Source organism: Limosilactobacillus secaliphilus (genome assembly GCF_001437055.1).
GTDB classification, from domain to species: domain Bacteria; phylum Bacillota; class Bacilli; order Lactobacillales; family Lactobacillaceae; genus Limosilactobacillus; species Limosilactobacillus secaliphilus.
Genome location: NZ_JQBW01000004.1, coordinates 230,686 through 286,054 on the forward strand (window position 1 = coordinate 230,686; position 55,369 = coordinate 286,054).

The window sequence follows — 55,369 nt, forward strand, 5'->3', positions numbered from 1 at the left end:
CCAATAGTCCACCGTGTGACTACCGTTCCCAGCCGGGTCATTGGTCCAGCGGCTGATAAACTGGATGTTGTGGTTAGTGAACTGGGAGTTCAAGGTGAAGCTGGCCTTGAAGCCAGAGTGATCGGCGTTGGCAACTTGTGGGTAAGCCTTAGCAACGTCATCACGGGTTTCATCACTCGTTGCCACTAATTGACGGGCAATTTCATGACCTTCCGTCTGGTCGAAGGCGATAACGTAGTGGTACTTCATCCCGGCAGCAGCGTTGGCAGCATGCCAACCACTGACCGTAACTTCACCGCCCTTGCCAGTCAGGCTGTCCATCCAAGCGTGATTGCCGTCGTCAAAGGTAATCGGAGTGGACCAGTAATCGGTATGCTGGCCTTCACCATGGACTGGGTCGCTGCTGTAACGCGATACGATGTTCAAGGTATGACTCAAAACATTCGTTGGAATTGTGATACTCAGGTCATAGCCGGAGTTCAGACTGTTAGCGGTGTTCGGATATGCCCGCTGAACGTCTGGACGGGTTTGTGGTTCAGCCTTTTGCCGAGTAACTTCGTTGTGTGCCGTTTGGTCATACACAACAATCCACCGGTAGCGTTCATTATTACTTTGGCCAGTTGCCTGCCAGCCAGCAACATGCAGCTGCGTCTGGCCTTGGTCATTTTGGCTAACTGAGTAGCTATCCAAGTGACCATCGTTGGCGTAAACGTTGTTGGCCGTGGTGGTGTCAACTGGTACTTCATTGTTAACTGCAGCTGAACTGCTCTGCGCTTGAGCATCCACAGCAGCATTGAACTTCGTTGTAGCTGACTTAGTATTGACCGTTTGTGTCTGAACAGCAGCGCTTGCATTATCCACGTTGCTGTCGGCGTGTGCATTGGTAGTGTTAAATGCCGTCCCCATTGCCACAGCGGCAAAGGTCATTGCAGAAACACACCATAATTTTCCACTTTTATATAACTTGAAACGTTTCTTAGCTTCCATCTTTAGTTCCTTTCCAATCAAATGATCTTTTACCATTTTAATGTAAAATTAAAGAAATTCCAGTCATTTATCGACTTGAAAACGGAATTTAACATTGTAATATTCGCTATTTTGAAAATAATATCCGAACAATTACTGGAGGCGCACGGCACCGTCCTCATCAGCATTTTCAGGGCAAAAAAAGAGGGCTCCATAAATAGAGCCCTCTTCTGGTTGTAATATTTAGACTACTTAAGGGTAACAGTAGCACCAGCGGCTTCAAGCTTTTCCTTGATGTCGTTAGCTTCGTCTTCCTTAACGTCTTCCTTGATAACGGAAGGTGCGTTGTCAACTAAGTCCTTAGCGTCCTTCAGGCCAACACCAGTGATGTCCTTAACAGCCTTGATAGCCTTAACCTTAGCCTGACCTGGTTCAGTCAGTTCAACAGTGTAGCTGTCCTTAGCTGCACCGGCGTCACCACCAGCAGCACCTGCAGCAGCAACTGGAGCAGCTGCAGAAACGTCAAATTCGTCTTCGATAGCCTTAACCAGATCGTTAAGGTCAGAGATTGAAGCTTCCTTCAGAGAAGCGATAATAGCATCTTTATCAAAAGCCATGTTAATATCCTCCAATATTAATTAGTAAATTTTGTTTGTGTTCTACGATTAAGCGGCATTTAAACTGATTATGCAGCTTCTTCGTCGTTCTTCTTGTCGGCAACTGCCTTGACAGCCCGTGCGATCTTGCGCATTGGATCTTGCAGTGCAGAAGCAAGCATGGACAGCAGGTCTTCCCGACTTGGCATTTCAGCAAATTCGTTAATTTCATCAACGGACTTGATATCCTTTTCGATGAAACCACCCTTGATTTCAAGGGCATCGTGGTCGTCAGCAAAGTGCTTCAAGATCTTAGCTGGAGCAATTGGGTCTTCGTTTGAGAAGGCAACAGCCGTTGGACCAACGAAAGTAGAAGCTAAGTCTTCGTAATCGGTACCCTTAACGGCACGGTCCAAGATCTTGTTCTTGATAACTACCATCTTAACATCGGCGTCACGCAATTGCTTACGCAGATCAGTGACTTCTTCAACCGTTAAACCACGGTAGTCAACCACGATGGCAGATTCAGCATCAGTTAACAGACCGTTAGCTTCTTTAACTAATTCTGCCTTCTTGGCGATAGCTGTTTCACTCATGAAATTACACCTCCTGTAAATGTATTTGGTACGGATTCATAAAAAAATCCCTATGACTTCAAAGACATAGAGAAGGAACATTTCAATTTCTTCCTCGGCAGGCATTCATTAAGGCTTTCGCCGCCTGAGTCTTAGGCAGAGTCATATTTATAACCACTCAAATAGTATAGATGATTAAGCCCACTTTTGCAAGGCGTTTTTGATTAATAAAAAATTTCAAAAAACAATTGCATTCTCATAATTCTAATGATATTCTAATAAGCAACAAGTACAGGAAAGAGGTTTTTGATCATGCAACACGTTACTGTTCAATATCATCAAACATCCTCCTCAACCACAACATCCCTCGTGGTTGAGTGATTTTACTGTACGTTAAACTCGGTTGTTAAAAGCCGGCTTCACGAAATCACTCATCGTCAGTTAATTGAGTGTTTGTGAAGTCGGCTATTTTTATGCAACTAAGGAATTGGGGGAATCTCACATGGGTGAAGCACATAATTTAAAGCGTTCGTTAGGTTTTGGTTCGGCAATCTCGATTGTGTTCGGTACGATTGTCGGCTCGGGGATCTTCTTTAAACAGGGTTCAGTCTTAGACAGTGCTGGGACGACCGGTACCGCCATTCTGGCCTGGGTCATCGGTGGTATTATCACCTTGACTGGTGGCTTGACCATCGCTGAAATTGGTTCGCAAATGCCATACACCGGTGGTCTCTATGTCTACATTGAAAACATCTACGGCCGGATCCCTGGCTTTATGGCCGGCTGGATGCAAGCCGTTGTCTACGGGCCAGCCATTATTGGGGCTCTGGTTGGGTTCATGAGCCTGATGATGGCCAACTTCTTCGGTTTGAGTGCTAGCTGGCGCCTACCATTGGCTGCGATCAGTATCATCCTGATTGCCGCTTTGAACCTTTTGGAAAACCGTGTTGGTGCCGCCTTCTCTGTCATCACGACGATTGCCAAGTTGATTCCAATTGCGGTCATCATCGTCTGCGGAATTTTCTGGGGACACCAGGATGCCTTCAACCAGTCGCTGCATGAAATCGGCGTGCACGATGGCGGCTTCGGGGTTGCCGTTTTGGCTACGCTCTTCGCCTACGATGGCTGGATTTTGATTGCCAACCTGGGTGGTGAAATCAAGAACGCCCAAAAGATTTTGCCCCATGCAATTGTCCTTGGTATTACGGCTGTCCTGGTTGTCTACACGCTGATTACGATTGCTACCTTCCGTTTCCTACCAGCTGCTAAGATTCACCAGCTGGGCGACAACACGACGTCATACCTGGTTACCTACATCTTTGGCCCTCTGGGTGGCAAACTGCTGAGTGCCGGGATCATCATCTCGATGTTTGGGACCCTAAACGGAAAGATCTTAACCTTCCCGCGGATCGTTTACGCCATGGCCAAACGTGGTGACCTGCCATTCAGCCGCTTCCTTTCATACGTTACGCCAAAGGGCAAGTCGCCAGTCGTTGCTACCAGCTTCATTGCGATCATGGCCCTGCTGATGACCTACTTCTTTGACCCAGACCACCTGTCGGACCTGTGTGTGTTCACCGTTTACTGCTTCTACCTGATGGCCTTCTGCGGGATTTTCATCCTGCGGCGGCGCAACCAAAAGCCACGGCCGTTCAGCACCCCACTCTACCCATGGATTCCGCTCATCTCGATTTTAGGCGGCCTGTTCGTCTTAATCAGTGAGGTTATCAACGACCCTGCCGGCGTAATCCTGTTCTTGGGGATTGTGATTGTTGGTCTGCCAATCTTCTACATCGTCAAGAAACTGGAACGCGCTGAAAACAATTAAAATCATTTACCCCTCCGTTGAAGGAATTATTCAACAGAGGGGTTATTTTTTGGACTGCACAACAAAAGCGCCCAGCGTTCAGAAATCTGAACGTTGAACGCTCTTTTTATTCAATTATTGATTAGGCAAATACCCGCCGAATTCCGGCAACAACTGGGTGCTGCCAGTTAACAATTGGGTTGATGCCAACATATGGCGGCCAGCTATCAAGGATCTGGTCATTGCCTAAGTAAATACCAACGTGAATAATCGTCTGCGTGCCTGGTTCGTAGTAGAAGACCAAGTCACCACGCTGACGGTCGCCCCAAGCAATGTTCATGAAGTGCGGATCATTGAAGAGGTTCCGTGAATTCCATTCGTTGCCTGGGAAACCATGGTAAATGGAGCTGCATGACGTCGGGTTGATTCCACCAGCGTAGAGGGCCTGCATTACCAATCCAGAACAATCAACCCCGTAAGCCGGTGATGAGGAACAGCCTTCGAGCCATGGCTTGCCAATGTACTTGGCCGCCTGGTTGATCATGGCTTCGATGTGGGCTGCCCGTCCTTGACCAGCACCGGCGCCCAGCGGAGCAATGTAGCTGTCAATCGACGTCCATTGATCGGCCGGGAGACCCAGTGCTACCCAGGTTGCCTGGTCAACCCAGCCAGTTGCCGGTAAGCCATGAGCCCGTTGTACAGCCATTACCCGGTAGCCATCATCGACGGTGTAGTGGTAGCCGCCAGTACCGAGCCGACCCTTGACTAATTGCACCTTAATGCCTTCGTAACCAGGGCCGATGTTGTGGCCAACCGGACCACTTGGCTGAATTTGGGTGTAGTTGATCTGGTACATCCAGCTTGGGTTTTGGTAAGCATTCAAGTAGCGGTTGAAAATCCAGTTGTCGGAATTGTTTCCTTCACCATTAGGAGCATCGCTGTAACGGCTGATTACTTGGAAAGCGTCATGGTTGTTGCCAACGTTAAAGGTGACGTCAAAACGCGCCTTGTTGGCACCGAGCACGTTGCCGTATGGGCCAAGCAAATCCGGACTGGCATTGCCAGCGACTTCTTGCCGACCAATCTCTGTGTTGCGGGATAAGTCGTAGAGGATGATGAAGTGGTGCTTGTAAGGCAAGGACATGTCATCAACGTGCCAGCCGGCTACATGAACCGTGCCGCCGTTTTGGCTGAAGTCGTCCAGCCAAGCGACATTGTTGTTCAAATTAACCGTCTTGTCGTTGTACCAGTAGTCAACGTAATGGCCGTAATCATTGATGTCCTTGGAGTCACTATACCGGCTGACCAGAACAAATTGGTCACCAGCCATTGCGGGCGTAATCTTGAAGGTTGCACTGAACCGAGAATCCGCAGCGTTGGCAATGTTGCCGTAACCGTGGTTAGCAACATCCGCACTCGCCGTGTTTTGCACAATCTGCCGAGCAACTTCATGGTTAGTCGTCCGATCAAAGAGGATCAAGAAGTGGGTTGGCAAAATCTGTTCGGCGTCATCTGCGTGCCAGCCGCTGAAGTAGATGGTGTCGTTGGCCCCGTTGACGATGGCATTGTCGAGGTAGCCGGCACGATTGTTGTAAGGGGTGACCGACTTGTCATTAAACCAGTAATTCGCGTACTGGCCAGCGTTGTTTTGTCCAGCCTTGGTACTGTAACGGCTGATCACGATCAACTGGTGACCGGCCATTGCGGGCGTAATCTTGAAGCTGGTGCTGAAACGACAGTGGCTTGCATTGTTGATGTTGCCAAAGCCGTGCGTAGCCACATCCATGCTTGGGTTATTGGTGACTTGCTGACGCGCAACTTCACGGTTAGCGGTCTTGTCAAACAAGATCAGGTAGTGGTTAGGATAGATGGCCGTGTCGTCATCCGCGTGCCAGCCTGAAACCAAGAGCGAATCACCAGCAACCTGGAAGGTATCCAGGTAGCCCGCACGATTGTTATTGAGTTTCAAGCTCTTGTTGTACCAGTAGTCGGAATAATTGCTGTTACCATCCTTAGAAGCTGTGTAACGGCTCAGGACCACTAATTGGTCGCCCATCATTTCCGGGGTGACATCGAAAGCCACACTAAAGCGGGCCTTTGCGGCGTTGGCAACCGTTGCATAACCAGCCTTTGGCAAATCAGCGCTCGCCGTGTTTTCCACCAATTGACGGGCAACTTCATGACCCTTGGTTTGGTCAAACAGGATGATGTAATGGTTTGGCATTCCGGCTGCTCGATCGTCGACATGCCAGCCAGAGGCGATGATCTTATTGCCGCTGACATAGAAGTTGTCCAGGTAACCAGCCTTGGTCGTAATTACCGGGAACCAGTAATCAGCTCCGTTGGCGGAAGGTTCACCGTTGGCCTTTGTCGTGTAACGTGAAACCAGACGCAGTGATTGGGCGCTATTCAACTCGGAAGCTGGAACATCCACACTGAAACCACCCTGGCCTGAGATTGGCGCCTTTGGGTAGACTTTCTGCACATCAGGACGGTTAACCTCGGTCACCTGAGAACGGTATAACTCATGATTGTTACTCCCATCCAAAACAATGACATAGTGGTTCATGCCCGTTTGGTAATGGTTAGTCGCATGCCAACCGTTAAACTTAACGGCGTTGTTGTCAGCATCCACGCTGGCGCCGTCCAAGTGGCCATCGTTGACCTGTGTGCCATAGTCAACCGTTCTAGCTGGCTGTTGAGCGGCTTGGTGCGTATTTGCTGCTGCCTGCGAAGTGCTATCGCCGTTTTGCACATTGGCGGTCAATGCCGTTTGATAGTCAGTAGTAGTATCCGCATGAGCAAACGTATTAGTTACTGCAAGGCCGGCCGTCAAGGCAACCACGGTAATCGCCATGGTGCACCAGGTCTTGCCTGCCTTGAATAGTTTGTAATGCTTTTTTGCATCCATGAATTCTACTCCTCCTTAATCGGATGAAAAACAAATTTCAAACATTCTTATTAAACCACATACATGATAAATAGCAATGCTTTGCGGCATATCCCTCCACGTATTTCTGCTGTTTGACAAGCAATCATTGGCGAATTTAAAAGTCAGTCAACATAAAAAAGCGGATTAGCGACTGAATGGTCCTAATCCGCTTATTAATATATTCATTTAGTAACTAATTGCCCGTTGACGGTCAGCATTCCAGTGTGAGTAGAATTCGCCGTAGGACATGGCTTCCTTGCGCCCAGTCCATGGGTTGTTGTAAGTGAAGCCGTTAGCATCGTAACCAGTCAAGGCAATGGCGTGGTTGACGAAGCCGTTCATGTTGGCCATCCAAGTAACGACCAGGTGACCATTCAAGAGGTGTTGCTGGATGTTCTGCAGGGATGTCCCGGTCAGAATGTCGCTGTGGCCGACGTAATGGTTGACCACTGGTGCAATCCCGGTTGGGAAAATCCACCAGCCGCTGTAGCTGAATGGGTTGCCGACAAAGCCGTAGTCACCATTGCTGCTTCTTGGCATCTCGTTGGCTAATTGAATCTTGTTGACATTGTAGCCAGCGTAACGCAGCATCATTGTAACAGCAGTGATTTCACAGCCGGTTGGCAGTTCCGGCAGTTGGCAAATGACTTCAGCGTTGTTGTAGACCCCGACAATGTTGCCCATTGGCCCATAGTAAAGAGTCTTAGCACCAACGGTTTGGGCGCCAGAGTTAATTGAGACGTCACCAGAATAGAAGTCGGAGTAGTGACCGTTACCATTCTTATCGTCAGTAAAGCGGTGAATGATGCGGACCACCTTGTGCTGCATGCTGGCTGGCAGACCGAATGCCAGTTGATAACCGCTAGCACCGCTATTCAGGATGTACGGGTAGACATTGTGGACATCCGGACGGGAACGATTGATATCTAAGACCTGCTGGCGGTACAATTCGTGACCGTTTTGATCAAGGAAAATCAACCACTGGTAAGGCTGGTTTTTAGACGTGTTGCTGGCGTGCCAGCCGCCCACGTAAATGCTGTTGCTATTGACATCGATACGATCGAATGAACCGGCGTTGGTGGCAAAGGTCCCACTGTATTGGTCGTCGTAATTGCCATTCCCGTTTTCGTCATCGGAGAAACGCAATAGGATCTGCATGGTCCCATCAAGCTGGGCCGGGTCGAACTGGATTAAGGTGTCAAAACCACTGAGCTTGCTATTGTAAATGCTTGGATAAGCCTTGGCCACATCATCACGTTCGGTCAACTCAACGCGTTGTCGTGCCAGTTCACGGCCGTTGTTCATCACAAAAATGTAAGCATATGGGTGGTCTAAGGCGTAATCACTAGCCAACCAACCATGCACCTTCAACCCTTTATCGGTCATTTCGGAGCCGTCGATGTAGAAGGCGTGCTGATTCAACACTTTTGGTCCAAACCAGTAATCGGTGTATTGACCGTTACCGCCATTACCCTGATCACTCGTTGAGTAGCGACTGACAACCGAGTATGAGTGGCCGCCTGCCAGGTGCAGGTTGGAGAGGTCAAAGACGCCCTTAAAGCCGGACTTCCCAGCAACCGTGATTGACGGGAAAGCCTTAGCAACGTCAGGTCGGTCAATACTCGTCGCCTTGACCACCCCAGCCTGCTGCTTGGCCGTATTGTCGTAAATAATCAGAAAGTGGTTGTTTTCGAACTTGGCAATATCGTTGGCGTGCCAACCGCTGACGACCAGCTGATCACCATTGAAATTAAAACCATCCAGGTAACCTTGGTTAGCGAAGTTGCCATTGGTGATTGGGGCAAAGTAGTAATCAACATAATCACTATTGCCGTCTTTAGCGCCACTGTAACGACTCAACACCTGCAATTGGTGGCTGAAATCGAAGCGGCCGGCATTGAACTTAACGTCGAAACCGGATTGCGCGGCCTTATCAACGGAAGGATAAACCTTTGCCACGTCCGGCCGTGAGACATCGGTGACCAATTGACGAGCGACTTCCCTGCCCGTTGTCCGGTCCAGCACAATGATGAAACGGTAAGGCTTGTCGGCGGCCGCGTTCGTTGCGTGCCAGCCAGTCAATTCCAGCTGACCGTCTTTAACACCTGCGCCATCCAAGTGAGCATAGTTATTCTTGTCTACAGTGATTGGAGCAAACCAGTAATCCACACTGTTACCGTTGCCCAGCGGGTCTGACGTGTAACGGCTGATGAGACGGATCGTATCGGTGTGGGCAAGCGCCTGATTGAGATTAAAGGTGACGTTAAAGCCAGACTGAGCGGCACCGTAGACATTATGTGCCCGCTGAACATCCGGACGGTCAACGGCATCCTTAGTAATGTTTTGCCGGCTGATCTCACGGTTGTTGGTTTGATCATAGGCAATTATGTAGTGATAAGGACGCCCCTTTGCATCATTGGTGGCGTGCCAGCCACTGGCCACCAGCTGTCCCTGATCGTTGAGCTTGGCTGAATCTAAGTTGGCATAGTTACCGTGATCGTTTTGGTCATAGGCCGTTGCCTGTTGACGATCAGCAGTCGTTGCCAGATTAACTCTAGCATTCGCTGCAGCATTTTGCTGGTTATTCAATGCCGTATTAGCATTTCTGTAGACCGTTTCAATTTGTGCATCGGTCGGCTTAGCGCTCGTAGTGTCGAGCTGATTAGCAGAAGCCTGTCCCTGCATCAGCAAGAGGGCACTACCACAGACCGTCACAATTGGCAAAATCTTACTTTTAAAGTTGTTAAGTTTAATAATGATATTTCCCCTCCAAATATCAATTTATACCGATTGATTGATAACAATAATAAAGATATACGTACTCGGAGCAGAATGCAAACCATATTTTCACAGTGCAACCTATTCTAATTGGGAACCATTAAGCCATCTATGACCCGGATTCACCGGATCTACGTTACTCCCTAATTTTGGCAAAAAAATACCTCCAGGTGGCTGACCCGCTCTGGAGGTTTAAGAATATAAAAAAGAGCCGCACAAGTGCAGCCCTTTTTATTTATTAAAGAGTATCAACATCTAACGTTACGGATGGGCCGAACGTTGAAGCAATGGATACATGCTTGATGTAAGTACCCTTAACGGATGCTGGACGAGCCTTAATGATCGTGTCAGCAACAGCCTTCAAGTTTTCAACCAGCTTGTCGGTGTCGAAGGAAACCTTGCCGAGCAGAACGGCAACGTTACCATCACGGTCAGTCCGGTAAGTTACTTGACCAGCCTTGGCGTCAGAAACAGCCTTGGCAACGTTCATCGTAACCGTGCCAGTCTTTGGGTTTGGCATCAAGCCCTTAGGACCCAATACCCGACCTAAACGACCAACTTGTGGCATCATGTCTGGCGTAGCAATTGCCACGTCAAAGTCCAGCCAGCCGTCTTGGATCTTTTCAACTAAGTCCTGGTCACCAACAAAGTCAGCACCGGCATCCTTAGCTGCTTGGGCGTTGTCACCCTTAGCAAATACAATCACAGTCTGGTCTTTACCAGAACCGTTTGGCAGAACCATTGCACCACGTAATTGTTGGTCGGCCTGCTTAGTATCTACGTTTAAGTTGAATGCAACTTCGACACTGGAGTCAAAGTTTGCAAAATCGATATCTTTTACTAATTGAACTGCGTCGTTGGCAGCGTACTTCTTCTTGCTGTCAACTTTCTTAAGCGCATCTTGGTACTTCTTACCACGATTTTTAGCCATCTTGTGTTTTCCTCCTTGCAAATGTGGTCTAACGGAGTCTATACCTCCCACGGGAAGCCACTATTTTCATCGTGACTTCGGACTGCTAATAACTAGTCTTCAACAGTGAAGCCCATGCTACGAGCAGTACCTTCGATCATGCGCATAGCTGCTTCAACGTCAGCTGCGTTTAGATCTTGCATCTTAGTTTCGGCGATCTGCTTAACTTGGTCTTTGGTAACCTTAGCAACCTTCTTAGTGTTAGGTTCGCCGGAACCATGTTCAACACCAGCGGCTTTCTTCAGTAAGACGGCAGCAGGCGGCGTCTTGGTAACGAAGTCGAATGAACGGTCTTCGTAAACAGTGATGACAACTGGGATCAGCATACCCTTCTGATCTGCAGTCCGTGCGTTGAACTCCTTAGTGAAGCCCATAATGTTAATACCTGCTTGCCCAAGTGCAGGACCTACAGGTGGAGCTGGTGTAGCTGCACCGGCAGGAATTTGCAACTTGACAACGTTTGCTACTTTCTTAGCCACGAGACAAAACCTCCTTAGTCCGTGTTGTGGTAATGATGGGGCATTGAGATTTACCCCTCCCACAGTATGTGGATAGCATACCTTATTATGCTATCACACTGCGTCTACATAAACAAGAATTAATCGTTAACCGTGTCAATCTGATCAAAGACCAATTCAGCAGTCGTTTGCCGGCCGAACATTTCCAGTTCAACCTTGAGCTTCATCTTTTCATGATCGACGTCGATGACCTTACCAGTCAGATCAGCGAAAGCACCGGCAATGATCTTGACATGGTCGCCAACAGAAACGTTGATGTCGGTCCGGGCAACATCCATGCCCATCCGCTTCATGATGCGGTCAACTTCTTCTGGCAGCAATGGAGTTGGCTTGGAACCACCACCATGTGAACCCAAGAAGCCAGTGACACCAGGCGTGTTCCGGGCAATGTACCAAGCTTGGTCGGTCATGACCATTTCAACTAAGACATAGCCAGGGAAAGTCTTTTCTTCAACTTCCTTAGCCTGACCGTCCTTGACCTGACGAACCGTCTCTTCCGGCACAATTACCCGAAAGATGTAGTCCTGCATTCCCATTGACTGGGCCCGGGATTCCAGGTTGCTCTTAACCCGGTTTTCATAGCCAGAATAAGTGTGCAGAACGTACCAACGTTTTTCTTTTGATTCCACGATGCTTCTCCTTTTTAACCTAAATTTGCGTAAACAAAAAAACCTCGCACGAGACGAAGTTTTCACCAGACATATTGTATCAGAAATTAAGGTCGACGCCAACATTATTTAACGAATGCCAGCATCCCATGTTGGATAATCCAGTCAATCAGTGCAAAGAAAATGACGAAGAAGATAGTCAACGAGATAACGATTGACGTATCACGACGGTTTTCCTTAGCGGTTGGCCAAACTACCCGATGCATTTCAGTCTTAACGCTCTTTAAAAAACTAAAAAGATGCATAACTATCCTCCATTAACGGGTTTCACGATGTAACGTGTACATTTTGCAGTGTTTGCAAAACTTGCGGATTTCGAGGCGTTTATCGCCACGCGGAGCAGGAACGGTATAATTACGGGCACCGCACTTGCTGCATTCCAGGCCGACTTTTTTCGTAGCCATTATACCACTCCCCTCTGTATTACCTATTTACATTAGCATCTTTCAGAAACTAAAACAACTCCCCACCACTGACAGGCAGTGATAGGGAGCCGTGCAAACAAATGTTAAGTTAATTCCAAAGCAAACTTTTTCTTAGCCCTCTCAAGCGCACTCCGGATACTGCGAAGATTACACCCCAGTTTATTAGCTACTTCGTCGATCGCAAAACCTTGATTGATTTCAACGAAGGTCTCCCACTCAAGATTCGAGCAATCATTTCTAAAGCGATAATAGCACTGACGAAACTCAGCCACTTCATCGGGGCCTAAATGATGATCAATTGCTACCGTTTCAACATGCACATCAGTCAACGGCTCAATGCAATTGGCTGGCACCCGTTTCTTAGCCGCTTGCTGGCGATATAGGTCACGGATCCGGTTCATCAGAGCTTGTCTAAAGTAACAGCAGAAATGACCCTGCTGCCCCGAATAATTGCAGGCCACCCGATATAAAACTAATGCCGCTTCCTGTTGCCAGTCATCTAAGGAAGTGCTGGTTAAATGAAACTGGTACCAAACTTTACAAATCAATGGACGGTAACGATTAAAAAGAATCATAAAGTACATCGAATCATTTGCTCGAACTTGCGTGATTAAAGCTGTTTCCGAAGCCACTTCTGAATTCGTATAGTAATTCATTTTTAGCTTATAAATAAAAACTTCAAAAAATCAGCTATAACTTCGAAGTTATTTATAACTGCAAAGAGGCCTCCTCGCTTGAAAACTGATGCATCAGTCATCGCACTGCCCCAGCGATATGGCAGAAGGAAAAACAGGATTAAGTGTACCCATTTTATGCAACCTTCCCCGGCAAATTCAATCGCTGTTGTCGGCTTCAGTCACATAGCCTCTTTGCAATTGTTAAGATAGCAGCTTTTAATTGCACTTGCAAGCGCTTAAATGACTATTAAATTGCCGATAAATAAAAGAATAGATCCGCAGGCAGACCTATTCTTACGAAAAATATTTTACTTACTTCAAAGGATGACGCGAGTTAAAGCCTTGATAGATTAATAAACTGGCAGCCACACTCGCGTTCAAACTTTGCACGTGACCAACCATTGGAATCGTCAGCATCTCATCACAGGTCTTCTTCAATAGAGAAGAGATACCCTTGCCTTCGTTGCCGATGACGACACACACCGGCCCTTTGGCATCCCAGTGACGGTAGTCGGTGCCCTTCATGTCGGTACCGAACAGCCACATGCCGCGTTCCTTCAGCTCCTTGGCGACTTGGACCAGGTTGGTCACTCTGGCTACCGGAACGTGTTCAATCGCACCAGCAGCAGTCTTGGCCACCACACTGGTCAAACCGACAGACCGGCGCTTGGGAATAATGATGCCGTGAACACCGGCAGCATCCGCCGTCCGCATGATCGAACCTAAGTTGTGCGGGTCGGCCAGTTCATCCAGGATCAGGAAGAATGGTGCCTCACCCTTAGCTGCCGCCCGGTCGAACAAGTCGTCAATCGTGGCGTAATGATAGGCCGCCACGGCTAAAGCGACCCCTTGGTGGTTACCGTGGTCACTCAACTGATCGAGCTTGGTCTTGGGCACGTTGGAAATGACCAGCCGCCGTTGTTTGGCCAGCTTGATAATCTCGGAAATGGCATCCGTCTTCAAACCCTTTTGGATGAACACCTTGTTGATTTCCTGATCGGATTTCAGTGCTGCCACCGCGGGATGACGCCCAATGATAAAATCATTTTCCTCAGTCTTCATGTTCAATCCGCCCCCGATCTACTTGTTCAATGCACCAATTGCTCAGCTCGTCCAGCCGTTTGTCCTGCCCTGACAGCTTCAGATAGCCAAAGAGGGCCTCAAAGCCGGTTGACATCCGGTAAGTCAAGACGGACGTGTGCTTGGCATGGGTATAGCTGTTGGCATTGCGGCCGCGCTTGAAATACGACCACTCTTCATCGTTTAAAATGCCGTCTTCTTCCATCAGATCGATCAGGGCCGCCTGTGCTTTGGCCGAAACGTAATGGGTGGCCTTCTTCTGCAACCGGTTTGGCTTGCTCATGCCCAGTGACAGCAGGTAGGTGCGGATATAAACCTCATAGACTGCATCGCCCAGGTAAGCCAAAGCGATCCCATTCAATTGCTCATAGTCTGCTTGTGCCATCTTATTCCTTCCTGTAACGCGTACCCTGTGGCGTATCTTCAATGATGATGCCTTGCTTCTTCAGGTCATCACGGATCTTGTCACTCAGGGCAAAGTTCTTTTCTGCCCGGGCAGCGTCACGCTTGGCAATCAATTCTTTGATCTGGTCATCGTCAATCTGCGTATGTGCGCTCAACTTAACCCCGAAAATGCTCAACAGGGTTTGCAACAGTTGTTGAATCCCCTTGATGGCATCTGCGTGGACCGTTTCGTTGTCCAGGTAGTTGTTAGCGTACTTAACCAGTTCATAAACCACGGCGATCCCGTTCTGCACGTTGATGTCGTCATCCATGACTTCCGTAAACTTCTGCTTGAAGTCGGCCAACTGCTTTTCAACAGCTGGGTCAGTGCCCTCTGCGGCATCCTGCAGCCGGTAAGCCAGGTTGTCATAAGTATTCTGGATGTGGCTCAGGTTGTTTTGTGCGTCGGTCAGGTTGTCCTGGCTGTACTGGATTGGCCGCCGGTATTGGGTCGTCGCCATGAAGAAGCGCAGCACCTGTGGATCCACCTTCTTCAAGATTTCGTGGACCGTGATGAAGTTGTGCAAAGACTTGCTCATCTTTTCATTGTCCTTGCCGATCGTCACGAAGCCATTGTGCATCCAGTAGTTGACGAACTTCTTGCCCGTCGCTGCTTCTGACTGGGCGATTTCATTTTCATGGTGCGGAAATTCCAAGTCCTGGCCACCGGCATGGATGTCAATCGTGTCAGCCAGATACTTGGTTGACATGACTGAGCATTCAATGTGCCAGCCGGGACGGCCTTCACCCCATGGGGACTGCCAATGGATTTCGCCCGGCTTGGCTGCCTTCCATAAAGCAAAGTCGATCGGGTCTTCCTTCTTGTCAACCTCATCCGCGGACACGTGCTGACTGGCACCCGTTTCCAGGTCGTCGATGAATTGACCGGACAGTTCACCGTAGTCCTTGAACTTGCGGGCCCGGTAGTAGACATCGCCATCGACTTCGTAAGCATAGCCGCGATCAATCAGCCGTTGAACAAAATCAATGATCGCTGGAATTTCATGCGTCGGCCGCGGGTGCATGGTAGCCGGTTCAATGTTCAATGCCGTCGTATCTTCCATGAATGCCTTGATGAACTTATCTGCCAGTTGCGGAACTGTGATCTTCTCCGCAGCGGCTTCCTTAATCATCTTGTCATCGACATCCGTGAAGTTCGAAACGTAATTAACCTTGTAACCCTTGAATTCTAGATAACGCCGGACAGTATCGAAAGCGACCGCGCTCCGGGCATTACCGATGTGGATATAGTTATAAACAGTGGGCCCGCAGACGTACATGTTGACGACCCCTTCATGGATTGGATGAAAGGCTTCTTTTTTGCGAGTCAGAGTATTATAAATTGTTAACATAATTAGCTCCTTCTGATCACAGATTTTAGTAATATCTTAACACAAACCGGCTATTTCCAGGAGTTTCTCGGCACTTGTCAAGTCTTAACGCTTTGGTCACACTTTCTTCATACTTTCTTGTTAGGATATAAAGCGTAGTAGTAATCCGCTACTACTTCTAACCAAAACCGAATTATTTTTCTATTACTCCTCCCAATAGTAACCGAAAAATATTCCTACAAAATCTTCCCCAAAGATTTAGCAGGCTGTGTCTCCCAATACACAGCCTGTTTTTATTTACCTAATCAAAAAGCCCTCCAAGTAGCAGATGAATTTTCGCTTTCATCTGTATACTTAGAGGGTTTTATCGCCTAATTAGACAGATATTCAATTGTCTTTGTCATTTCATCAGAGGTTCAACTTAAACGGGCTGACTGGGACCCCATTTTCGTTAAACATCCTTGCTTCGCTATACGGAGCAAACTGATAGGCAACCTTAACTGGCATGGAAGAAACATCGTCTTTCAAGCTCAGCAACAGACGGTTGTCAAAGGCCTTCACACTATAGTCAACCGTTTCCGTACCCGCAGTCACAACCAATGACTGCTTCAATGCGGACTTCAAGGCCAGCGAACTGCTCTCACTGAAACTAATTTCAATTTCTTGACCATTGCGGTGATAAGCAGTTACCAGCGGTGCGCCCTCGTGCTTGTTGAAGCCATAGATCTTGTCAAAGGCCAGCATCGCAAAGCGGTGACCGGCAGTCCGCTTGTTCTTTGGGTGAATATCATACTTCATCCCTGCGTCCATCACATTAGTCATATAAACCTTTGGCATAGTTTCCGTGACTAACTGTTGCTTCTCACGTACATATGGGAAGTAGGTGCCATAGAAGACGCCGAACCAGTGATAGAATGGGGCAATCTGCATTTGCAGAACCGGGAATGTGGTATTCCAGCGTGCCCGCCAATCGTTAATCATGGTGGTTAACAATGTGTCATAAACTTCAGCATGAGCATCATCGGATTCACCTTGGTACCAAAGCATTGCCTTAAAGGTGTAGCCGATAATCTTCGTGACCATTGTGTCGAATAAGCCATGCGGCCGGTTTTCGGATTCAGGACCCATCACATAGTCGACGAACAGTTCGTGGTGTTCCTTATAAGCCTTGCACAGGTCATCGTGGCTGACATTGCCCATCAATACATTATCCCAGAATGGTCCGTTCTCTGGGTTTTTACTCTGTTCTGCCACCATGCGCAAGAACTTTTCATACTCGCCTTTCGGACGGTCGCGGAGCAGCTTTTCGTAACTGTCGATATAGGTCTTCTTCAGGATCGGGTTCTTCATCAAGGCTTCCTTAGACGTCCAGCTGGAAGCCGTCGTGCCGTCATAAGCCATCCATACAAGACCAATCGGCATCTTAATTCTTTGTGCTAATTCGATTGCAAAGTAGAAACCAGCGGCAGAAAACTGTTCAGCCGTTTGATCATTCAAAGCTTGCCACTTGCCACGGTCACCATAAAGCGGGTCCTTTGGTGAATTGAGTTTTACTTTTGGTACTTCGTAATAAGAAATCTGCTTTGGAATTAAGGACAAAACCTTCTTTGGATTAGTGTGGTAATCATGATCATACCGCAGCAATAGGTTCATGTTGGATTGCCCGGCCAGCAGATAAACTTCACCAACGCTGACATGTTGAACCTTTACCTGTTCACTACTAGTGGAAGCAGTCAGCGTCAAGTCAGTTGCCGGAGTGTGCGGGTCTAAATCAACGGCAAACTTACCTTCATTATCAGCCGTCGTTTCTGACGGAGTGCCGGTTGATAACTGAACCGTGACTTGTTCATTAGGATCAGCCGTCCCCCAAACTTTAACTTTTTGATCATGCTGTAAAACCATACCATCTTGAAAAATATCAGCTAATTGAATTGACATTATCAACACTCCTTTTCGTTAAATTCGGACAAAATAAGCGGGAAGTCGCTACTCCCCGCCAATTTCTAACTAAGCATTCTTCTTTGAACGGTCGTTGATTTCAGCCGTGATCTTAGCTAAGCGTTCATCGGTTAATGGGTAAAGCAGGACACAAATGATTGTGATAACAACCAGTACAGCTGGGATCGTGCACATAACGGTCTTAATACCGCCCATTGCAGTGGCTGTTTGAACTGCCAACTTAGCGGAGAAACCGGTGGCTGACAATACATATCCTGGTACCACACCACCAAGGGCCATCCCGAAGGTCAGCATGAAACTGATAACCGCCGTTAAGACACCATTCAGACGCCGACCGGTTACCCATTCGGAATAAGTGATGACTTCAGGAACCAATGCCCAGATGAAACCAGTGGCAACCAACATACCACAGGACTTGATCAATTGACCAACCATCATCAGGGCAGTGTTGTGAGCATTACCGAAGTACAGAATGCCTAAACCAATAATTTCGATAATGAAGAAGATTACCAGCATTCCACGCTTACCAAACCACTTCTTGAATAATGGGAACATTGGGATCAGAACGAATGATGGTAATGAGCCTAACAAGTTGAACCATTTCAGCATGTTTGGCTGGTTCATGTTATAAGTTACAAAGTATGAACTGGTGGAGTTAACAATGGATTGCATACCAAAACTCAAAATGAAGATCAAAGCCAAAATAACTAAGGCCTTGTTAGTCTTGAATTCGGTGAACAAGTCACTGATCTTGACGGAATCCTTTTCCTTGGAACTCAAAACGTAACGTTCATGAATAACCTTAACTGAGTAGAAGAAGCACAGGCAGCCAATGATTGAATACAAAGCCATGGTTGCAAGCCAACCAATTTGTGACTGTGGACCAGAGTAAGAACCGGAAATCTTAGTTACTAACAGCGGTACACCGAAAGATACACACATACCAGCAACGTTTGCGGCAAAGTCAGAATAGGAAGTCAGACTAGTAATCTGGTCACTGTTTCTCGTCATTGCAGCCGGCAGCGATGAGGTTGGCAGACTAACAACGATATAAGCCAAGGACATTGCAACGTAGGTCACGTAAGCATAAATGATCTTGCCCATTGCGGATAAGCTTGGTGAATAGAAACAAAGGATTGATAAAACGGTAAATGGAATGGCACCAAAGAAGAGCCATTGCAGATACTTACCACGTTTACCAGCCTTCATCTTATCAACCATCACACCCCACACTGGGTTAGCGACAGCATCGATAATCCGGACAACTAAGAACATCGTAGCTGCCACGGCGGCATTCAAGCCAAAGACATTGGTGTAGAAAAATAGCAAATAGGTCGAAATCGTTTGATAGATAATATTGCAAGCAAAATAACCAGTACTAATACCAAGTTTTTCAGGTAACTTAATATTTTCCCGAGGTGCGTTTTCCAAAATAGTCATTCCTCTCCAAATAATTGCTGAATAAACACTGATAAGTTAGTTGTTATATCAGATAAATAGGTGTCTTATTTCCTATTCGTTTTTAATTGTATCCGCTTTCCTAGTACTAAAAAAGATCATAAATCGACCATTATGTGTCAATTCATGACCTTTATGTGGGTTTGGTTGGTATATTAAACTATCTTAGCTATTCAAAATAGCCTGTTCGATCCTTTGAGTAAACATGGCGTTGATATTTGACCCGCTTACGATACTCTGTCGGTGTCATCCCCGACCATTTCTTGAATTGCTTGCTAAAAATTGAACGGTTGGCTGCTCCAACTAGATAGGCAACTTGTTCAATTGAGTTGCCAGAGTACTCTAACAGCCGCTGTGCTTTTTGATACTTTTCCCGATTGATAAAGCGTAAGGGGGTGACCCCATAAACCTTCTTGAATACACGATGTCCATAGCCATTGCTCAAATGTAAGCTTGAACAAATATCCGCGAACGTAAACGCAGGGTCATTGTTTCGACTATTGACCCGATCCTGAATGGCCAATGCGATGTCTCGTGCCGTTTTGGCTTCCTTATCTGAAAATGGGAGCTGTTGAGTACCCCTTCCCGGCGTGATTTGATCAGTAATTGCGTCTAATTGCTGCAAATATTGGAGCAGAATGATCTCGATCTCTGCGCGTACCCTGAACTGGCTTTGCTGCTTTTTATCGCGGCACAAATCAACAATCCGGGTCAGTGCTGCCCGGGATTTTTCTGCCAGAATCGAGTGGGCTGGGATCAGACGGTTGGTCAAGCTGCTGATGATTCGTGACCTTAACAAGACATTTTCAAAATCAAAATGCAAGCACATGTAGGTCAATGGGCGCTCCTTACTTGCATTCTTATTGGTATGCAATGTCCCTGGTGCAATCAATACCGCATCACCGGCGTTTAAAGTCAGCGGAAGTTGGTGACGAATGTTAGTTATCTGACTGCCATCAAGAATGACCATCAACTCTAAAACTTGGTGGCTCTGTTCAAAAAAGGACCACCCGCCGCTAACCGTATGCTGGTGACCGCCGAACATATATAGACCAGATTTAATCGTTGGAATCGATATAAATTCCTGCATCTTACCATCCCTCGCTTTACAAGGCCTTATTATACGTCCGTTCCCATAAAAATATGACGATTTTGATGCCACCTCTTCTGCAGAAAAAAGGCAAGACACCGCGCAATGCGGTGTCTTGCCTTTTGTAGATTTAATTAACGAAGGACTTAATTAGAGTGACATGCCAATTTGTTAAAAGACTTAGAAATTAACCAAGCTGTTCTTTGATAGCGGCCAATGAAACTTCACTGGTGTCGTTAAACTTAACATCCGCGTCCTTTAAGTCGGCGCCAATGCCGATGGAAACTTCGCCAGCGCCGTTGATGGACTGGATCCCTGCCTGAGCGTCTTCCAGACCAGCAACTTGATTTGCCGGCAGCTTCATCAATTTAGCGGCAGCACTGTAGATTTCCGGATCAGGCTTGCCATGCTTCAAGCTAGCCGGGTTAACGATGCCCTCAAAGTAGTCGGTAATCTGCAGATACTTCAAAACTTTCGGGGCGTTCTTGGAAGCTGATGCTAAGACCATGTGGTAACCCTTGGCTTTTAATTCATCCAGGAAGTCTTTCATCCCTGGCAGAATGTCGGCTGGCGTCAGCGTGGCAACCAGCTTCAGGTAGTTGTCGTTCTTTTCGCTGGCCAATGCCAGTTTTTGTTCATCGGTGTAGTCATTTTCGTGACCACCGGCCTTCAAGATCTTCTCCAGCGAATCCATCCGGCTCACACCCTTTAAGCCATCAGCCAGTTCAGGCGTCCACTTGGTACCGACCTTGTCAGCTAATTGATGCCATGCTTGGCCATGAAAACGTGCCGTGTCGGCGATGACACCATCCAGATCAAAAGCAAATCCCTTTAAATCATCAAATTTCATTGCTAATACCTCCCACAAGTATTACTTCAATTCAACTTTCTTGCCATTCAGGTCGATGGTGAGTGGATCACCAGAGACTAAGTCAATCTGGGTCCCATTCTGGTCAACCTTGACCTTCAGAATCCGGCCACGGAACATCTGACGGAATTGGTAAGAGTGCCACTTCTTCGGCAGGAATGGTGCGTAGTGCAATTCACCATTGCGTACCCGCATGCCAGCGAAGCCTTGAACAATGTCCAGCCAGCTACCAGTCATGGAAGTGATGTGCAGGCCGTCCGAGGTGTCGTTGTTGTAGTTGTCCAGGTCAAGCCGAGCGGACCGTTCATACAGTTCAACAGCCTTGTCTTCGTAGCCAATGTCTGAAGCAATGATGGAGTATACGGAGGCAGACAGGCTGGATTCGTGAACCGTGAATTGTTCGTAGAAGTCGAAGTTCTTCTTCTTTTCTTCCGGTGTGAAGTCGTCAATGAAGTCCCACAGACCTTGGATAACGTCACCCTGCTTGACGTATGGTGACCGCAAAATCTTATCCCATGACCAGTGTTGGTTCAGCGGCAGTTGGTCACTTGGAATTTCGGAAACCGGCGTCAGATCCTTGTCCAGGAAGCCGTCATTTTCAGGGAAGATGTCCTTTTGTGGGTCGTAAGGCAGGTACATGTTATCGGCAATGCCCTTCCAGCGGCGCTTTTCATCCTCTGAAACATTCAACTTCTTGGCAACGTCTGCGTCGACTTCACCCAGTACTTCCAGGGTGTAGTTCAAAGTCCACTTACATAAGAGGTTGGTGTACCAGTCGTTGTTAACGTTGTTGTCGTATTCGTCCGGGCCGGTAACCCCATGCAGCATGTACTTGTTCTGCCGTTGTGAGTAGTGAACACGATCTGCCCAGAAACGAGAAATTTCGGTCAATACCTTAGCGCCTTCGTGCAGAACGTAGGACTTGTCGCCGGTGTACTTGGTGTACATGTAAATGGCAAAGGCAATGTCGCCATTCCGGTGGATTTCTTCAAAGGTGATTTCCCATTCGTTGTGGCATTCGATCCCATTGAAGGTCACCATCGGGAACAGGGCCCCCTTCAGACCTTGTTCCTTTGCGTTGACGTAGGCGCCATCCAGTTGCTTGTAACGGTACATCAAGAGGTTGCGGGCAACTTCAGGGTTGGCAACCCCTAAGTAAACGGGGATGCAGTAAGCTTCGGTGTCCCAGTAAGTAGCACCACCGTACTTCTCGCCAGTGAAGCCCTTTGGTGAAATGTTCAAGCGGTAATCTTCGCCATAGTAAGTGGAGAAGAGCTGGAACAGGTTGAAACGAATCCCTTGTTGGGCACCCTCATCACCATCAATTTGTACATCGGACTTGGCCCAGCGGTTGGCCCATTCCTTGACGTGCGGTGCCAGCAGGTCGTCAAAACTCTGTGAATCAAGCTGGTCGCTCAATTCATCCAGGTGCTTCTCAATGGCTGCTTCTGAATCGAAGTCCCGTGAAGTAACAACCACGGTCCGCTTTTCGAAGTTGATCTCCTGACCTTGTGCCACAGTGCCGGCAAAGCTGTTGTAGGCATCCTTTTCGTCGGTACCGTCACCCGTGTGGTCTAAGTCCGTCTTCGTGGTCGTCTGCATGCCTACCGTGAACTGTGGGGTGCCAAAGTCGTTCTTCTTCGTTTCGGACGTCAATTCGGCGTGTTCACCCTTGGCACTCTTATTCAGGACCATCCAGAACTGTTCATCGTAGTTGGCGTCTTCGTTGTACACGTCCGCGTCAATCATGCTGGTGATTTCAACCTTCGCGTCACCATTGCCCAGGTTCTTGACGTGCAGGCGTTGACCAACCAATTCCTTCTGCACGGCGGAAACAAAGCGTTCGAAGGAGAAGTGCATTTCGGTGCCGCCGATTTCAACGCTGAATTCACGGGTTAAGACGCCCCGCTTCATATCCAGATCCAGCTTGAAGTTCTTTGGTGTCTGCTTAGCCAGGTCCAGTTGTTCGCCGTTGACCTTGATGACTAACTTCAGGAAGTTGACGGCATTGATCATCTTACCGAAGTACTTCGGATAACCATTCTTCCACCAACCAACACGGGTCTTGTCAGGGAACCAAACCCCGCCAAGGTAAACACCCTGCATGTGGTCGCCGGTATAACCTTCTTCAAAGAAGCCCCGCATACCAAGGTTTTCGTTGGCTAAGCTGGTCATTGATTCCTGCAGGCGCTTGTCTTCAGGAGACCATTTAGTAGTCGCAACATGCCATGGAGCAATATCAAATGTTTGTTTCATTGTCTGAATCCTCTCTTCTGATGAATGTAAAGTGACTGATCAATTCTCTAAATAACTATTTGACGTATGTTTCGTGAATTGCACTAACCGATAATCCGGCCAAGACCATGATGATGCCGGCAAAGATAAACATGTGCGCCTGTGAGTGACCCAGCAGTGGGAACAGGGAAAAACTCAACAGTGAAGCCACAATCTGTGGGAAACAGATGGAACCGTTGAACAAGCCCAGATAAGTCCCCATGTGTTTGCCAGACAAGGCGTTGGTAACAATCGTTAATGGGTAAGTGTTCATCGCAGCCCAGGCAATGCCGACCAGGATGAAGGAAAATACCAAGGCGCTTTGACTGTGGATGAAGAACACGGACAAGAAGCCGATCGCACCCAACAGCAGGCTGCCGGCATATCCCAGCTTGTGGTCCTTGTTTGGCACCTTAGCCAAAACGTATGACCAGACAACGGCGGCGATTGATTGAACGGCGGCTAACACACCGTACCAGTTACCAGCGGCTTGATAACCCGCACTGCTGGCGTTGGTCGTGCCCCAAACGTTGTTGGCAATCGCACCCACGGAGTAAGTCCACAGGTATTGGAAGGCAAACCAGCAGAAGAATTGGACCAAGGTAACCGTCCAGAAGGCCTTTGGTGCGTGCCGCAGCAGCGTGAACCAGTTGCCGCCTTCCTTATTATCTTGTTCCGAAATGCCGTGATACTTAGCGTAAGTTGCTGGATCGTATTCATGAACACGCAACACAGTAAATAAACTCGTAATAACCAACAGTGCCGCGCCAACGTAGAAGGAAATGACCACTGATTGCGGAACGACCCCCTTCTTATCGGTGTTTGGCACCCCAAACATTGTCAATAAGAACGGAAAGACAGCGGCCAGAACCGCACCGGTGTTGGAAAGGAAACTTTGAATCCCGTATGCATAACTTTTCTGGTCGTCATTGACCATGTCGCCCACCATCATCTTGAATGGCTGCATGGCAACGTTTGAAGACAAGTCCAGAAAGGCAACGGTGATGGCACCAAACCACAGGGCGGCCAATGATCCATAACCGAAGCCAAAACTACCAGAGTTCGGCAACAAGAGCATGACGATCACGGCCACAACCGTTCCTAACAGCAGGTAAGGAAGCCGCCGACCACCAAGCTTTGGTGCCCAGGTCCGGTCAGAATAGTAGCCAATGATTGGCTGCACGATCAAACCAGCCAGTGGTGGCAGGATAAAGAACCAGCCCAGGTTGTTCGGGTCAGCACCGATCGTTTGAAAGATCCGACTCATTTGCGAACTTTGTAAAGTAAACGCAGTCTGTACACCAAGAAAGCCAAAGTTGATCATCCAAATAAGACTTTTGGGCAGTATCGGTAATCCGGTACTCGTATCATTTTTTTGACTCATTCAATACACTCCTCTTTTGCGTTTGATGAAAGCGCTTTTACTTAACGCTATTAATATAGCAAACGTTTGCATTTTGTGCAACCGTTTGCACAAACTTTTTTCGATTTTTAAGTGAATATTGATTTACTTATTTAAGTTGCCCATATAAAACAAAAAAGCGCGACCGAAGTCAGATGGGCTTCAAAATCGTGCTCTATTAGATGAAACGATATGGTACGTAGAGGTGATTTCTGCGCTTCTTGAACAGCACTTTAACCGCCGCCTGGCCTAGCTTCCGCGGTTGCAAGTCGATCACCTGACCATCATGAAAAAGGATCTGCATCCACTGGCTGTTGTTGAAGCAGATGACCGGAATATTCAACGGACGCAGGCGCTGGGCGTGCTTAATATATAAAACATCATCCGCAAACACCAGGCCGTCCACTTGGGGATGAGAACGCAGGTATTTTGTAATCGAGAACTCATCGTCCACTTGCAGTTTGGTGGCCGTCAGCTTTTGGCCCTTCATCACCGCCAAATATCCCGTTAACCGGCTCTTTTCGAAGGACTTTTCTTGTGTCGACATCACAAACGCCGGTTGACTGACCCCTGACTGGGCCAGTATCCGCTCCGTCGCTTCACGCCCTACCTTCACGTTATCGTTATCCACGAAACGGTCGGTCGCCGCAATGGGCTGACCAACGATCGTGAACCGCAGCTTGTGTGCCCGCAGGTATTGGGTGACCGGGTCATTAGGATCGGAGTACAAAAGAACAAAATATTCGACCCTGATCTGGTCCACCATGGATTCGACTTGGCGCATCAATTCTTTTTGATCCTGGGTCACCGCGACCATCATTTCAAAGTCTTTCTTCTGCAGCTCTTCGCTGATCCCCCGCATGATGTCGATATGGAAGGGGTTGGCTGGCGTGTTGGCCTCCATAATGGGAAAGATGACGCCGACGATGTTTGCATGGCCCCGGGTGAGGTTTTGCGCGGAAAAATTCGGCTTGTAACCCAATTTCTTAGCCACAGCTTGAACGTGCTGGCGGGTCTGCTCACTAATCCGCGAATTGTTGTTTAATGCCCGCGAGGCTGTCGAAACCGAGACTCCCGCTTCCTTGGCAATATTTTTAATCGTGACCACGTGCTTTCCCCCGTTTCCCGTTAATCTTTTTTATTCTATCAGTTTATGCACAAAGGCAAAAGGGCAAAAATGAAGGGGCCGTGACATAAAGCTATATATAATCAGAAGTGCTCTCGCATAGTAAAAAAGAGCTCCAGTGTCCGGAAGATCCGAATACTGGAGCTCTATTAGTGCTTGCGACGATTCGCCAACTAGCTAATCGTTTTATGATTTTTTCTTGTCGTTGTTTGAATGATCGGCGCCCTTCTTGTCACCGTGATCATCGCCAATCCCGCGAGTCGAGTGGGACGGCCGGGCAAAGATCATGCGACCGGCATCCGTCTGCAAGGCACTGGTGACTTCCACGTTGATGAGCTGATTCATGTAGAAGCGACCATCTTCGACCACGACCATCGTGCCGTCGTCCAAGTAGGCCACCCCTTGCTGACGTTCGGTCCCCTTCTTAACCACCGTGACTTCCAGGTGTTGGCCCGGAATGACCCGTGGCCGCAGAGACTTGGCCAGGTTATTAATGTTCAAGACCTGGACGTTTTGGAATTGGATGACCTTATTCAGGTTCCAATCGTTGGTCACGATCACCCCGTCAACCTTCTTGGCTAAGGCGATCAACTTGCTGTCTACTTCGGGAATGTCTTCAAAGTCGCCCTCATACATTTCAATGGGCACGATCTTTTCCTTGCGCAATTTATTCAGAATGTCCAAACCGCGCCGGCCCCGCACCCGCTTGATGCTGTCGCCGGAATCGGCAATGTACTGCAGCTCATACAAGACGAAGTTGGGAACCAATAATGTCCCTTCCAGAAAACCGGTCTTGGCCAGGTCGTAAATCCGGCCATCGATCAGGATGTTGGTGTCCAAAATCTTGTAGTGGTGGTAGTTATTGTCCTGCCGCTTGATGATCGAGCCATCCTGGGCGTTGTACTTTGGCGGCCGTCTGAGAGTCAGCAGGCCCTTCCATTCATCCAGACGGGTCGTCCCCAACCGGAAGCCGAAGTAACTAAAGATCACCATCAAGAGGATCGGTACTACGTTGTTAACCACGGGGATGGACAAACGCCATAATGGAATCGAAATTAAAATTGCAAGAATTAACCCCACGATCGTCAGCAAAGCACCGAACAACAGGTAGATCGGGCTCTTTTGGGTCAGGTATTTTTCAACCCGCTGCGTGCTGGCCAAAATCCAGTTCGTCAGTGTCAATGACAAGAGCCAGAAGATCACTGCCCCAATGACAACATCCGCAGCCACCATCAACGCCGGCGCAATGTTGACACCGATAGCTGGCCACAATGGTCCTAAGTAGTAGTAACCAATTGCCGCACCAAATAATACAAATAAAATTCGGATAAATCCTTTCCGCATCGGTTAACCTCCTTTCTTAATTTATGACAAAGCTAATTTTAATGCTTCACCGATGGTTGTTACACCAATAATTTGAATCTTTTCATGCGGGTCCCAGCCCTGCAGGTTGTTCTTCGGCACGAATATCCGCCGGAAACCAAGCTTGGCTGCCTCACGAACCCGCTGTTCAATCCGGTTGACCCGGCGAATCTCACCAGTCAACCCGACTTCGCCAACAAAGGCGTCGGTCGGCCGCGTTCCCTTATCACGGTAGCTGGAGGCAATGGCAACGGCAATCGCCAAGTCAATTGCCGGTTCATCCAGTTTGACACCACCAGCGGCTTTCAAGTAGGCGTCCTGGTTTTGCAACAAGAGGTTGGCTCGCTTCTCCAAGACCGCCATGATTAAGGAAACCCGGTTGCGGTTCAGGCCTGTCGCCGTTCGTTGGGCATTGCCGAAAACGGATGGCGTGATCAACGCTTGAATTTCGACCAGAATCGGCCGCGTCCCTTCCAAGGAAACCACGACCGCCGAACCGGTAGCGTCCTTTAAACGTTCTTCCAGAAAGATTTCGGACGGGTTGGCAACTTCCTTTAAACCGTCGCTGTGCATCTCGAAGATCCCCAGCTCGTTGGTTGACCCAAACCGGTTCTTCACCGACCGTAAAATCCGGTAGGTGTGGTGCAAGTCACCCTCAAAGTATAGAACCGTGTCCACCATGTGCTCAAGGATTTTGGGACCGGCAAGCACGCCACCCTTAGTGACATGCCCAACCACGAAGACGGTAATGTTCTTGCCCTTGGCCACCTGCATTAATTGGGCGGTCACCGCACGGATCTGGGAGACACTGCCGATTGCGGAGGTCACGTCGGTCGCCTGCATGGTCTGCACCGAGTCGATAATGACGTACTCAGGGTTCAGATTGTCAATCGTGGCACGGATACTGTCCATGTTGGTCTCCGGATAGATGTAAAAGTCGTCCCCGGCGACACCCAGTCGTTCCGCACGCATCTTGATTTGGGTGGCACTCTCTTCGCCGGACACGTACAAAACCGAATGGCCCTCGGCACTCAGTTGGCCGGACACCTGCAAAAGCAAGGTCGACTTACCGATACCCGGATCACCACCGATCAGCACCAGGGAACCGGGCACGATGCCGCCACCCAAGACCCGGTTGAATTCCTCTAGCTTCGTCTTGACCCGTGGCGTTTCATGCGTGTTGATTTCATTTAACCGCTCTGGTTTGGCCACGATACCGGTCAAAGTCGTTGTGGTCGTCTGCGGCTTTTTCACCGTTGTCTGATCAACTTCTTCAACCAGGGTGTTCCACTGACCACAATTGGGACAGCGGCCCAGGTAACGGGGTGACGTGTAGCCACAGTTTTGGCAAACATAATGTGTTTTTGCTTTGGCCATCATCAGCCTTCTTTCTCGTCGTTAACGCTTGGTTGAACCGAAACCGCCAACCCGCTGAATTTGGGGTTTGGCCTCGTCGTCAGCCGTCAAGTATGGGACAAATATCCCCTGCGCAATCCGGTCGCCCTTCTTGATCCGGTAATCAGTCAAGCCGTAGTTGATCAGCTGAACGAAGATTTCCCCTTCATTGTTCGGGTTGTTGTAGTAATCGGCGTCAATGATTCCGACACCGTTTGGCAAAATCAGCCGCCGCTTGAAAGGACCGCTGGACCGGTTGAACAGCATCAGTACTTCGTCGGGCTGCATATAAGCTTTAATTCCCGTTGGCACCAGATAGGGCTGCAAGGACTGATCAGCCAGCAAGGCCTTTTCGTCATTTAACTGGTTGCCCTTGCGTAAGTGGCGCAATGCCTTTAAGAATGACCGCTTCCAGATGGACGGGAGAACAAAGTCTTCTGCTGCTTGAAAGTCGTAACCGGCCGCCTGCTTCGTCTGCCGCTTGGGCAGCTCCAGGCCTTGATCACGCTTCGTGGAAACAATCTCAAACCCACGTTTCACGTTTCTTCACCTCGTTTTAAACATACGTATCAATTGTAACATGACCGTCCCCTGACTTTGCCCTGCTTGACTTTTATTTATAAAACAGTAACAATTTATGGAAGATTGATTATTTGATGAACGCTAAAGGAGTAAGGCATGCAGCTGACTTTTGCAGATGAAAAAATGACGGCCGTGGACGACCAGGGAAACTGGCTGGGTGAGATTGCCTGTCCCGTGTTGGACCACGAGCGCAAAATCGTTGTTGTTGAGCGGGTCTTCGTGGTTCCGGCCTACCGGGGTCAGGGCCTGGCCGCTAAATTGATGCAGGCCTTCGTCGACCATGCGCGCGAAGAGTCTTGGCAACTAGAGATCATGTGTCCCTACGCTAAGATGTGGTTTAGTCTGCACGACGAGGCCAGCGACGTGCTCTACCAGCGTCATCACGGATAAAACAGGAGGGTTCTTTAATGGATCAAAACGAATTGAAAGCACAAGTGGGTGCTGAAGCAGTTAAATACGTTAAGGACGGCATGATCGTCGGCTTGGGGACCGGCTCAACTGTCCGCTACATGGTTGATGCCTTAGGCAAGCGGGTTCAAGAAGAGGGCCTACACATTGTCGGCGTAACCACTTCCACCCGGACCACTAAGCAGGCGGAATCCTTAGGCATCACCATTAAGGATATTGACGATGTTGACCATATCGACCTATGCATCGATGGTGCCGACCAAGTTGACGACGACTTCAACGGCATCAAGGGTGGCGGTGGCGCCCTGCTGTGGGAAAAGATCGTGAACAACGCTTCCGTGAAGAAGATCTGGATCGTTGACCAGTCCAAGCTCTGCCACCGCATTGGTGCATTCGGTGTGCCAGTAGAAGTGATTCCATTCGGCGCCCAGCACGTCTTCAACCGCTTTGTGAAGAAGGGTTACAAACCACAATGGCGGATGACCGACGATAACAAGAAGTACCGCACCGATGAAAACAACTACATCATTGATCTGAAGGTCGGGGAAATTGCCGATCCGCACGCCCTGGCTGAAGATCTGATCCACACGGTTGGTGTCGTTGAACACGGGTTATTCTTGAACCGGGTCGACATGGTCATCGTTGGCCGCGACAATGGTCCAGAAGTATTGCAAGCTAAATAAGTTGATCAGACCGGGATTTCCCGGCCTTTTTTGTTTGGAGGAAAAATGGATAAAAACACGCAGCAAATGCTGAATGGCGAGCCGTACGAAGCAGGCACGCCGGAATTATCAAAAATGATGCAGAAGGCGCACCGCATCTGCGCCGAGTACAACCAATTGAGCGATGACCACGATCCGAAGCGAGAAGCACTTTTGCAGGAGCTGATCCCCAATCATGGCGACAACTGTTATTTACAGGGGCCGATCCACTTTGACTATGGCCGTTTCACGAAATTGGGTAAGGGCTTCTATGCCAACTACAACTTCACGGTCCTAGATGTTGCCCCTGTCACAATCGGCGATAACGTGCTCTGCGGCCCCAGCGTCACCATTGCCACCGCGATGCATCCGCTGATGTGGCAGCAGCGCAACCCCCGGACCCAACCAGACGGCAAGTTCACCACGGTGGAATACGCCAAGCCGATCGTCATCGATGACAATTGTTGGCTGGCCAGCAGCGTCACGGTCTGCCCCGGCGTCCACATTGGAGCAGGCTCCGTCATTGCCGCTGGCGCCGTCGTCACCCACGATATCCCGGCTAATTCGCTGGCCGCCGGTGTACCAGCCAAGGTCATTCGGGGAATCACCCCGGCCGACCGGTGCAATCATTATCCTTATTGATCATTTTCAGCTATAATGTTCTTTAATTAACTTAATAGGAGTGATTAATTTGACTTTTGCAATCAGTCACGATGATATCAACGAATTTGCTAAAGATTACCATAACCGTCCTGAAGCCCGCGTTATTGAAAACGCAGTGACCAAGAACGGGGTCAAGGCTGCCAGCTTCAATTGGCACTCAATCGCCGACAACGACCCCCACTTCTCCATCGAACTGCACACCGGTGATGTTGCCGACCAAAAGCAGTCCGGCCGCTGCTGGCTTTTTGCCGCTTTGAACACCATGCGTCACGAAATGCAGCAGAAGTTCAACCTGCCGGACAACTTTGAACTTTCTCAGTCCTACCAGTTCTTCTGGGACAAGTTTGAAAAGGCCAACTACTTCTACGAAAACGTATTGAAGACCGCTGATCTGGACCACGATGACCGTCGCGTTGCCTGGTTGATGGAAACCCCACAGGGTGATGGTGGTCAATGGGACATGCTCTGCGCCCTGATTGACAAGTATGGGGTGGTTCCACAGTCCGCAATGCCGGAATCATTCAACTCCAACCGGTCTGACGGGATCAACGACGTCTTGAACAACCAGCTCCGCCACGACGCGGTCATCCTGCGGCAACTGGCCCAAAACAAAGCCAGCGAAGCGCAAATCAATGACACCCGCAAGTCCATGCTGAACAACGTCTACCGGATGCTGTCCTATGCCTTTGGCGAACCGGTACAGAACTTCGACTTCGAATACCGGACCAAGAAGGATAAGAAGTTCCATCGTGACGCCAGCTTGACCCCACAGACCTTCTTCAAGAAGTACGTGGGCTGGAACTTAGCCGATTACATCTCCATCATCAACGCCCCAACTGCCGACAAGCAGTATGGCAAGACCTACACCATCGACATGCTGGGCAACGTTGTGGGTGGTCGCCAAGTTAAGCACCTGAACCTGTCCATGGACGACTTCAAGCAGCTGGCCATCAAGCAATTGAAGGCGGGCGAAAGCGTCTGGTTCGGTTCTGACGTCATCAAATACTCCGAAACCAAGCAAGGAATCATGGCGCTGAACACCTATGATTACTCCGCCCTGTTCGACACTGACCTGGACATGACCAAGGCCCAAGCTCTCGATTACGGCGAAAGCATGATGGACCACGCCATGGTTCTGACCGGTGTTGACCTCGTTGACGGCAAGCCAACCAAGTGGAAGGTTGAAAACTCCTGGGGCCCGAAAGTCGGCACAAAGGGTTACTTCGTCATGAGTGACGCTTGGATGGACAAGTACTGCTACCAAGTTGTAATCAACCAGAAATACCTGTCCGATGAACAACGCAAGCAGGAAGCCCAAGAGCCGATTGTCCTGAAGCCATGGGATCCAATGGGTACTTTAGCCTAAAACCCATTTAAAAATATTGACCAACAAAAAACGTGGATGTTCGAAATGAGCATCCACGTTTTTGTATAGCTAATTAAGTCTTAAATTAGTGAACCAACTTGGCCACTGCACTGTTGACGGCATCCTTTTCGCTGTCGATCAACTTTGCCCGGCCGGCAATGATCCGGATATCCATCTTGATGTCACGGCCTAAGCCAGGAACACTTTCCTTCGGGCCAAAGAAGTCCTTGTATTCGTTCAGTTCGGCCGGAGTGTAGAAGGCACTAGCGGTGTCGTTGATGAAGCGGCTGAACTCCATGTCGCCACCGAGGCGTTCCCAGAGCCAATCCCACTGGTCACGGAACCAATCCCAAGCAATTGGCTTAGCGGTTGGGTTGTCCAAGATGAAGTGGTACCAGTAACGAATGTCTTGTGGCTTGATGACATCGGTCTGTTCAAACTGGCTGATGACCTGCTTGATCAAGTCAGGATCTTGGGCCATGCACATTGCGTTGGCCAGGTCCATCTTGAATGCTGGGTCCGTGCTTTCTTGGTAGAGCTTCAGCAGCTTTGCCAGCAAGTCAGCATTGCCGTAGTGTTCCATTTCGTTGTCCAGAACCAATGGCCGGATGGCAGCAGACAGAGCACTCAAGTTGTCGCCATTCTCGGTGAAGAGCTGGTGAGCAATCTTTTCGGCATCGGCATTCTGGGCGTACAGAGCAGCACGCAGAACGTAAGGACGAGTCAATTGATCGTCAATGCCTTCGCTAGATTTAGTGTCCCAGCCTAAGCGAGCGGCTTGGCTTTCACTCAATTGGGTAAACAACTGACGCAGGTTGGCGCCCGTCTGGCCATTCGGGTCAACGAAGTGCTTCAGGCTGTTGGCTATCTGGTACAAGCCGGAGTTGACGATGTAGGACTTGCTCTGAGCAAACTTCGGCAGCAGGTCAACCAAGCCGGCGTAGTTCGTCTGGCCACCTTCAGCCAGCAGGCGCAGGTCTTGCAGCAGCTGCAATTGAGCGATGTTGTCCAGGTCATCCTTGTGGGCCATGATGTCGTCCAACAAGGTCTGGTCATACTTAACGATGAAGTGCGAGTTGTTGCCAACGTTCAGACGGAATGGCTTGCCGTTCTTCTGGCGCAGGTCTTGGTAGTCGCCCAGGTCTAAGTCGGCATCCTTCATGATGGTTGGGGCAGCGTCGTAGTTAGCGTTCAACGGAATCTGCCACAGACGGCCCTTGTCTTCATGTTCACCGATGAAGAACTGTTCTTGGTGCAGCTTCAGGTGACCGTTTTCAACCATTACGGAAACCACTGGGAAGCCTGGCTGATTCAGCCATGAGTGCATGATGGCACCAATGTCCATACCGGAAGCCTTGCTCAATGCATTCCACAGATCGTCACCCTTGGCGTTGTGGTACTTGTGTTCGTCGAAGTACAGCTTCAGGCCCTTACGCAGGTTGTCGTCACCCAGCAGTGAACGAACCATAACCAGCATCCGTGAACCCTTGGCATAAACGATGGCACTGTCGAAGATGGAACTGATATCTGCAGGGTCTTCAACTTCCACGTGAACGGATTGAACGCCATCAATGGCATCTCGCTGCAGGGCCATTGGAACTTCTGAGGTCTGGAAGGTTTCCCAAATCTTCCAGTCAGGTTCCAGGTGGTCAACACAGACGTATTCCATCATGTTGGCGAAGCTTTCATTCAACCACAGATCGTCCCACCAGTTCATCGTTACCAGGTCACCGAACCATTGGTGAGCCAGTTCGTGGGTAACCGTGGTGGCAACGTGTTCCTTCTGTGGCAAGGTAGCGTTATCCGGATCCAGCAGCATGTAGGATTCACGGTAAGTTACCAGGCCCCAGTTTTCCATGGCACCGGCTGAGAAGTCAGGCAATGCCAGCTGGTATGAATGCGGCAGCGGGTATGGCGTCTGGTAGAAGTCTTCGTAGAATTCGATGGCCCGCTTGGCAATGTCCAAGGCCAGGTCTAATTCCTTCGGCTTGTGGGCCTTGGTAGCGAAGACCCCGATCTGAACGCCGCTCTTGGTTTCGGTCAGCTTCTTCTGCATGTCACCAAAGGCAAAGGCTACCAGGTATGGTGAAATCCGCAGGGTCTGCTGGAAATAGTGCACGCCGTCTTTTTCGTGATCTTCGGGCATGTTGGCAATGATCGTCTCGCCTGGCTTTTCGTCAAACTTGATGGCCATGTCAAAGGTTGCCTTGGCGGCTGGTTCATCGATCAATGGGAAGGCCTGCCGAGCAAAGGTCGTTTCAAACTGCGTCCCGATCAATTCCTGCTTTTGGCCGTTCAGCTGGTAGTATGACGGGTAAATGCCCATCATTGTGTCGGTCAGAGCGGTGTGGTACTTGATTACCACCGTCGTGTCACCGGCAGCTGGCAAGGTGATGTCCACCTTTTCGTTGTCGTCATCGACTTGGTAATCCACATCGTTCCCATCGACTTGAACACTGTCAATCTTCAGGAACTTCTGGTTAACGGCCACCTGAGTCTGGTTGGCATGCCCGGTCATCGTTACCTGACCTTCAATCGTCTTGTTTGCCCGATTAATATCAACGAAGATCTGATAGTTCTTCGGCACAAAGTCATCTAAAAGTCGCTTGCTCATGTTAGTCCTCCTTATCATTGCCATCGCCTTGCTTGACGATGCCATCCAAAAACTGCCGCACAATCGAATAAATCTGCGGGCTCCAAAAATCGCGCTCGTGGTTGGCACCCTTCACGCGGTATGCCTCGACGCTGGCACCAACTTCCTGCAGACGATCGTACATCTTGACCATCTGATCGTAGGCTACGACCTGGTCTTGATCACCATGCATCAACAGGAATGGTGGATACTGCTGCCCCTCTTTGACGTGGGTCAGCGGGCTCATCTCCTTTTTCTTTGCCTGCCACTGCTTGGGGTCAGTCCCAAACAGGCAGATTTGCAATAGGTCTGCACCCGGAACTTTGTCTGCCTGCTTGAAGGTTTCCGTGACGTCAGTCGGTGCAAAGCAACTGACGACCGCACTGACCTGGTCGGACTGATTGGTGTAACTGTCGCTTTCGTAACGCGGATCGTCGATGGTCAGTCCCGTCAAGAGGGCCGCGTTGGCACCAGATGATGTTCCCCAAACAACTACACGCTTGGGATCAATACAGTACTCACTGGCATGCTTGCGCAGGTAGCGAATAGCAGTCTTGACATCCTTCAAAAAAGCGGGGAAGGGATGGCCATCCAGCGAGCTGCGGTGTTGAATCGTTGCCACCACATAGCCGTAGTGGACGAATTGCACCAGCTGCGGGATCTCTTCGCCCATCGTCGGCCGCCGCCAGGAAGATCCCTGGACGAACACAATCAGCGGTCGTGGCTTCGGCTTGGGTGCCGATTTCAAATAACCGCTGCGCTGCGTCCATGGCGCCAAAACGTCCATCTTGAGTGCTTCGCCATCCTCTGCGGCGTAGACGATATTCTCAATCAGCCGCACCTGCCCCGCCATTGTCGGGTTGTTTTCGACTTCATGAATTGCCATTTACTTCACCATCCCTGATAATCTGCTTGTCAATCAAGTTCAGCCGGTCGTCAAAGTGATAGACGATTGGCTGCCCATTGGGTACTTCGACCTGATCAATCTTGTCATCCGGCACCTGTTCGATGTACTTAACCAGCGCTCGTAATGTACTACCGTGGGCCACAATCAGCTGGTTATGGTTATCCAACAGGCGTGGAGCAATGTGATCTTGCCAATAAGGCAGAATGCGTTGCAACGTCATCTGCAGGCTTTCGCTCAACGGCTCCTTAACGCCCAAGCGGTCATAGCGCCGTTCGTGCTGCCGTTTTTTAAGCCGTGGCGGCACTTCGGTATAACCACGCCGCCAGCGGTGCAAAGTTTCAAGGCCGACCTTCTTGCCTACTGCGGCCTTGTTCAAGCCACTCAATGCACCATAGTGACGTTCGTTCAAACGCCAAGTCTTGTGCATCGGAATGTAAAGCTGGTCGATCTCATCCAAAATGATATTGGCCGTAATGATCGACCGCTTCATGTAGGACGTGTACACGTCGGTAAAAACGTAACCTTTGGCCTTCAGTTCTGCGCCAACCTGCCGGCCCTGGGCGATCCCCTTTGCAGTCAACGGTGAATCACTCCAGCCGGTAAAAACATTGTCTAAATTGGCCTGACTCTGTCCATGACGAACCATTACCAGAGTTGCCATAATTCTGCCACCCCCAAGTTTACTTACACGCTTACTATTTTACACCCTTTTGGTGATTACTTGAGCATGATCGGCTTGCTTATCTCAATGTCTTACCAGATTGGGCAACCAATTTAAGCCACTCTCTTAATCAACAGGGGCCGGTTGGATGATGAAGCTGAATTGGTGGTCGTCTTCAGCACTGACATGGAAGGCCGGGTCAACGTCACTGCCCCAGCTATCAATTCCGCCGACGCCCCGGACTGCGCCCGCAATAACCAGGACGGACCGGCGCAATGGCGGCAGTTCCTCAATGTGGGTGGCATTCTCCAGTTCTTCGCTGGTGTATGGCAACAAGCTGAAGTTGAACGGCTGGCTGTCCTCCGTTACCTGCAGGCAGAACGGCGTGGACGCGTGGTCCGCATTGTTCAGAGTGTGGTGACGGCTGATAGTCAAGTTCGTCGTCTGCATGTGCATACCCATCTCCTGCGGTACCAGGTAAGGGGTCAGCGGCATCCCTTCGACTTCATAATGGCCGGGAACGCCGCCCGCCATCCGGTCCGGATAGGTTTCGCCAGACAGACCATCATAGGCAAACTTGTCGGCCGCTGTCGGCATGATCATCCGCAAACCGAACAGGGGCAGCTCCGGCAGGCCTTTGCGCCCACCGAAATAGGCCTGGACCTTGATCTGCCCATCGGCCGTGACCGTGTACTTCACAATCGTCTGGGCAGCTGGCGTGGTGGCCGTCTGGTAGGAAAAGGTCATGCCGACTTCACTCACTTGTTCATGGTTGCTGAAATGGTTGTTATACGGTGCTGTCGGCAGTTGGTCAACATGTGTGCCGTCGACTTCCAGATCGATATCAATGCAGCGCGGAAACATGTCGGCTCCCAGCCACTGTGCGCTCCGGTAAGAGAAGCCGTTGCCCCGGTCATTATCCGTGGTTGCCCGCCAGTAGGTTGGATAAATTGGTCGGTACAGCCACTCCTTGCCGTCGATCTTCATGGATTCTAGGCTGCCCGATTCGTAGCTGAACTGGTAATGAAAACGGCTGCCGGTCAGGCCCAGAGTGCCATCCCCATAAATGATCCGCATCGTCTTATTCTTGTCCATAGTAGTAACGCACCTCCTGCATCGCTGGCTTCTCAGTCCGGTTGGCAAACATGAGCCCATCGCCACAAAAGGCCCCATCCGTGTGCCGGTCGTCAAAGTCGCCGCCATAACGCAAGACATCCTTGCCGGTCACGGGGTCGTGAACCAACAGAGCCTGGTCAATGTAGTCCCAAATGAAGCCGCCGCAATCTTGCGGGTACTTCTGCACTAAGGCGATGTAGTCACCCATTCCGCCGACCGAGTTGCCCATCGAATGCATGTACTCACACTCGATAAACGGTTTGTCCAGATGATTTTGCAGGTACTTCTCCACGTTCTTGGGTGGCAGGTACATGCGGCTCTCGAAGTCCGACAAGCGATCCCGGTAGGACGGCCGCTGACATACACCTTCGTAGTGCACCAGCCGGTCAGGATCCTTCTTCTGGTAGAACTCCTGCATTGCCACCAGGTCGTCGCCGGCGTAGGACTCGTTGCCCAACGACCAGAAGAGGATGCTGGTATGGTTCTTCAACGTCTCATAGTTGGTCCGGGCGCGGTCAACCACAGCCGCCTTCCACTGTGTCAGCGAACCCGGCACATTATACGATGGCTCCACTCGGCCCATCTTCTGCCAGCTGCCGTGGCTTTCCAGATTGTTCTCAGCCATCACGTAGATCCCTGCCCGATCACAGCGTGAATACCAATCCAGGCGGTCAGCATAGTGACAGGTGCGCACTGCGTTGATGTGGTTCTTTTTGAAGGTTTGAATGTCAAAATCCATGTCGGCCTGGCTGATACAACGACCGGTCCGGCAATCCCATTCGTGACGGTTAACGCCCTTAATGATCAGACGTTGGCCGTTCAACTGCAAAACGTGGTCCTTGGAGATGGCCACCCGCCGGAAACCAAAGGAATATGGCACCACTTCCACCACGCGACCCTCATCGTCACGCAGGGTGATTAGTAGCTGGTAAAGGTAGGGATCGTCGTTCGACCACGGGTGAACCTGGTCTAAGCGTTCGTCCACGACCTTGACCTCTTCGGTGCTGGGGTGCGTCTTCTGCAGCAATTGCTTGCCAGCCGCATCGTTGACCGTAATGGTGGCCTCACTGAAGGCATCCCCCACCAAGTTGACGTTCAAATTGAAGATACCGGTGTGGTTGTCGCTTGCCAACTGCGGCTTGATGGTCAAGTCTTCTACATGCACGGCTGGCTGGGCCATCAAAGTTACCGAACGAAAGATCCCCGAAAAGCGGAACATATCCTGGTCTTCCAAGTAAGACGCGGTCGAATGCTTGAAGACAGCCACGGCGATGAAGTTGTCCTTCTCATGCAAGTAAGGTGTCAGGTCGAACTCGCTGGGGGTAAAGCTGTCCTCTGCGTAACCAACAAACTCGCCGTTCAGCCAAAGATAGAAGGCGCGTTCCACCCCGGCAAACTGAATGCGGACGCGGTGATCGACTAAACCGGCCGCCAAATCGAAATGCCGGCAGTACAAACCAACCGAGTTATCTGCCGCCTGCGAGAAACTGCCGGCCTGTTCTTGATCGTCATAGGTGCCGGCTGGGCGACGGTATTGGTGACCCTCCCAGGGATAGAGGGTGTTGATGTATTGAATCTGCGCATCATTATGCAGTTCAATCATGCTGGGTACCTTGATGGACCCGTAGTCACTGTGGTCGCTCTCCGGTCGGTAAAAATGATCGGGGAGCTTAGTCGGGTCACTAACATATTTAAACTGCCATTCACCATCCAGTGACTGGTAGAAACTGCTCTGGCCGCTTCGCATCTCCTGTTCATTCCGGTACCAGTGATGATCGCTGTGTGCTGGTAATTGATTGACCCGGAAGGTTTCCGGATCGTCTAGCCATGCCAATTGAGCCTTCATTCATCATTACCCCTTCGCTTCAAATTACTTACATTATAGCGCTTTCACCAAAACCGTCTATTAGTTTACGAAAACTAGGCGAAAATAGGACAATTTCTCAAAAATGACCAAAGAAAAAAGCGACCAGGATAAACCTGATCGCTTTACTTTGCTATGCGGCCAAGAGGATTCGAACCTCCACGGTCTCAACGACCACAAGATCCTTAATCTTGCGCGTCTGCCAATTCCGCCATGGCCGCATCAACAAATAACATCATATCAAAAATGTCTAGCCTTAGCAAGAATTATTTATGCCTGGAATGCTTTAACCAGCTTAATGGGTCCTCCGCATTTGGCACAACGGTAACGGGCCACGTTGAAACGGCGCCGGCGCCAGATTGCGGCCCCACAGCGTTGACACTGATAGAGGTAGCGGTGCCTGCTGCCGCGAAGTTTGCTAGTCGGCGGGGCAAAACGGGAGCCACCGACCTGGTCTAGCAGCTGCCGAAAATCCCGGTCCCGGTGCTGGTAACCACGACCCAACAGGTGCAAGTGGTAGTGACACAGTTCGTGGAGCACGACTCCCCTTAAGGTCGCCAGGTCGTATTCCGAGAGCATCAGTGGATTGATGTCGATATGGTGGTCGGACAAATGATAGCGGCCACCGGTAGTCCGCAGGCGACGATTGAAAAAAATCTTGTGCAGGAAGGGCCGGCCAAAGTACTGCAATGACCACTTTTCGGTTAACAGCTGGAGTTCTTGATCAGTCATTATGGTCAGGATCCACCATTGTGAGCTGGATCCGCTGCCGGTCATGATCAACATCCAGCACCCACACGGTCACGATGTCGCCCACCGCAACCACCTGCCGTGGATCCTTGATGAACTTCTTGGTCAGATGGGAAACATGGACCAGGCCGTCGTGCTTGACGCCGATGTCCACAAATGCCCCAAAGTCGACCACGTTGCGCACCGTTCCCTGCAGCTTCATTCCGGGCTTCAAGTCATCGATGGTAACGACATCCGTGCGCAATAACGGTGCCGGCATCTGGTCACGCAGGTCGCGGCCTGGCTTCTGCAGGTTGGCAATGATGTCTTTGACGGTTTCTTCGCCAAACTCACTCGTTACCAGGTCTTGCGGATTCAGCTGGGAGAGCTTTTCTTTGGCCTGCTCGCTTCCTAATTCATCCGCACTGACATCCGCCTTGACCAGGATATCCTTGGCCAAGCCATAGCTTTCGGGGTGAATGTCCGTATTATCCAACGGGTTCTGCCCGCCGATGATCCTTAAGAAACCGACCGCCTGCTGATAGGCTTTCGGTCCCAGGCGCTTGACGTCCAGCAGTTGTGAACGGTCGGTATAGGGTCCGTGCTCGTTACGGTAGGCCACAATGTTCTTGGCAGTGGCCGCTGACAAGCCGGAGATGTGCGTCAACAGCTGCACACTGGCCGTATTCAGGTTGACCCCGACCCGGTTCACGGCCCGCTCAACAACGGCACCGAGTTCGTCCTTCAGCTCACCCTTCGGCAGGTCGTGCTGGTACTGACCGACCCCAATTGCTTGCGGATCGATCTTGACCAGCTCTGCCAACGGATCCTGCAGACGCCGACCGATACTGATGGCCGACCGCTTTTCCACCGGCAGCTCTGGGAACTCATCACGAGCCGTCTGACTGGCCGAGTAAACCGACGCACCGGATTCGTTGACGATCACGTAGTACACTTGCCGCTTCAGCTTGTGTAAGGCATTGGCGACAAACTGTTCGGACTCACGGCTGGCCGTCCCGTTACCAATCGCGATCATCTCGACATGGTATTTCTCAATCAGGTCCAGAAAGGCTGGTTCCGCAGCGGCACGTTGCTTTTCCGGAGCCGGCTTGTGCGGGTAAATAACGGCTGTGGTCAAGAGCTTGCCTGACGGATCGATCACCGCCAGCTTGCAGCCCGTCCGGTAAGCCGGGTCAAAGCCCAGCACAGTCCGGCCCTTCAATGGCGCCTGCATCAACAGGTTGTACAGGTTTTCACCGAAGACCTTGATTGCCTGCTCATCCGCGTTATCCGTCAACAGCTGCCGCACTTCGCGTTCAATTGCCGGCTGCAGGAAGCGCTTGTAGGCATCCGCCGCCGCATCCATCACAAACTTGGTGGCATCATTTTCCGCATGCGAACGCAAGAGACGGAAACGCAGGTAGTTCATCACCGTCTCCTCGTCGTTTTTAACGTGCACGCGCAGGACCTTCTCCTTTTCGCCCCGGTTGATCGCCAGAGTTCGATAAGAGGTCATGTCAGAAACGTCGGCTTGAAAGTCGTAGTACTGCTGGTAGACGCCCTGTTCGTCGAGCTCCTTGCCCTTGCTGGTGACCTTGCTCTCGACCCATCCATGGTGGATCGTGTAGTTGCGCAGCCAGCCACGGACGGTACTCATTTCACTGATGGCCTCGGCCAAAATCTCATGGGCACCATCTAGAGCCGCTTGGGCGTCGGGTACGTCGTTGTTGACGTATTGGATCGCCTTTTGAGTCAAGTTGGTGCTCGGGTAGGTCAACAGCCAGTTAGCCAACGGGGTCAGACCATGTTCGCGTGCCTGTTGAGCCTTGGTGCGCCGCTTCTTCTTGTAAGGCAGGTAGAGGTCTTCCACCGCACTCAATTCCGGTGCCTTGAGGATGGCCGCTTTGAGCGCGTCGTTCAGCTTGCCCTGCTCGTCAATCAACTTGATGACCGCCGACTTCCGCTCGCTTAACTCCTCTTCCTTGTGGTAGGCTTCCTGGATGGTTTGCAGCTGCACTTCATCCAATGCGCCCGTCATTTCTTTACGGTAACGGGCGATAAACGGGATCGTGTTCCCCTCGTCCATTAATTTCAAGGCAGCAGCGACTTGTTTACCGTGCAGATTAGGCAGTTTCCGCTCAACCGCTTGGATTACCGTTGCTTCCATTACAGGGACTCCTTCCACCAGGTGTCGACCGGGCTCACTGGCAAGTGGCGCTTGTGCCGGGTCTTGATGAACCAATTTTCAATCGTCTGGGACGCGTCATCTGAAACCTCTTTGCCTTCCAGGTAGTCGTCAATGTCATGATAACTAACGCCCAAGGCTGCCTCATCTGGCAATGCTGGCCGGTCTTCCTCCAGGTCAGCAGTCGGCGTCTTTTCGTAGAGGTGGGCCGGCGCATGCAGGTACTCCATCAGCTGCCGTCCCTGCCGCTTGTCCAGCTGTGACAACGGCGTGATATCGGCCCCGCCGTCACCAAACTTAGTGTAGAAACCGGTGACTGCTTCCGCCGCGTGATCGGTCCCCACGACCGCACCACGATGGGCGGTGGCAATCGCGTATTGGACGATCATCCGTTCCCGGGCCTTAATATTGCCCTTATTGAAGTCGGTAATGTCGACCCCGGCCGTCGTCAATTCCTTTACCATGGCGTCCGTGGCCGGCTGAATGTTGACGCGGACCACGTTGTCGGGATGGATGAAGTCATTGATGGCGCTCATCGCATCCGCTTCATCAGCCTGTTGACCATAAGGCAGGCGGACGGCATAAAACTGGTAGCCGTCATCACCCGTCTTCTTGCGTAAACCTTCTACGGCCAACTGGGACAAGCGCCCAGCCAAAGAGGAGTCCTGTCCGCCAGAAATGCCCAGCGTCAGGGTCTTCATGCCCGTTTTGCGCAAATAATCCTGCAAGAATTTAACTCGCCGGTGCACCTCGTGTTCAGGGTCAATCTGAGGCTGCACCTGCAAAGACTTGATAATAACTGCTTGTAATTTCCGCATGTTTATCTCCTAATGCAATTTCCGTACGTATTCGTGAATCTGCTTGATCATCTTCATCTTGTTGTCGTAGCACTTCTGCGACAAGTCGACGGGGTAGACTTCAGGGTTCAGGTCCCGCCGATATTCGTCCCACAAGCGGTCCATGTGACTTTGCCGCGCGTCATGGATCTCCTTCAAGGTTGGTTCCTTGTAGACCTGTTTGCCGTCCACGAAGATGTCCTGCAGCAGCGGCCGCGCATTGAAGTCGGTCACTGTCTTGTTCAAGAAGGTGTAGTTCGGGTCGAACATGTAGAGCGAATCCAGTTTCCGCGGGTCTTCGCCGACCAGGGTCACCAGGTCACCCTCGTTTTTGCCATCCTTCTTGTCATTGATCCGCCAAACTTGGTGTTTGCCTGGCGTGGACATCTTGGCAACGTTATTGGACAGCTTCATCGTGTCCACCATCTGGCCCGCTGCGTTTTCCACGGAGACCATCTTGTAGACCGCCCCCAGGGTTGGCTGGTCCATTGCCGTAATCAACTTGGTTCCGACACCCCAGGCATCGATTTTGGCACCCTGCGTCTTCAGGTTCAGGATGGTCTTTTCGTCCAGGTCGTTAGAAGCAACAATCTTGACGTTCGGGTAACCGGCATCATCCAGCATCTCGCGGACCTTCTTGGACAGGTAGGCCATGTCGCCGGAGTCGATCCGGACCGCCTTGAAGTTGATCTTGTCGCCCATCTCGTTGGCCACGCGGATGGCGCTCGGCACCCCACTTTTCAGCGTGTCGAAGGTGTCAACCAGGAAGGTGCAGTCATGGTGGGTCTGTGCGTAAGCCTTGAAGGCATCGTAATCATTCATGTAGGTCTGAACCAAAGCGTGGGCGTGGGTCCCGGCGATCGGAATGCCGAACAGCTTGCCTGCCCGCACGTTGCTGGTGGAATCAAAGCCGCCGATGTAGGCAGCCCGCGTGCCCCAGAGTGCGGCATCGAATTCCTGGGCCCGCCGCGTACCGAATTCCATCACTGGCTGGTTGCCGACAATGTTCTTGATCCGGGCCGCCTTGGTTGCCACCACAATCTGATAATTCAGGATGTTCAACAGTGCCGTTTCCACCAGCTGGGTTTCCAACAGAGTTCCTTCGACCTGCACAATGGGTTCGTGGTTGAAAACCAGTTCACCCTCGACCATGCTGCGGACCGTTCCGTGGAACTTGAAGTTAGCCAGGTAGTCGATGAACTCGTCATCAAAAAAGCCGGTGCTGTGCAGGTATTCAATGTCGGTCGCACTGAAATGCAGGTCCTTTAGGTAACGAATGATGTGGTTCAGGCCGGCAAAGACCGCGTAACCATTTTCAAACGGCATCTTCCGAAAGAAGACTTCAAAAACGGCGTGGCGGTTGCCGATGCCTTGGCGCCAATAAGTCTGCATCATTGATAACTCATAAGCGTCCGTTTGCAGAGCCATACTATCGTCAGGATATAAATACTTCATTTTTCTTCCCCTTGCTGCCTTACTTTTCCAGAACAAATTCAAACCGACTGCCGACGTATTGGGTGTGTACGTATTCAAACGGCCGGCCGTCTTGGAGGTACGAGATCTGTGTCATTCTCAACAATGCATCGCCCCGGCGAATTGCCAGGTAGTTAGCGATTTTTTCGGTGGCATTGGTGGCCGAGACCGCCTGTGTGGCGTGACCCGGATGCAGGCCCGCCTTGTCTTCCAAGGTCTTGTAGAAGGAAGACGTCACTTCCTGCTTGCTGAAGTTGGCTACCAGATCGGCCGGTACCGTGGCCACTTCATAGCAAATCGGGACTTTGGAGCCATAACGCACCCGTTCCATCCGCAGCACGCGTTCACCCGCCTTCAACTTCAGCCGCTTGGCCTCGGTCTTGGACGGCACAGTCAGGTGGTAGGAAATCGTCTTGCTGGATGGCACCTTGCCTTGCGCCTTCATCAGGTCGGTAAAGCTGGTCACCCCAGACATTCTTTCCTGCACTTTTCGGTTGGCCACAAAGGTTCCAGAGCCGACCCGCCGTTCCAGCACCCCTTCGTCAACCAGGGTCTGAATGGCCTCACGCAGGGTCATCCGACTGACACCAAATTCACCAGCCAACGCCCGTTCAGCCGGGATCTTTTCGCCGACCTGCCACTTTCCTTGTTCAATGTTTGCTTGCAACTGATTGTGAATCTGAATGTATACTGGTGAACTCATCGCTAAACCTCCCATGCAAATTTGTTTCTTAGTGTACCACTATTTACGAGTGGTCTAAACCATTACCACATCATTATTCAAAAAAGACGACAACCAAAGACCCTTAGTTGTCGTCTCATCTAAATGACTTAATTGACTTAATGATTAATGCTTTTCGTTGAATGGGTCCCAGGTGTACTTAGCCCGTGCACCACCGATCAACTTCGGCCGTGAACTCAGGTAGGTCGTGTGGGCGTGGCCAATTTCCGAAACAGAGGTCCGAATTGGCAGCTGGACGAACTTGACCTGCATCCCAATTGAGGTGTCACCAATGTCCATGCCACCCTTGGCCTGCACGTGTTCAACTTCGATTGGATCTTCAAAGTTTTCAAAGGCCGCAATCTGACCGGAACCGCCAGCGTGGATCTGTGGGAAGACCGTCACTTCTTCCAGGCCCATCTTTTCGGCAACCGCCCGTTCAACAACCAAAGCCCGGTTCAGGTGCTGGCAGCCCTGCACTGCCAAGTGGATGCCTAATGGCCGCAGAACCGAAATGATGGTCTTGATGATGGCCCGGCCCACTTCGATACTCGGATCCTTGCCAATTTCATGGCCCGTTACTTCACTGGTACTCAAGCCGACAACAAACAGGTCGCCCTTCTTGAAGTGGCCCTGGTCTAAGCATTCGGTCAGGCCCGTTTTAACTTGGGCACAAATCTTATCGAGTTGTTCAGTCATGTAAAATCTACCTCTCTATGACAAAGTTAATATCTCATTTTCCACTTCTAATTATAAAGCAAAGCGCGAACTTTTTGTTAGCCCAGTCGCCAATGTTTTACAAAGCACCCAATTCATTGAGCCAGGCCTGGGTGCCAGCGTCCTTTGCCGTATCCAGCGTTTGATTGAATGGCTGTAAAAGTTTGCGGACTTGTGCCCAGTCAATTGCGGCAGCTTTCATTATCGATTGCTGGATTTTTTGGGTCATCATATCTTGCAGTGCGTGATTATGGGCATTGACCAGCGTAATCGCCGCGGCTTGCCGGCTTAACAACTGCCCCAGCAACTGGTCCAGCTGCTTCTGGCTGACCTGTTCCTTAATCAATAAGCGCTGCTTCAAGGGTACAGCGGGAATCTCTCGCTGGCAGAAATGACTCAACAGCGGCCAGTTGTCACTTACCTGCTCAAAAAACTGCCATGGCACCTGGCCCAGGCAATAGTTCAGGGTGGCCGTAGTCGCTGTCAACAGGTTGCCCTGATCGTCTTGCAGCCGCGGTAAAAGCTCCTGCAAAAAGCGCTGGCAGGTTTCGGCCGTTAATTTGGGCAGCCGCTGCTTACTGGTCAACGCAAACCGCGTCAATACGAAATCACTAAAATCCTTGTCCAGAATCACCCGGCTGGCAGTCCGCTGACCACGTTGACGCAGATTCTTGACGTGGGCTGGACGCTGACTCTTTGCAAATTGACCTTGTTTGGGCATAATGGGCTCCCTTCTTCTTGAAAAATGGTATAAAAAAAGCCGCCACCAGGTGACGACTTTGTCAGTTGGGCTAGCTGGATTCGAACCAGCGCATGACGGTACCAAAAACCGTTGCCTTACCGCTTGGCTATAGCCCAATAATATGGAGGAGGACGGATTCGAACCGCCGAACCCGAAGGAATGGATTTACGGTCCATCGCGTTTAGCCAGACTTCGCTACTCCTCCATGATGTCCGTTAGCCATAACTAACGGATATTATAATACACAAGTTAATTCATAATTGCAACACTTTTTTCCGAACTTTTTTGTGGTGAAACTACTCGACACCTTCCATCAAACTATGAATCTTTTTGACAAAGAAACACAGGATGATGCCGAAGATCACACTCACTGCACCGATGGTCAAGAAGTACGGAATTTCGGTCGCAGATGAATAGTATTTAACAATCTGCGCGTTGATGGCCTGGCCTGCCGCGTCGGCCAAGAACCACATGCTCATCATCTGTGACTGGAAGGCCCGCGGTGCCAGCTTGGTGGTCACGGACAAACCAATCGGCGAAATCAGCATTTCACCAATTTCAACGATGAACCATGAGCCAACCAGCCAGAACGGACTGACCCGGCCGGCAGTGGTGCCATGGATGATTCCTGGCAGCGCCATCCAGAGGTAAGAGATACCAGCGACAATCAGACCGATGGCAAACTTGCCGGGAGCGCTCGGCTGATTCTTCCACTTACTCCACAACCAGACGAAGAACGGGGTCAGGATCATGATGAAGAGCGGGTTCAAAGTTTGGAAGTTAGCGGCCGCAAAGTGCCAGCTACCGATGTGCAAGATAGTCCGTTCTTGGGCAAACAGGGCCAAGACAACGGAACCGGACTCTTCAATCCCCCAGAAGATGGCCGCCGCAATGAAGAGCGGAATGTAGGCCAGCACCCGGGAACGTTCAATCTTTGTGACCTTCTTGCTTTGCAGCATCATCACGAAGTAGACAATTGGCAAGACGATGGCAATGATCGAAATCAGCATGATGACGTTGTTGATGTTCAAGGCCCCTAAAGCTGCCATGAAGCCCAGCACAATGGCCAAGGCAATCACACCAACGACGGTCCAAGTAATGAAGGGCTTGAACTGTTCATGATCGATCGGGTCAGTGGCGTACAAGGAGTCCTTGGACAGGTACTTATTACCGTCAAAGTAGTATTGAAGCAGGCCGAAGAACATCCCAATGGCCGCCAGCGAGAACCCGGCGTGGAAGTTCATCTCGCTGCCGAACAAGTGGAAGCCGAAGCCGTTTGCTGCCCACGGAACGGCCCATGGTGCAACCGCGGCCCCCAAGTTGATCCCGAAGACGAACATGGAAAAGCCGGCATCCCGGCGTTGATCGCCCTCGCTGTACAGGCTGCCGACCATGTCCGACACGTTAGGCTTCAGCAGACCCGTCCCGGCAACGATCAGTGCGATGGAAAGGTACAAGGCGCTAACCCCGAACGGCACCGACAAGGCAATGTGACCAAACATGATCAGTACCCCACCGATGAACACGGTCCGGCGAGCACCCCAGACACGGTCTGATAGCCAACCGCCAACCACACTGGATAGGTAAACCAGTGACCCATAAATGGACATGATGGAAGCGGCAGTGGTTTGGTTCATCCCCAAACCGCCTTTAGTAACTGCGTAGTACATGTAGAACAGCAGAATGGCACGCATTCCGTAGTAGCTAAACCGTTCCCACATTTCTGTGAAGAACAGTGTGGACAAGCCACGTGGCTGACCGAAAAAGGCCGTATCCATCTTCTTTTGCTGATCCATTGAAATCCTCCTCAACCCTCAAGAATGTCTCTTGATTCATTACGAAAAAATTAAAAAACAGTGTTAATTTAATTAGTGACACCAAATCATTATATTGAATTCGTATATTCACGTCAACTTTATCTTACTAATTCATTAATAATTAAACCGATTATTTCTCATTTGATTAAAGAATTATCATTTTAAGTAACCCCGTCGTTACGCGGTAGACAAGAAAAGAGCACGACCAAAAAGTTTTTTCAAACATTGGTCATGCTCTTATAAATAGCAATTGGTATTAATGGTGATTAATTACTTCAGTGGCATCATGGTTGGCTGGTCTAAGACGTGCTGGTAGCCTGGTTTAGCTTCCACACATTGTGGGATGACGTCAACACTTGGCGCTGCACTCGTAACGTAGCTTTCTTCCAGCGGAATCATGTTCTTGACTTCCACATCAATGGTTGGAATGCCCTTTACCTGAATGTGGTTGTCAATGGCTGGTTCAGGAACGATGTCGTTGCATACCTTGTGGACATAGATCAGGCTGACCTTTTCCTCACCGTTGACGTAACCGGTCATGGTGAAGCGGTGACCCATCATTGTACCCTTCTTAACCAAACCAATGGCCTTCGGGTGCAGGTCCTTTGGTGCGGTGAAGACTTCGTGTTTAACTTTGACGTCATCAAACTTGAAGCCTAGCCGCTCGCCCATTTCGTAAACAGCGGAAATGTAGTATGCCGCAATGCCGGCTTTCAGCTTGTCCTGTGGGAATTTCTCTGGGTCTAAGCCGTAGCCGAAGACCTTAACCCAGCTGGACGTGTTGTTCTGGTCGTCTTCACCAGACTGAACAGTCAACTTGTCGACATGGTCAACTAAGTTACACAGGTAAAGCGGCAGGTGTGATGCGTAGTAGCCTGGGAGCAGGCCGCTTGGCATGAAGGTGACACCGTTCTTGATAGCGGCATCGTTGATCATCTTGTATAAGTCAGGCGTGGTAACTTGTGAGTAGTAAAGCGGAATCGTCGTGATACAGTTCTTCTTGGCGTTCAAAACCTTGACCATATCTTCAGCTGATGGTGTGAAGGCACCAGTCTTTGGATCGTGACGCAGTGGCGTGTAAACTAAAACGACATCCGCATCGAGTTTCAGTGCTGCGTCAATGTCATCAGTAACCTTGACCCCGATGTCAGGGAAGCCGAATAAGCCAGCGGCATCCTTGCCAATCTTGGCAGGGTCGGTATCAACGGCCGCAACCAGTTTGACTGACTTGCGCTCACCGATCATCCGGACCGCTGCCCGACCAACGTTGCCGAGGCCCCAAATGATGACTTTATATTGTTTCATGATATTGCTTCCTTTCATTGAAACGAAACTGCAGCAACTAAACGTTCAGAGAGCGACATTACTTAAAGAAATTTGGATCTTTGAATTCAGCGTTTGGATAGTGATAGAAGCCCTGTCCTGATTCAACACCGGTGTGGCCGGCATCAATCATCGGCTTCAGTTTGTCAGCAATCTTCTTGAAAATTTCTTGACCAGTCTGCTTGTACTGGTTGGTGACTACCGCATAAGTAGTCCGAAAGCCGACAATATCTTGAATCATGAATGGTCCCAGTGGTGAGCCATTGGCAATCATCCAGTCTTTATCAATCGTGTGTGGATCAGCGACCCCGTTAGCCCACAGTGCCATTGCGGCGTTCAATAGTGGTACCAAGGGGGCGTTCATGATGTAGCCGTGCTGTTCCTTCTTCAGAACCACCGGCACCATCTTAATCTGCCGAGCGAAGTCGACTAAGTCTTGAATTACCTCAGGGTCGGTCTTTGGGTTGCCAACGATTTCAGCCACATTGTGTTTCCAAATGTGGTTGGAGAAGTGCATGTGAGCGAAACGCTCCGGACGATCAGTAAAACCAACCAAATCGCTTGGGATAAAGGTTGAAGAGTTACTCGTCAAAATGCAATTTTCTGGCAATAACGGGCAAACCTTTTCGTAGAAGTCCTTCTTGATTTCAACGGATTCAGAAACGGATTCGATGACTAAATCGGCATCCGCCACCGTTTTTTCCATATCGTTGCTAATTGAAACAATGTTATCCATGGCGGCATCATAATCACCGTCGTTAGCATTCATATCCTTCTCAAATTGTGCCTTGATGGCAGCTAAACGCCGCTCTGCACGGTCGATGTGCCGGTTCCAAATCTTAACTTTGAAGCCGCAACGAGCAGCTTGAAAGGCAATTTGACTGCCTAAAACGCCGGCACCAGCGATTACTACGTGTTTAATTTCCATTATTCGACCACCTCCATGTTCTCTGAACACCCTTATCTTAACATGAAAACGATTTCACCAGCGTTAGGATATCATTAAATTTACACTTATTCGCTAAAGATCGTTAATTATGCCATTAGCAAACAAAGGTCAGATAAATGGATAGGATACTAAAAAGGAACACAATCCGGATTTTGTGTCCCGGTTTGTGCTCCCTTTTTGATTATCCAACGCGATCACTGATTGCTGTCAGCTGAGCGACCGGCCAGCTTTCGCAGCAGGTTAACGCTGTCAGCAACTTGGTCAGGTGCGTATTTTTGGAGTAAGAGAATGTTTAAAACTAATGGCGAATACGAAAGTCGATTCAGGCGCCACGAGAAAGCCATTGCGGCGATTTCGCTAACCACCGTCACCGATGAACGATGGTGGTAGTGACCGATGTGCCACAGGTCAATCTGGGCCGTCTGCGTGAAGGCATCCGGGTGCTGGCCCTCGATAAAGTGAAATAGTTCGTGACCCATCACCATATTTAGAATCACGTGGCGAGAAAAGCCTGGCAATTCGAGGTTGACCAGTTCCTGAATGGGCTGGTCGAACACCTTCAGATCGTTGGGCTCCGTCAAGCTAGCCAGCAAGACCTGGTTGACGATGGGCGGCACATCCACGTGGGTCACCTTACACAACTTGTCGGCCAATTGACTAGCATCAACCGTTCCGTACTTGGCACGCATTTCATCCGCAAACTGATTGCCACACTTGACTGCCCCGTTGATGAGTTCCGTCCGCTGGTGCGCATCGATCTTGTCGCGCAGGGGTTCTCCTTGGAAAAGATAATCACACCACACCGGCTGTGAGTAGGTTTTCAGTTCGTTGAAGAGGGTCACGGTTTTCATATTATTGCTGCTCCACGTTTGCTGCGACGATGATCACGTCATCATCTGGTTCCAAAGTCTGTACTTCCAGGTCCGTCAGCATTTGCAACTGCTCGAAGTCGGTTGACGAGAAGTCCATTACCCGCGCACCCAAGCACAGGTAGAAGTCTGGCCGGGCAATCGTTTCTGGCTGGTAAACGGCCATGTCTTCCCATAGCTGCTTCATGGCCTTCACGTAGTCCTTGGCCTTGCATTTCGGCCAGCCGTTCTTTAAACGCCCGTGCTTCGTCACTGATGTCGAAACCGATCATCTGCAACAATGCCAAACGATTTTCAACTGCCGTCAAAGGATATACGGCTGCCTCATCGACCGTAGAAGAAACGTTGGTCTTGTGACGGCGGTGCGTGTAGAGACTCTTGTTAACATAAGCAATCTTGTCGGCTAGCAGGTACACTTTCCAGGTGGTCAAATCGTCTTCAATCTTGGTATTGGTTGGATAAACGATATTTTTAAACAATGACCGTTTATACAGCTTGCACCACGGCACCGTGAAAACTGGGCCACGGTTGTCACCATCATATTGGAACTTGAACCATTCTGCCGGTGTATATGTCTTCTCATAATAGTGGTTTTCCACATCGATATAAGAACGCCACTCATAATCGTCAAGAAGCAGGCGGTAATTACCGATTGCAATATCGGCGTCCGTCTTCTTCAACAGGTCATGCAGAATCTCAATCTGGTCTTTGTCGATCAAATCATCATTGTCAATGAAAAGGACATAATCACCGGTAGCCATCGCCAAACCAGCATTCCGACTGGAGCCCACACCGCCATTTTCCTTGTGGAGCACCCGGACACGCTGATCTTGGTCATGTAGTTTTTCACACAGTGTTGGCGTAGTATCTGTCGAGCCGTCATCCACCAAAATGACTTCCAAATTTTGGTATGTCTGGTCTAAAGCACTCTTAACGCATTGCTCTAAGTATTTTTCGTCGTTATAGACCGGAATAATTACTGAAACTTTTTCCATTTCCTAAGCCTCTCATTATTACATCGACTGTTTAGTTGCGTTGATCATAGATCGCAAACAGTGCCTTGGTGATGGCTTTGCGGGTGAACATCCCATGGCGAATCAACTGGGCAAAGCTCTCAACCGACGCCAGCCATTGCTCGTATTGCTCTGGCGTTGCTGCCTGCACTCTTTCATTGACCTCATCCAAGCTGTCAACGACCATTCCCAGATTGTTCTTAGCAACGATATCGGCTTGTCCACAAGTCCGCGGCACAATAACCGGCAAACCAGCTGCCAAGTATGAGCTTAATTTATAGGAACAATTCAAGCCCATGTACTGGCGCCAATGCTCGTCACCCCAGACCAGGCCAAAGCCACCTGTTCGACGCAATTCATTGAGCATCGTTTCTTCCGGCAAATATCCAGTGAGTTCCAGGTTATGAACGTTCAGGTTGTTTTTGTTGTCACAGTATGCCTTCATCTTTAAGTGATCCAGGTCAAGATCCTGATAGAAGGCGAATTTCTCTAGGTTAACATCACCGGCAAAGTTAATCGTGTGGTTGAACTTCGGCTTCGTCCGATTCTGCATGTCAGCCGGGATGTCATGCAGACAATCCCACATTTCCTGGACGATCACGTGTTTCACGGTCAAGCCATTGGCCCGTAAGAAATCGGCCATGCCTTGGGTGGGCACAATGATCGCATCCGCCAAGTTATAGTACTTGATCTGCGCCGGCAGTTGATAGCGGTTAGATTCGTAGACCAGAGCCAAAATGTCGTGGACAAAAATGATCACCTTGTTGTTATAGGCCTGGATCAACTTGAGCAGTTTTTCATCCCATTCCAATGGGTTCCAGGTTGGCGCCTGAAAAATGGTTGTCCCCTCACCAAAAGGCAAAGAGGCAACAATGCCATCCATCCGGGCGCTTTGGGCTTCATCCGATTCACCGGTAGAATCATATTGAAAAACATCCAATTCGTTAGCATTAAAGGCCCTTTTTGCAATGTTGGCGACTAATCTTTGTGACTTGTCGGCCGTGCTGATGTGCAGCATACCGTAAGATCTCGTAATACTTAGCATTTTGTTTTGCCCCTTTCAGCCGCTAATTAATAAGAATAATTGTAATATATGATAATTCATTTTCATAACGATCACAATATACCCTCGCTAGCGAACAACTAACTCTAAAATGACGGCTGATAACCAAAAAAGCCGGTCCAAGCAAACTTGTTGCTCGGACTGGCAAAAATTTTATGTCACTGATAGATGATGCAAATTTCTGGTAAAGCAAGTCGACTAGTCGCTCAACCATATTATCGCCAATGATCAAGTGCAGTGCTTGCCATTGTTGATCTTGAGAGATTCGTTGACCAACTTCATTCATAAAAACGGTTTTACCAATTCCACGTGTTCCATATATCAAAGTTGTTCGATATGGTGTATCCAGTTCCTTAATGTCTGCTACTAGTTGGTTAATTAGTTCATCACGATTCAGTACAACGGTTGGTTGGATTCCAAATTTAGGGTTGAAAGGATTCTTCAATGTTAGCACTACTCTTTTATATGGCTTTATATCTTCATGCTTCTTTTATATGGCTTTATATCTTCATGCTTCTTTTATATCTCTTTATATCTTCAAAGATTAACTTTATTTATCCGGCTACTACTTAATTATTACTTTCTTAGCAATTCCCCCACGAATGTTAATCTGGATGCCACCTTTAGATGAATGCTTAACTTCCTTATTCTGACACTTGAGGCTTAATATGCTTCTGTTTGCAGTCTTTAAGATACCCATCCACTACCGCTCGAAAGTCTTGCTCTAATTCATTAATTGTGCTGCCTTCATAAGATAGCAAGCCTTTAATGCCGATCACTTGCCCATACAAAATATTATCTTTTTCGGAAGTGTTAACTGTTCCATAATATTCCTTGTAATGTAACCTTCTCATAGCCAGAACTCCTCTTTTAAGACTTGTAATACTTACTTGGTAGGATAATCACGCTTTGTCTGAATGCATTTTCGGTAAAAAATTGGTAAGCTATTCATTTTTGGGGCTACTTGTAAGCCCTGCTTTCATTCTTTTTTCTTGATGATATTTTAACAAACCAGAATCAAAAAAGCGCTCTGTTTAGGTAACAGAACGCTTTTTATGATTATCATAACCGAAGTTACAATGCCAACTAGAGGAATCGAACCTCCGACCTTCTCTTTACGAGGGAGATGCTCTACCGACTGAGCTAAGTTGGCATATAAAAGAAAAGATGCTGACTTTCATCAACATCCACCAGTAACTGCGAATGTCGGACTCGAACCGACGACAACCTGATTAACAGTCAGGGGCTCTACCAACTGAGCTAATTCGCAATAACAGCGCGGCAACGTCCTATCCTCGCAGGGAGCGATCCCCCAACTACTTTCGGCGCGT

General features: G+C 49.8%; 48 protein-coding genes, 5 tRNA genes, 2 pseudogenes and 1 other annotated feature (1 of these 56 cut by a window edge). Of the genes and pseudogenes, 5 read left to right on the forward strand and 50 right to left on the reverse strand.

From position 1 onward, the window contains the following. The 3 genes from IV45_RS07970 to rplJ form a co-directional block, all read right to left on the reverse strand. Window positions 1-987 carry the 5' portion of a KxYKxGKxW signal peptide domain-containing protein gene (locus IV45_RS07970; protein ID WP_057739810.1) on the reverse strand. It extends 1,710 nt beyond the left edge of the window, so the window shows 987 of its 2,697 coding nt (coding positions 1-987); it begins with the start codon at window positions 985-987; its stop codon lies beyond the left edge, outside the window. Window positions 988-1,214: 227 nt separating this feature from the next. Continuing rightward, window positions 1,215-1,583, reverse strand: coding sequence for a 50S ribosomal protein L7/L12 (rplL, locus tag IV45_RS01140; protein ID WP_057739812.1), 369 nt, complete (start codon window positions 1,581-1,583; stop codon window positions 1,215-1,217). 68 nt (window positions 1,584-1,651) lie between these two features. Continuing rightward, the gene (gene rplJ / locus IV45_RS01145) at window positions 1,652-2,158 is read right to left on the reverse strand and encodes a 50S ribosomal protein L10 (protein WP_057739814.1); all 507 of its coding nucleotides are present in this window, start codon (window positions 2,156-2,158) and stop codon (window positions 1,652-1,654) included. 32 nt (window positions 2,159-2,190) lie between these two features. Next, window positions 2,191-2,312: a sequence feature (ribosomal protein L10 leader region), on the reverse strand. Between the two features lie 327 nt (window positions 2,313-2,639). Here rplJ and IV45_RS01150 point away from each other — a divergent pair. Continuing rightward, window positions 2,640-3,965 carry an APC family permease gene (locus tag IV45_RS01150; protein ID WP_057739816.1) on the forward strand — a complete coding sequence of 442 codons (1,326 nt, stop codon included), beginning with the start codon at window positions 2,640-2,642 and terminating at the stop codon, window positions 3,963-3,965. Window positions 3,966-4,086: 121 nt separating this feature from the next. Here the strand turns inward: IV45_RS01150 and IV45_RS01155 are convergent, their stop codons facing one another. The 21 genes from IV45_RS01155 to IV45_RS01250 form a co-directional block, all read right to left on the reverse strand. Then, entirely contained in the window at window positions 4,087-6,855 is a 2,769-nt protein-coding gene (locus tag IV45_RS01155; RefSeq protein ID WP_083487220.1) for an NlpC/P60 family protein, read from the reverse strand. Window positions 6,856-7,062: 207 nt separating this feature from the next. Further along, window positions 7,063-9,591, reverse strand: coding sequence for a C39 family peptidase (locus IV45_RS07925; RefSeq protein ID WP_235807646.1), 2,529 nt, complete (start codon window positions 9,589-9,591; stop codon window positions 7,063-7,065). Window positions 9,592-9,892: 301 nt separating this feature from the next. Then, window positions 9,893-10,585 carry a 50S ribosomal protein L1 gene (gene rplA, locus IV45_RS01165; RefSeq protein ID WP_057739821.1) on the reverse strand — a complete coding sequence of 231 codons (693 nt, stop codon included), beginning with the start codon at window positions 10,583-10,585 and terminating at the stop codon, window positions 9,893-9,895. A 92-nt stretch (window positions 10,586-10,677) separates the two neighbouring features. Then, complete coding sequence (gene rplK / locus IV45_RS01170) at window positions 10,678-11,103, reverse strand: 50S ribosomal protein L11 (protein WP_057739823.1); 426 nt, start codon at window positions 11,101-11,103, stop codon at window positions 10,678-10,680. Between the two features lie 119 nt (window positions 11,104-11,222). Further along, the gene (gene nusG, locus IV45_RS01175) at window positions 11,223-11,771 is read right to left on the reverse strand and encodes a transcription termination/antitermination protein NusG (RefSeq protein ID WP_057739834.1); all 549 of its coding nucleotides are present in this window, start codon (window positions 11,769-11,771) and stop codon (window positions 11,223-11,225) included. Between the two features lie 104 nt (window positions 11,772-11,875). Continuing rightward, window positions 11,876-12,055: a preprotein translocase subunit SecE gene (gene secE, locus IV45_RS01180; protein WP_057739836.1), complete on the reverse strand. Its 180-nt coding sequence runs from the start codon at window positions 12,053-12,055 to the stop codon at window positions 11,876-11,878. 12 nt (window positions 12,056-12,067) lie between these two features. Then, entirely contained in the window at window positions 12,068-12,214 is a 147-nt protein-coding gene (gene rpmG / locus IV45_RS07735) for a 50S ribosomal protein L33 (RefSeq protein WP_083487221.1), read from the reverse strand. Window positions 12,215-12,318: 104 nt separating this feature from the next. Beyond that, window positions 12,319-12,891: an RNA polymerase sigma factor gene (locus IV45_RS07740; RefSeq protein ID WP_083487222.1), complete on the reverse strand. Its 573-nt coding sequence runs from the start codon at window positions 12,889-12,891 to the stop codon at window positions 12,319-12,321. A gap of 333 nt (window positions 12,892-13,224) precedes the next feature. Continuing rightward, window positions 13,225-13,974 (reverse strand): 23S rRNA (guanosine(2251)-2'-O)-methyltransferase RlmB, encoded by a 750-nt coding sequence (rlmB, locus tag IV45_RS01190; RefSeq protein ID WP_057739840.1) that lies wholly within the window; start codon window positions 13,972-13,974, stop codon window positions 13,225-13,227. Further along, on the reverse strand, window positions 13,964-14,377 hold the full coding sequence (locus IV45_RS01195) for a Mini-ribonuclease 3 (protein WP_057739842.1): 414 nt from the start codon (window positions 14,375-14,377) through the stop codon (window positions 13,964-13,966). The genes rlmB and IV45_RS01195 overlap by 11 nt, the downstream gene beginning before the upstream one ends. A gap of 1 nt (window position 14,378) precedes the next feature. Then, a complete protein-coding gene (gene cysS, locus IV45_RS01200; protein WP_057739844.1) occupies window positions 14,379-15,788 on the reverse strand; it encodes a cysteine--tRNA ligase in 1,410 nt (469 codons plus the stop codon). A 387-nt stretch (window positions 15,789-16,175) separates the two neighbouring features. Beyond that, on the reverse strand, window positions 16,176-17,705 hold the full coding sequence (locus IV45_RS01205; RefSeq protein WP_057739846.1) for a sialate O-acetylesterase: 1,530 nt from the start codon (window positions 17,703-17,705) through the stop codon (window positions 16,176-16,178). A 69-nt stretch (window positions 17,706-17,774) separates the two neighbouring features. Beyond that, window positions 17,775-19,157: a glycoside-pentoside-hexuronide (GPH):cation symporter gene (locus tag IV45_RS01210; protein ID WP_162257105.1), complete on the reverse strand. Its 1,383-nt coding sequence runs from the start codon at window positions 19,155-19,157 to the stop codon at window positions 17,775-17,777. Window positions 19,158-19,353: 196 nt separating this feature from the next. Continuing rightward, window positions 19,354-20,274, reverse strand: coding sequence for an AraC family transcriptional regulator (locus tag IV45_RS01215; protein ID WP_057739850.1), 921 nt, complete (start codon window positions 20,272-20,274; stop codon window positions 19,354-19,356). Window positions 20,275-20,461: 187 nt separating this feature from the next. Further along, entirely contained in the window at window positions 20,462-21,124 is a 663-nt protein-coding gene (gene pgmB / locus IV45_RS01220) for a beta-phosphoglucomutase (RefSeq protein ID WP_057739852.1), read from the reverse strand. Between the two features lie 21 nt (window positions 21,125-21,145). Beyond that, entirely contained in the window at window positions 21,146-23,398 is a 2,253-nt protein-coding gene (locus tag IV45_RS01225) for a glycoside hydrolase family 65 protein (RefSeq protein WP_057739854.1), read from the reverse strand. A gap of 55 nt (window positions 23,399-23,453) precedes the next feature. Then, window positions 23,454-24,800, reverse strand: a complete 1,347-nt coding sequence (locus IV45_RS01230; RefSeq protein ID WP_057739855.1) for an SLC45 family MFS transporter — start codon at window positions 24,798-24,800, stop codon at window positions 23,454-23,456. Window positions 24,801-24,996: 196 nt separating this feature from the next. Then, window positions 24,997-25,926 carry a LacI family DNA-binding transcriptional regulator gene (locus IV45_RS01235; RefSeq protein ID WP_057739857.1) on the reverse strand — a complete coding sequence of 310 codons (930 nt, stop codon included), beginning with the start codon at window positions 25,924-25,926 and terminating at the stop codon, window positions 24,997-24,999. Window positions 25,927-26,130: 204 nt separating this feature from the next. Beyond that, window positions 26,131-27,288: a PIN/TRAM domain-containing protein gene (locus IV45_RS01240; RefSeq protein ID WP_057739859.1), complete on the reverse strand. Its 1,158-nt coding sequence runs from the start codon at window positions 27,286-27,288 to the stop codon at window positions 26,131-26,133. 21 nt (window positions 27,289-27,309) lie between these two features. Beyond that, entirely contained in the window at window positions 27,310-28,683 is a 1,374-nt protein-coding gene (radA, locus tag IV45_RS01245; RefSeq protein WP_057739861.1) for a DNA repair protein RadA, read from the reverse strand. A gap of 21 nt (window positions 28,684-28,704) precedes the next feature. Beyond that, complete coding sequence (locus IV45_RS01250; protein WP_057739863.1) at window positions 28,705-29,241, reverse strand: dCTP deaminase/dUTPase family protein; 537 nt, start codon at window positions 29,239-29,241, stop codon at window positions 28,705-28,707. Between the two features lie 138 nt (window positions 29,242-29,379). Here IV45_RS01250 and IV45_RS01255 point away from each other — a divergent pair, with 138 nt between their 5' ends. Genes IV45_RS01255 through IV45_RS01270 form a run of 4 tightly spaced genes read left to right on the forward strand, consistent with a single transcriptional unit; the run spans window position 29,380 to window position 32,421 of the window. Next, window positions 29,380-29,673, forward strand: coding sequence for a GNAT family N-acetyltransferase (locus tag IV45_RS01255; RefSeq protein ID WP_057739865.1), 294 nt, complete (start codon window positions 29,380-29,382; stop codon window positions 29,671-29,673). Window positions 29,674-29,690: 17 nt separating this feature from the next. Then, window positions 29,691-30,374: a ribose-5-phosphate isomerase RpiA gene (rpiA, locus tag IV45_RS01260; protein WP_057739867.1), complete on the forward strand. Its 684-nt coding sequence runs from the start codon at window positions 29,691-29,693 to the stop codon at window positions 30,372-30,374. 45 nt (window positions 30,375-30,419) lie between these two features. Further along, window positions 30,420-31,034 carry a sugar O-acetyltransferase gene (locus tag IV45_RS01265; RefSeq protein ID WP_057739869.1) on the forward strand — a complete coding sequence of 205 codons (615 nt, stop codon included), beginning with the start codon at window positions 30,420-30,422 and terminating at the stop codon, window positions 31,032-31,034. 49 nt (window positions 31,035-31,083) lie between these two features. Next, a complete protein-coding gene (locus tag IV45_RS01270; RefSeq protein ID WP_057739871.1) occupies window positions 31,084-32,421 on the forward strand; it encodes a C1 family peptidase in 1,338 nt (445 codons plus the stop codon). 85 nt (window positions 32,422-32,506) lie between these two features. Here the strand turns inward: IV45_RS01270 and IV45_RS01275 are convergent, their stop codons facing one another. The 26 genes and pseudogenes from IV45_RS01275 to IV45_RS01395 all read right to left on the reverse strand — a co-directional run bounded on the left by IV45_RS01275 (window position 32,507) and on the right by IV45_RS01395 (window position 55,308). Then, window positions 32,507-35,035, reverse strand: coding sequence for a M1 family metallopeptidase (locus IV45_RS01275; RefSeq protein ID WP_057739873.1), 2,529 nt, complete (start codon window positions 35,033-35,035; stop codon window positions 32,507-32,509). Between the two features lies 1 nt (window position 35,036). Next, entirely contained in the window at window positions 35,037-35,939 is a 903-nt protein-coding gene (locus IV45_RS01280) for an alpha/beta hydrolase (RefSeq protein ID WP_057739874.1), read from the reverse strand. Beyond that, the gene (locus IV45_RS01285; RefSeq protein ID WP_057739877.1) at window positions 35,926-36,621 is read right to left on the reverse strand and encodes a 2,3-bisphosphoglycerate-dependent phosphoglycerate mutase; all 696 of its coding nucleotides are present in this window, start codon (window positions 36,619-36,621) and stop codon (window positions 35,926-35,928) included. Before IV45_RS01285 ends, IV45_RS01280 begins: the two co-directional genes overlap by 14 nt. A 126-nt stretch (window positions 36,622-36,747) precedes the next feature. Beyond that, window positions 36,748-37,716: a beta-galactosidase small subunit gene (locus IV45_RS01290; protein WP_057739879.1), complete on the reverse strand. Its 969-nt coding sequence runs from the start codon at window positions 37,714-37,716 to the stop codon at window positions 36,748-36,750. Next, on the reverse strand, window positions 37,703-39,583 hold the full coding sequence (locus tag IV45_RS01295; protein ID WP_057739881.1) for a glycoside hydrolase family 2 TIM barrel-domain containing protein: 1,881 nt from the start codon (window positions 39,581-39,583) through the stop codon (window positions 37,703-37,705). The genes IV45_RS01290 and IV45_RS01295 overlap by 14 nt, the downstream gene beginning before the upstream one ends. Before the next feature lie 154 nt (window positions 39,584-39,737). After that, window positions 39,738-39,822: transfer RNA gene (locus IV45_RS01300), tRNA-Leu, on the reverse strand. A gap of 49 nt (window positions 39,823-39,871) precedes the next feature. Next, window positions 39,872-40,333, reverse strand: coding sequence for a SprT family protein (locus IV45_RS01305; protein WP_057739883.1), 462 nt, complete (start codon window positions 40,331-40,333; stop codon window positions 39,872-39,874). Continuing rightward, window positions 40,326-42,497: a Tex family protein gene (locus IV45_RS01310; protein ID WP_057739885.1), complete on the reverse strand. Its 2,172-nt coding sequence runs from the start codon at window positions 42,495-42,497 to the stop codon at window positions 40,326-40,328. The genes IV45_RS01305 and IV45_RS01310 overlap by 8 nt, the downstream gene beginning before the upstream one ends. Then, window positions 42,497-43,333: an ammonia-dependent NAD(+) synthetase gene (nadE, locus tag IV45_RS01315; protein WP_057739887.1), complete on the reverse strand. Its 837-nt coding sequence runs from the start codon at window positions 43,331-43,333 to the stop codon at window positions 42,497-42,499. The genes IV45_RS01310 and nadE overlap by 1 nt, the downstream gene beginning before the upstream one ends. Window positions 43,334-43,342: 9 nt before the next feature. Next, on the reverse strand, window positions 43,343-44,806 hold the full coding sequence (locus tag IV45_RS01320; protein WP_057739888.1) for a nicotinate phosphoribosyltransferase: 1,464 nt from the start codon (window positions 44,804-44,806) through the stop codon (window positions 43,343-43,345). Between the two features lie 19 nt (window positions 44,807-44,825). Continuing rightward, on the reverse strand, window positions 44,826-45,527 hold the full coding sequence (locus tag IV45_RS01325) for a GntR family transcriptional regulator (protein WP_057739890.1): 702 nt from the start codon (window positions 45,525-45,527) through the stop codon (window positions 44,826-44,828). Window positions 45,528-45,671: 144 nt separating this feature from the next. Continuing rightward, window positions 45,672-46,244 (reverse strand): TIGR01440 family protein, encoded by a 573-nt coding sequence (locus IV45_RS01330; protein WP_057739892.1) that lies wholly within the window; start codon window positions 46,242-46,244, stop codon window positions 45,672-45,674. Between the two features lie 97 nt (window positions 46,245-46,341). Next, complete coding sequence (locus IV45_RS01335) at window positions 46,342-46,983, reverse strand: hypothetical protein (protein WP_057739893.1); 642 nt, start codon at window positions 46,981-46,983, stop codon at window positions 46,342-46,344. 65 nt (window positions 46,984-47,048) lie between these two features. Next, window positions 47,049-47,120 (reverse strand) — tRNA-Gln (locus tag IV45_RS01340). Between the two features lie 6 nt (window positions 47,121-47,126). Continuing rightward, window positions 47,127-47,209, reverse strand: a tRNA-Tyr gene (locus tag IV45_RS01345). Between the two features lie 91 nt (window positions 47,210-47,300). Beyond that, a complete protein-coding gene (locus IV45_RS01350) occupies window positions 47,301-48,800 on the reverse strand; it encodes a peptide MFS transporter (protein WP_057739895.1) in 1,500 nt (499 codons plus the stop codon). 291 nt (window positions 48,801-49,091) lie between these two features. Further along, on the reverse strand, window positions 49,092-50,126 hold the full coding sequence (locus IV45_RS01355; protein WP_057739897.1) for a hypothetical protein: 1,035 nt from the start codon (window positions 50,124-50,126) through the stop codon (window positions 49,092-49,094). Window positions 50,127-50,184: 58 nt separating this feature from the next. Then, on the reverse strand, window positions 50,185-51,072 hold the full coding sequence (locus IV45_RS01360) for a 3-hydroxyacyl-CoA dehydrogenase (protein WP_057739899.1): 888 nt from the start codon (window positions 51,070-51,072) through the stop codon (window positions 50,185-50,187). A gap of 215 nt (window positions 51,073-51,287) precedes the next feature. Beyond that, a complete protein-coding gene (locus IV45_RS01365; RefSeq protein WP_057739902.1) occupies window positions 51,288-51,944 on the reverse strand; it encodes a hypothetical protein in 657 nt (218 codons plus the stop codon). Window position 51,945: 1 nt separating this feature from the next. Then, window positions 51,946-52,146 (reverse strand): annotated as a pseudogene (locus tag IV45_RS08060) (methylhydantoinase); the annotation flags it as partial. Between the two features lie 181 nt (window positions 52,147-52,327). After that, a pseudogene (locus IV45_RS08065) lies at window positions 52,328-52,957 on the reverse strand (glycosyltransferase family 2 protein); the annotation flags it as partial. Window positions 52,958-52,988: 31 nt separating this feature from the next. Continuing rightward, window positions 52,989-54,020, reverse strand: a complete 1,032-nt coding sequence (locus IV45_RS01375; RefSeq protein ID WP_157051183.1) for a glycosyltransferase — start codon at window positions 54,018-54,020, stop codon at window positions 52,989-52,991. 22 nt (window positions 54,021-54,042) lie between these two features. Further along, window positions 54,043-54,483, reverse strand: a complete 441-nt coding sequence (locus IV45_RS01380; protein ID WP_057739908.1) for a DnaA ATPase domain-containing protein — start codon at window positions 54,481-54,483, stop codon at window positions 54,043-54,045. 199 nt (window positions 54,484-54,682) lie between these two features. Then, window positions 54,683-54,892: a hypothetical protein gene (locus IV45_RS01385; RefSeq protein WP_057739910.1), complete on the reverse strand. Its 210-nt coding sequence runs from the start codon at window positions 54,890-54,892 to the stop codon at window positions 54,683-54,685. A gap of 226 nt (window positions 54,893-55,118) precedes the next feature. Beyond that, window positions 55,119-55,191: transfer RNA gene (locus IV45_RS01390), tRNA-Thr, on the reverse strand. A 44-nt stretch (window positions 55,192-55,235) separates the two neighbouring features. Continuing rightward, window positions 55,236-55,308: transfer RNA gene (locus IV45_RS01395), tRNA-Asn, on the reverse strand. Window positions 55,309-55,369: the final 61 nt, after the last annotated feature.

What these genes read in the sequence shown, in the direction of transcription:
- rplL (WP_057739812.1), bottom strand. Translation starts at nt 1,583, where the DNA reads ATGGCTTTTGATAAAGATGCTATTATCGCTTCTCTGAAGGAAGCTTCA.
- rplJ (WP_057739814.1), bottom strand. Translation starts at nt 2,158, where the DNA reads ATGAGTGAAACAGCTATCGCCAAGAAGGCAGAATTAGTTAAAGAAGCT.
- IV45_RS01150 (WP_057739816.1), top strand. Translation starts at nt 2,640, where the DNA reads ATGGGTGAAGCACATAATTTAAAGCGTTCGTTAGGTTTTGGTTCGGCA.
- IV45_RS01155 (WP_083487220.1), bottom strand. Translation starts at nt 6,855, where the DNA reads ATGGATGCAAAAAAGCATTACAAACTATTCAAGGCAGGCAAGACCTGG.
- rplA (WP_057739821.1), bottom strand. Translation starts at nt 10,585, where the DNA reads ATGGCTAAAAATCGTGGTAAGAAGTACCAAGATGCGCTTAAGAAAGTT.
- secE (WP_057739836.1), bottom strand. Translation starts at nt 12,055, where the DNA reads ATGCATCTTTTTAGTTTTTTAAAGAGCGTTAAGACTGAAATGCATCGG.
- rpmG (WP_083487221.1), bottom strand. Translation starts at nt 12,214, where the DNA reads ATGGCTACGAAAAAAGTCGGCCTGGAATGCAGCAAGTGCGGTGCCCGT.
- IV45_RS07740 (WP_083487222.1), bottom strand. Translation starts at nt 12,891, where the DNA reads ATGAATTACTATACGAATTCAGAAGTGGCTTCGGAAACAGCTTTAATC.
- rlmB (WP_057739840.1), bottom strand. Translation starts at nt 13,974, where the DNA reads ATGAAGACTGAGGAAAATGATTTTATCATTGGGCGTCATCCCGCGGTG.
- IV45_RS01195 (WP_057739842.1), bottom strand. Translation starts at nt 14,377, where the DNA reads ATGGCACAAGCAGACTATGAGCAATTGAATGGGATCGCTTTGGCTTAC.
- cysS (WP_057739844.1), bottom strand. Translation starts at nt 15,788, where the DNA reads ATGTTAACAATTTATAATACTCTGACTCGCAAAAAAGAAGCCTTTCAT.
- IV45_RS01205 (WP_057739846.1), bottom strand. Translation starts at nt 17,705, where the DNA reads ATGTCAATTCAATTAGCTGATATTTTTCAAGATGGTATGGTTTTACAG.
- IV45_RS01215 (WP_057739850.1), bottom strand. Translation starts at nt 20,274, where the DNA reads ATGCAGGAATTTATATCGATTCCAACGATTAAATCTGGTCTATATATG.
- pgmB (WP_057739852.1), bottom strand. Translation starts at nt 21,124, where the DNA reads ATGAAATTTGATGATTTAAAGGGATTTGCTTTTGATCTGGATGGTGTC.
- IV45_RS01225 (WP_057739854.1), bottom strand. Translation starts at nt 23,398, where the DNA reads ATGAAACAAACATTTGATATTGCTCCATGGCATGTTGCGACTACTAAA.
- IV45_RS01230 (WP_057739855.1), bottom strand. Translation starts at nt 24,800, where the DNA reads ATGAGTCAAAAAAATGATACGAGTACCGGATTACCGATACTGCCCAAA.
- IV45_RS01240 (WP_057739859.1), bottom strand. Translation starts at nt 27,288, where the DNA reads ATGCGGAAAGGATTTATCCGAATTTTATTTGTATTATTTGGTGCGGCA.
- radA (WP_057739861.1), bottom strand. Translation starts at nt 28,683, where the DNA reads ATGGCCAAAGCAAAAACACATTATGTTTGCCAAAACTGTGGCTACACG.
- IV45_RS01255 (WP_057739865.1), top strand. Translation starts at nt 29,380, where the DNA reads ATGCAGCTGACTTTTGCAGATGAAAAAATGACGGCCGTGGACGACCAG.
- rpiA (WP_057739867.1), top strand. Translation starts at nt 29,691, where the DNA reads ATGGATCAAAACGAATTGAAAGCACAAGTGGGTGCTGAAGCAGTTAAA.
- IV45_RS01265 (WP_057739869.1), top strand. Translation starts at nt 30,420, where the DNA reads ATGGATAAAAACACGCAGCAAATGCTGAATGGCGAGCCGTACGAAGCA.
- IV45_RS01275 (WP_057739873.1), bottom strand. Translation starts at nt 35,035, where the DNA reads ATGAGCAAGCGACTTTTAGATGACTTTGTGCCGAAGAACTATCAGATC.
- IV45_RS01280 (WP_057739874.1), bottom strand. Translation starts at nt 35,939, where the DNA reads ATGGCAATTCATGAAGTCGAAAACAACCCGACAATGGCGGGGCAGGTG.
- IV45_RS01285 (WP_057739877.1), bottom strand. Translation starts at nt 36,621, where the DNA reads ATGGCAACTCTGGTAATGGTTCGTCATGGACAGAGTCAGGCCAATTTA.
- IV45_RS01290 (WP_057739879.1), bottom strand. Translation starts at nt 37,716, where the DNA reads ATGGACAAGAATAAGACGATGCGGATCATTTATGGGGATGGCACTCTG.
- IV45_RS01295 (WP_057739881.1), bottom strand. Translation starts at nt 39,583, where the DNA reads ATGAAGGCTCAATTGGCATGGCTAGACGATCCGGAAACCTTCCGGGTC.
- IV45_RS01305 (WP_057739883.1), bottom strand. Translation starts at nt 40,333, where the DNA reads ATGACTGATCAAGAACTCCAGCTGTTAACCGAAAAGTGGTCATTGCAG.
- IV45_RS01310 (WP_057739885.1), bottom strand. Translation starts at nt 42,497, where the DNA reads ATGGAAGCAACGGTAATCCAAGCGGTTGAGCGGAAACTGCCTAATCTG.
- nadE (WP_057739887.1), bottom strand. Translation starts at nt 43,333, where the DNA reads ATGCGGAAATTACAAGCAGTTATTATCAAGTCTTTGCAGGTGCAGCCT.
- IV45_RS01320 (WP_057739888.1), bottom strand. Translation starts at nt 44,806, where the DNA reads ATGAAGTATTTATATCCTGACGATAGTATGGCTCTGCAAACGGACGCT.
- IV45_RS01325 (WP_057739890.1), bottom strand. Translation starts at nt 45,527, where the DNA reads ATGAGTTCACCAGTATACATTCAGATTCACAATCAGTTGCAAGCAAAC.
- IV45_RS01330 (WP_057739892.1), bottom strand. Translation starts at nt 46,244, where the DNA reads ATGACTGAACAACTCGATAAGATTTGTGCCCAAGTTAAAACGGGCCTG.
- IV45_RS01335 (WP_057739893.1), bottom strand. Translation starts at nt 46,983, where the DNA reads ATGCCCAAACAAGGTCAATTTGCAAAGAGTCAGCGTCCAGCCCACGTC.
- IV45_RS01350 (WP_057739895.1), bottom strand. Translation starts at nt 48,800, where the DNA reads ATGGATCAGCAAAAGAAGATGGATACGGCCTTTTTCGGTCAGCCACGT.
- IV45_RS01355 (WP_057739897.1), bottom strand. Translation starts at nt 50,126, where the DNA reads ATGAAACAATATAAAGTCATCATTTGGGGCCTCGGCAACGTTGGTCGG.
- IV45_RS01360 (WP_057739899.1), bottom strand. Translation starts at nt 51,072, where the DNA reads ATGGAAATTAAACACGTAGTAATCGCTGGTGCCGGCGTTTTAGGCAGT.
- IV45_RS01365 (WP_057739902.1), bottom strand. Translation starts at nt 51,944, where the DNA reads ATGAAAACCGTGACCCTCTTCAACGAACTGAAAACCTACTCACAGCCG.
- IV45_RS01375 (WP_157051183.1), bottom strand. Translation starts at nt 54,020, where the DNA reads ATGCTAAGTATTACGAGATCTTACGGTATGCTGCACATCAGCACGGCC.
- IV45_RS01385 (WP_057739910.1), bottom strand. Translation starts at nt 54,892, where the DNA reads ATGAGAAGGTTACATTACAAGGAATATTATGGAACAGTTAACACTTCC.